The sequence below is a fragment of the Paenalcaligenes sp. GW821-LYS-B07-1 genome (assembly GCF_058803365.1).
Genome location: NZ_CM179516.1, coordinates 567,763 through 625,433 on the forward strand (window position 1 = coordinate 567,763; position 57,671 = coordinate 625,433).

47 protein-coding genes, 2 tRNA genes, 3 rRNA genes, 2 other RNA genes and 1 pseudogene (1 of these 55 running past the window's edge) are annotated in these 57,671 nt (G+C 49.3%); 38 read left to right on the plus strand and 17 right to left on the minus strand.

All coding sequences use genetic code 11. The features are described from left to right. Positions 1-94 precede the first annotated feature (94 nt). Entirely contained in the window at positions 95-742 is a 648-nt protein-coding gene (gene leuE / locus AC3QL0_RS02735; RefSeq protein WP_135863522.1) for a leucine efflux protein LeuE, read from the plus strand. Between the two features lie 25 nt (positions 743-767). After that, positions 768-1,754 (plus strand): diaminopimelate dehydrogenase, encoded by a 987-nt coding sequence (locus AC3QL0_RS02740; protein WP_493011032.1) that lies wholly within the window; start codon positions 768-770, stop codon positions 1,752-1,754. An 83-nt stretch (positions 1,755-1,837) separates the two neighbouring features. Here the strand turns inward: AC3QL0_RS02740 and AC3QL0_RS02745 are convergent, their stop codons facing one another. After that, positions 1,838-3,226, minus strand: a complete 1,389-nt coding sequence (locus AC3QL0_RS02745; RefSeq protein WP_493009984.1) for an MATE family efflux transporter — start codon at positions 3,224-3,226, stop codon at positions 1,838-1,840. A gap of 567 nt (positions 3,227-3,793) precedes the next feature. On the opposite strand from AC3QL0_RS02745, the gene AC3QL0_RS02750 reads away from it, so the two are divergent. Then, positions 3,794-4,306 carry a copper chaperone PCu(A)C gene (locus tag AC3QL0_RS02750; RefSeq protein WP_493009985.1) on the plus strand — a complete coding sequence of 171 codons (513 nt, stop codon included), beginning with the start codon at positions 3,794-3,796 and terminating at the stop codon, positions 4,304-4,306. Positions 4,307-4,357: 51 nt separating this feature from the next. Here the strand turns inward: AC3QL0_RS02750 and AC3QL0_RS02755 are convergent, their stop codons facing one another. From AC3QL0_RS02755 to AC3QL0_RS02795, 9 genes are all read right to left on the minus strand, one after another. Then, the gene (locus AC3QL0_RS02755) at positions 4,358-5,170 is read right to left on the minus strand and encodes an alpha/beta fold hydrolase (protein ID WP_493009986.1); all 813 of its coding nucleotides are present in this window, start codon (positions 5,168-5,170) and stop codon (positions 4,358-4,360) included. Between the two features lie 65 nt (positions 5,171-5,235). Then, a complete protein-coding gene (gene ybgF, locus AC3QL0_RS02760; RefSeq protein ID WP_493009987.1) occupies positions 5,236-5,907 on the minus strand; it encodes a tol-pal system protein YbgF in 672 nt (223 codons plus the stop codon). Between the two features lie 79 nt (positions 5,908-5,986). Beyond that, positions 5,987-6,484, minus strand: a complete 498-nt coding sequence (pal, locus tag AC3QL0_RS02765) for a peptidoglycan-associated lipoprotein Pal (RefSeq protein WP_493009988.1) — start codon at positions 6,482-6,484, stop codon at positions 5,987-5,989. 37 nt (positions 6,485-6,521) lie between these two features. Next, positions 6,522-7,832, minus strand: coding sequence for a Tol-Pal system beta propeller repeat protein TolB (gene tolB / locus AC3QL0_RS02770; RefSeq protein ID WP_493009989.1), 1,311 nt, complete (start codon positions 7,830-7,832; stop codon positions 6,522-6,524). A gap of 17 nt (positions 7,833-7,849) precedes the next feature. Further along, complete coding sequence (gene tolA / locus AC3QL0_RS02775; protein WP_493009990.1) at positions 7,850-8,983, minus strand: cell envelope integrity protein TolA; 1,134 nt, start codon at positions 8,981-8,983, stop codon at positions 7,850-7,852. Positions 8,984-8,985: 2 nt separating this feature from the next. After that, positions 8,986-9,414, minus strand: coding sequence for a protein TolR (gene tolR, locus AC3QL0_RS02780; protein WP_135863538.1), 429 nt, complete (start codon positions 9,412-9,414; stop codon positions 8,986-8,988). A gap of 2 nt (positions 9,415-9,416) precedes the next feature. Beyond that, positions 9,417-10,091: a protein TolQ gene (gene tolQ, locus AC3QL0_RS02785; RefSeq protein WP_430221411.1), complete on the minus strand. Its 675-nt coding sequence runs from the start codon at positions 10,089-10,091 to the stop codon at positions 9,417-9,419. A gap of 2 nt (positions 10,092-10,093) precedes the next feature. Then, on the minus strand, positions 10,094-10,489 hold the full coding sequence (gene ybgC, locus AC3QL0_RS02790; RefSeq protein WP_493009991.1) for a tol-pal system-associated acyl-CoA thioesterase: 396 nt from the start codon (positions 10,487-10,489) through the stop codon (positions 10,094-10,096). Then, positions 10,486-12,228, minus strand: coding sequence for a proline--tRNA ligase (locus tag AC3QL0_RS02795; RefSeq protein ID WP_493009992.1), 1,743 nt, complete (start codon positions 12,226-12,228; stop codon positions 10,486-10,488). The genes ybgC and AC3QL0_RS02795 overlap by 4 nt, the downstream gene beginning before the upstream one ends. A 65-nt stretch (positions 12,229-12,293) precedes the next feature. Between AC3QL0_RS02795 and AC3QL0_RS02800 the strand changes: the two genes are divergently transcribed. Beyond that, on the plus strand, positions 12,294-12,857 hold the full coding sequence (locus tag AC3QL0_RS02800; protein ID WP_135863546.1) for an RNA pyrophosphohydrolase: 564 nt from the start codon (positions 12,294-12,296) through the stop codon (positions 12,855-12,857). 42 nt (positions 12,858-12,899) lie between these two features. Here AC3QL0_RS02800 and AC3QL0_RS02805 read toward each other — a convergent pair whose 3' ends face one another. Then, positions 12,900-13,823 carry an NAD(P)-dependent oxidoreductase gene (locus tag AC3QL0_RS02805; RefSeq protein ID WP_493009993.1) on the minus strand — a complete coding sequence of 308 codons (924 nt, stop codon included), beginning with the start codon at positions 13,821-13,823 and terminating at the stop codon, positions 12,900-12,902. 313 nt (positions 13,824-14,136) lie between these two features. Between AC3QL0_RS02805 and AC3QL0_RS02810 the strand changes: the two genes are divergently transcribed. From AC3QL0_RS02810 to AC3QL0_RS02825, 4 genes are all read left to right on the plus strand, one after another. After that, complete coding sequence (locus tag AC3QL0_RS02810; RefSeq protein WP_493009994.1) at positions 14,137-14,457, plus strand: hypothetical protein; 321 nt, start codon at positions 14,137-14,139, stop codon at positions 14,455-14,457. A 3-nt stretch (positions 14,458-14,460) separates the two neighbouring features. Next, a complete protein-coding gene (locus tag AC3QL0_RS02815) occupies positions 14,461-14,772 on the plus strand; it encodes a cell division protein ZapA (RefSeq protein WP_493009995.1) in 312 nt (103 codons plus the stop codon). Between the two features lie 40 nt (positions 14,773-14,812). Continuing rightward, a non-coding RNA gene (gene ssrS / locus AC3QL0_RS02820) (6S RNA) lies at positions 14,813-14,999 on the plus strand. A gap of 51 nt (positions 15,000-15,050) precedes the next feature. Further along, the gene (locus AC3QL0_RS02825) at positions 15,051-15,809 is read left to right on the plus strand and encodes an SIMPL domain-containing protein (RefSeq protein ID WP_493009996.1); all 759 of its coding nucleotides are present in this window, start codon (positions 15,051-15,053) and stop codon (positions 15,807-15,809) included. Here AC3QL0_RS02825 and lgt read toward each other — a convergent pair. Beyond that, a complete protein-coding gene (gene lgt, locus AC3QL0_RS02830; protein WP_493009997.1) occupies positions 15,763-16,557 on the minus strand; it encodes a prolipoprotein diacylglyceryl transferase in 795 nt (264 codons plus the stop codon). The genes AC3QL0_RS02825 and lgt overlap by 47 nt on opposite strands. Before the next feature lie 521 nt (positions 16,558-17,078). Here lgt and AC3QL0_RS02835 point away from each other — a divergent pair. The 9 genes and pseudogenes from AC3QL0_RS02835 to AC3QL0_RS02875 all read left to right on the plus strand — a co-directional run. After that, positions 17,079-17,288, plus strand: a pseudogene (locus tag AC3QL0_RS02835) (helix-turn-helix domain-containing protein); the annotation flags it as partial. 66 nt (positions 17,289-17,354) lie between these two features. Further along, positions 17,355-17,903: an IclR family transcriptional regulator gene (locus tag AC3QL0_RS02840; RefSeq protein WP_493010931.1), complete on the plus strand. Its 549-nt coding sequence runs from the start codon at positions 17,355-17,357 to the stop codon at positions 17,901-17,903. A gap of 309 nt (positions 17,904-18,212) precedes the next feature. Further along, the gene (gene msrA / locus AC3QL0_RS02845; protein ID WP_493009998.1) at positions 18,213-18,764 is read left to right on the plus strand and encodes a peptide-methionine (S)-S-oxide reductase MsrA; all 552 of its coding nucleotides are present in this window, start codon (positions 18,213-18,215) and stop codon (positions 18,762-18,764) included. A gap of 1,877 nt (positions 18,765-20,641) precedes the next feature. Then, positions 20,642-22,178 (plus strand): 16S ribosomal RNA (locus AC3QL0_RS02850). A 93-nt stretch (positions 22,179-22,271) separates the two neighbouring features. Next, positions 22,272-22,348 (plus strand) — tRNA-Ile (locus tag AC3QL0_RS02855). A gap of 10 nt (positions 22,349-22,358) precedes the next feature. Further along, a tRNA-Ala gene (locus AC3QL0_RS02860) sits at positions 22,359-22,434 on the plus strand. Between the two features lie 361 nt (positions 22,435-22,795). Then, positions 22,796-25,679 (plus strand): 23S ribosomal RNA (locus tag AC3QL0_RS02865). A 163-nt stretch (positions 25,680-25,842) separates the two neighbouring features. Further along, a 5S ribosomal RNA gene (gene rrf / locus AC3QL0_RS02870) occupies positions 25,843-25,956 on the plus strand. Together the 16S, 23S and 5S rRNA genes with 2 tRNA genes alongside form the textbook arrangement of a ribosomal RNA operon. Positions 25,957-26,298: 342 nt before the next feature. Continuing rightward, positions 26,299-26,889, plus strand: a complete 591-nt coding sequence (locus AC3QL0_RS02875) for a hypothetical protein (RefSeq protein WP_493009999.1) — start codon at positions 26,299-26,301, stop codon at positions 26,887-26,889. A gap of 113 nt (positions 26,890-27,002) precedes the next feature. Here the strand turns inward: AC3QL0_RS02875 and AC3QL0_RS02880 are convergent, their stop codons facing one another. Next, positions 27,003-28,349: an alanine/glycine:cation symporter family protein gene (locus AC3QL0_RS02880; RefSeq protein WP_493010000.1), complete on the minus strand. Its 1,347-nt coding sequence runs from the start codon at positions 28,347-28,349 to the stop codon at positions 27,003-27,005. A gap of 669 nt (positions 28,350-29,018) precedes the next feature. Between AC3QL0_RS02880 and AC3QL0_RS02885 the strand changes: the two genes are divergently transcribed. Beyond that, positions 29,019-29,381, plus strand: coding sequence for a DUF4870 family protein (locus tag AC3QL0_RS02885; protein WP_493010001.1), 363 nt, complete (start codon positions 29,019-29,021; stop codon positions 29,379-29,381). A gap of 192 nt (positions 29,382-29,573) precedes the next feature. On the opposite strand, the gene AC3QL0_RS02890 is transcribed toward AC3QL0_RS02885, so the two are convergent. Continuing rightward, positions 29,574-29,846: an SWIB/MDM2 domain-containing protein gene (locus AC3QL0_RS02890; RefSeq protein WP_135866657.1), complete on the minus strand. Its 273-nt coding sequence runs from the start codon at positions 29,844-29,846 to the stop codon at positions 29,574-29,576. 255 nt (positions 29,847-30,101) lie between these two features. Here AC3QL0_RS02890 and pyrC point away from each other — a divergent pair, with 255 nt between their 5' ends. Continuing rightward, the gene (gene pyrC / locus AC3QL0_RS02895) at positions 30,102-31,160 is read left to right on the plus strand and encodes a dihydroorotase (RefSeq protein ID WP_493010002.1); all 1,059 of its coding nucleotides are present in this window, start codon (positions 30,102-30,104) and stop codon (positions 31,158-31,160) included. Between the two features lie 31 nt (positions 31,161-31,191). Here the strand turns inward: pyrC and AC3QL0_RS02900 are convergent, their stop codons facing one another. After that, positions 31,192-33,000, minus strand: coding sequence for an ATP-binding cassette domain-containing protein (locus tag AC3QL0_RS02900; protein ID WP_493010003.1), 1,809 nt, complete (start codon positions 32,998-33,000; stop codon positions 31,192-31,194). Positions 33,001-33,065: 65 nt separating this feature from the next. Here AC3QL0_RS02900 and rnpB point away from each other — a divergent pair. From rnpB to lpxC, 16 genes are all read left to right on the plus strand, one after another. Next, positions 33,066-33,461, plus strand: an RNA gene (gene rnpB, locus AC3QL0_RS02905) — RNase P RNA component class A. Positions 33,462-33,843: 382 nt separating this feature from the next. Continuing rightward, complete coding sequence (gene mraZ / locus AC3QL0_RS02910) at positions 33,844-34,275, plus strand: division/cell wall cluster transcriptional repressor MraZ (RefSeq protein ID WP_135862468.1); 432 nt, start codon at positions 33,844-33,846, stop codon at positions 34,273-34,275. Between the two features lie 8 nt (positions 34,276-34,283). After that, the gene (rsmH, locus tag AC3QL0_RS02915; protein ID WP_493010004.1) at positions 34,284-35,342 is read left to right on the plus strand and encodes a 16S rRNA (cytosine(1402)-N(4))-methyltransferase RsmH; all 1,059 of its coding nucleotides are present in this window, start codon (positions 34,284-34,286) and stop codon (positions 35,340-35,342) included. After that, on the plus strand, positions 35,339-35,635 hold the full coding sequence (ftsL, locus tag AC3QL0_RS02920) for a cell division protein FtsL (RefSeq protein WP_135862464.1): 297 nt from the start codon (positions 35,339-35,341) through the stop codon (positions 35,633-35,635). The genes rsmH and ftsL overlap by 4 nt, the downstream gene beginning before the upstream one ends. A 1-nt stretch (position 35,636) precedes the next feature. Then, the gene (locus AC3QL0_RS02925; RefSeq protein ID WP_493010005.1) at positions 35,637-37,370 is read left to right on the plus strand and encodes a peptidoglycan D,D-transpeptidase FtsI family protein; all 1,734 of its coding nucleotides are present in this window, start codon (positions 35,637-35,639) and stop codon (positions 37,368-37,370) included. Beyond that, entirely contained in the window at positions 37,370-40,159 is a 2,790-nt protein-coding gene (murF, locus tag AC3QL0_RS02930; RefSeq protein ID WP_493010006.1) for a bifunctional UDP-N-acetylmuramoyl-L-alanyl-D-glutamate--2,6-diaminopimelate ligase MurE/UDP-N-acetylmuramoyl-tripeptide--D-alanyl-D-alanine ligase MurF, read from the plus strand. Before AC3QL0_RS02925 ends, murF begins: the two co-directional genes overlap by 1 nt. Continuing rightward, positions 40,149-41,321: a phospho-N-acetylmuramoyl-pentapeptide-transferase gene (gene mraY, locus AC3QL0_RS02935; protein ID WP_493010007.1), complete on the plus strand. Its 1,173-nt coding sequence runs from the start codon at positions 40,149-40,151 to the stop codon at positions 41,319-41,321. Before murF ends, mraY begins: the two co-directional genes overlap by 11 nt. Then, on the plus strand, positions 41,318-42,811 hold the full coding sequence (gene murD, locus AC3QL0_RS02940; RefSeq protein ID WP_493010932.1) for a UDP-N-acetylmuramoyl-L-alanine--D-glutamate ligase: 1,494 nt from the start codon (positions 41,318-41,320) through the stop codon (positions 42,809-42,811). Before mraY ends, murD begins: the two co-directional genes overlap by 4 nt. Then, complete coding sequence (gene ftsW, locus AC3QL0_RS02945) at positions 42,808-44,001, plus strand: putative lipid II flippase FtsW (protein WP_493010008.1); 1,194 nt, start codon at positions 42,808-42,810, stop codon at positions 43,999-44,001. Before murD ends, ftsW begins: the two co-directional genes overlap by 4 nt. Next, positions 43,998-45,068, plus strand: a complete 1,071-nt coding sequence (gene murG, locus AC3QL0_RS02950) for an undecaprenyldiphospho-muramoylpentapeptide beta-N-acetylglucosaminyltransferase (RefSeq protein ID WP_493010009.1) — start codon at positions 43,998-44,000, stop codon at positions 45,066-45,068. The genes ftsW and murG overlap by 4 nt, the downstream gene beginning before the upstream one ends. Continuing rightward, complete coding sequence (gene murC / locus AC3QL0_RS02955) at positions 45,065-46,471, plus strand: UDP-N-acetylmuramate--L-alanine ligase (RefSeq protein ID WP_493010010.1); 1,407 nt, start codon at positions 45,065-45,067, stop codon at positions 46,469-46,471. The genes murG and murC overlap by 4 nt, the downstream gene beginning before the upstream one ends. Continuing rightward, positions 46,468-47,418 carry a D-alanine--D-alanine ligase gene (locus AC3QL0_RS02960; protein WP_493010011.1) on the plus strand — a complete coding sequence of 317 codons (951 nt, stop codon included), beginning with the start codon at positions 46,468-46,470 and terminating at the stop codon, positions 47,416-47,418. The genes murC and AC3QL0_RS02960 overlap by 4 nt, the downstream gene beginning before the upstream one ends. A gap of 11 nt (positions 47,419-47,429) precedes the next feature. Beyond that, positions 47,430-48,224: a cell division protein FtsQ/DivIB gene (locus tag AC3QL0_RS02965; protein WP_493010012.1), complete on the plus strand. Its 795-nt coding sequence runs from the start codon at positions 47,430-47,432 to the stop codon at positions 48,222-48,224. Between the two features lie 5 nt (positions 48,225-48,229). Then, on the plus strand, positions 48,230-49,456 hold the full coding sequence (ftsA, locus tag AC3QL0_RS02970) for a cell division protein FtsA (protein WP_135862444.1): 1,227 nt from the start codon (positions 48,230-48,232) through the stop codon (positions 49,454-49,456). 159 nt (positions 49,457-49,615) lie between these two features. Then, a complete protein-coding gene (ftsZ, locus tag AC3QL0_RS02975) occupies positions 49,616-50,782 on the plus strand; it encodes a cell division protein FtsZ (protein WP_493010013.1) in 1,167 nt (388 codons plus the stop codon). Between the two features lie 197 nt (positions 50,783-50,979). Beyond that, positions 50,980-51,903, plus strand: a complete 924-nt coding sequence (gene lpxC, locus AC3QL0_RS02980) for a UDP-3-O-acyl-N-acetylglucosamine deacetylase (protein WP_135862441.1) — start codon at positions 50,980-50,982, stop codon at positions 51,901-51,903. A 50-nt stretch (positions 51,904-51,953) separates the two neighbouring features. Here lpxC and AC3QL0_RS02985 read toward each other — a convergent pair whose 3' ends face one another. Continuing rightward, positions 51,954-52,439 (minus strand): DUF721 domain-containing protein, encoded by a 486-nt coding sequence (locus tag AC3QL0_RS02985; protein ID WP_493010014.1) that lies wholly within the window; start codon positions 52,437-52,439, stop codon positions 51,954-51,956. Positions 52,440-52,463: 24 nt separating this feature from the next. Here AC3QL0_RS02985 and AC3QL0_RS02990 point away from each other — a divergent pair, with 24 nt between their 5' ends. Both AC3QL0_RS02990 and secA read left to right on the plus strand, forming a co-directional pair. Next, on the plus strand, positions 52,464-53,396 hold the full coding sequence (locus AC3QL0_RS02990) for a M23 family metallopeptidase (RefSeq protein ID WP_493010015.1): 933 nt from the start codon (positions 52,464-52,466) through the stop codon (positions 53,394-53,396). A 109-nt stretch (positions 53,397-53,505) separates the two neighbouring features. Next, positions 53,506-56,241, plus strand: a complete 2,736-nt coding sequence (gene secA / locus AC3QL0_RS02995) for a preprotein translocase subunit SecA (RefSeq protein WP_493010016.1) — start codon at positions 53,506-53,508, stop codon at positions 56,239-56,241. A gap of 83 nt (positions 56,242-56,324) precedes the next feature. Here the strand turns inward: secA and AC3QL0_RS03000 are convergent, their stop codons facing one another. Further along, the gene (locus AC3QL0_RS03000) at positions 56,325-57,134 is read right to left on the minus strand and encodes an IclR family transcriptional regulator (RefSeq protein WP_493010017.1); all 810 of its coding nucleotides are present in this window, start codon (positions 57,132-57,134) and stop codon (positions 56,325-56,327) included. 135 nt (positions 57,135-57,269) lie between these two features. Between AC3QL0_RS03000 and AC3QL0_RS03005 the strand changes: the two genes are divergently transcribed. Then, positions 57,270-57,671 carry the beginning of an FAD-dependent oxidoreductase gene (locus AC3QL0_RS03005; protein ID WP_493010018.1) on the plus strand. Its footprint extends 1,311 nt past the window's final position, so 402 of the gene's 1,713 nt are visible here — the first part of the coding sequence; it begins with the start codon at positions 57,270-57,272; the stop codon falls past the right edge of the window.

Sequence of the window (57,671 nt, forward strand, 5' to 3'; positions counted from 1 at the left end):
ACCGGCGTAGAGCCGGTTTTTTTTTGCTGTGCATCATGAGTTGCCACAGGTTGGAGTAATATGGTTTTTTAAAAACTCCAGTTAGGTGAAGCAGGTGTTCGAGAGCATAGGGGTAATCAACTTAGGAACCTATCTAGCAGGTGCGCTCCTGATTATTCTTTTGCCTGGCCCCAACTCACTGTACGTGTTGGCCACAGCTGCCACACATGGTGTACGTGACGGATATAAAGCGGCTGCAGGCATTTTCATCGGCGATAGCATTTTGCTGTTTTTAACAGCGGCTGGCGCTGCCTCTCTTCTGCAAACCTTACCAGCCTTGTTCTATACCATCCGTTTGGTCGGAGCGGTGTATCTCGCCTATTTGGGCGTTCGTATTCTATGGTCTTTACTACACCCTCAACCCACTGTTGAGGTGCGTACTATCAGTACTGAAAAAGGGCATGGCGAAAGCCGGTTCTTCAAAGCGCTTACGCTCAGTCTGCTAAACCCTAAAGCCATTTTGTTCTTGGTTTCCTTTTTTGTTCAGTTTGTCGATCCCAGCAAAGGGCATCCTTGGCTAGCATTTTTAGTGCTAGGGGTGTTTTTACAAGTATTCAGTATGGCGTATTTGTCCGCACTGATCTTTGGTGGAGCGCGTTTGGCCAGCGCGTTCAGGCGTCGCCGCCGTTTGGCTAGCGGTGCGAGTGCGGCTGTAGGGCTGTTGTTCATCGGCTTTGCAGTGCGTATGGCACTCGCCCGTTAATGTGTTTATTGATAAAGGAAAAATGATGAGTTCTCCTGTTCGAGTAGGGATTGCTGGTTATGGCAATCTGGGGCGTGGTGTAGAACTAGCCCTACAACAGAACCCTGACATGCAACTGGTTGCGGTGTTTACCCGTCGTAATCCTGCGGATGTAAAACCGTTAACAGCTGGTGTGCCGGTATACAGCTTGGATGATGCCGAACAGCACAAAGACAGCGTGGATGTCATGATTCTGTGCGGTGGTTCTAAGAACGATTTGCCAGAGCAAGGCCCTCACTTGGCTCAATGGTTCAATACTATCGATAGTTTTGATACTCACGCCAAGATCCCTGAGTACTTTGCTGCAGTGGATGCTGTTGCTAGCCGTACTAAAAATATCTCCATTATTTCTGTAGGTTGGGATCCAGGTCTGTTCTCGCTGAACCGTTTGGCTGGTGAAGTGGTACTGCCAGAAGGCAACACCTACACATTCTGGGGCAAAGGTTTAAGCCAAGGTCACTCTGATGCGATTCGTCGTGTAGATGGCGTAAAAGCTGGCGTACAGTACACCTTGCCAATCGAAGACGCTGTAAATCGCGTACGTAGCGGTGAAAACCCAGAATTGAGCACACGTGAAAAACACCGTCGTGAGTGTTTTGTTGTGTTGGAAAATGGTGCAGATGAAACTCGCGTGCGTAACGAAATCGTGACCATGCCTGATTACTTTGCTGATTACGACACTACTGTTAACTTCATCACTGAAGCAGAGTTGAAAGCTAACCATTCAGCTATGCCACACGGTGGTTTTGTTATTCGTAGTGGTGTGTCAGGTGCTGGTACATCGCAAATCGTAGAGTACTCGCTGACCTTGGGTAGCAATCCAGAGTTCACCTCTAGCGTATTGGTCGCCTATGCTCGTGCGGCACATCGTTTGGCTCAAGCTGGTGATGCAGGTGCGAAAACAGTATTTGATGTGGCTCCAGGCTTGTTGTCACCCAAATCTGCTGCGCAATTGCGTAAGGAACTTCTATGATACCTGCCGCCTCGCTCGGAAACGGGCTTGTATTAGGCAGCACCCGAACCTGGCAGATTTTTCTGCCAGGTTTTCTTTATGGGTTATCTCACGTGTTCGCGCTCTAGCAGGCGCAGGCTGTATCGGTACCAGCGCATTGTCATCAAGATCGCGACAACGGTTAGGCCGCATACCAATCCAATCCATATACCTACGCCTTCCATATCTAAACCGAAGGCCAGCCAAGCACCAATAGGTACACCAATTAACCAATAACCAATTAATGCCAAGAGCATGGGTGTACGTGTATCGTACAAGCCTCGTAGCATCCCTGCTGCTACCGCTTGCGCGCCATCGGTTAATTGGAAGAGGGCAGCAAAGAATATAAAGTGCGTTGCCGTGATAATCACAGCGCGGTTTTCGGGGGCGTGAATATTAATGAAGAAACGAATAAGTTGTTCAGGCATGCCCCACATCAGTATCGCTGCAATTGCCATACAGCTTACCCCCAAGGCATAGGCTGCCCAACCTGCACGTACAGCTGCTCGAGGGTCTGCTCTACCATTAGCTAAGCCCACTCGTATCGTTGCTACCTGCCCAAATCCCAGTGGGAACATATAGGTGATGGTGCAGATCTGCATGGTGATGGCATGTGCTGCCAACGAGGTAGAACCTATTAACCCCATCATGATCACGGCAGCATAAAACACCATGGTTTCCAGGGTGAAGGTGATGGCAATAGGAAAGCCTAACTTCAGAATTTCCCACTGCAACGTGGGTTGAAAGGTCCAACGGTGTGCGCGTAACTGTAAAAATGAAAACTCAGGATGTTTGTGTGCAACGACCAACATGCCCACGAACATGAACACGCTAGAGAGCACACTGGAAATCCCTGCACCGGCGATGCCCAATGCAGGTAGCCCAAAGTTCCCAAAGATTAACAGCCAGCCCAAAACAGCATTGAGTAAAATCGCTAATGTTGCGATGAGCAGTGTCCACAGGGGGCGCTCATAGGCAGCCAGTAGTGAACGCAGTACTAAATAGAATAAGTAGGGGAGCAGCGCCCATTGCAGGCTATGCATGTAATGCCCTGCCAGCGCAGCCGCCTCGGGTGTTTGGCCCAGCATTAATAGTATGCTTTCGCTATTCCACAGCAGTATCCAAAACGGCAAACACACCAACATAGCCGTATAAAAACCGTGGTGGATGATGGTACGTATAGCGTGTTTGTTTTGCCTATCTTTCCCTAAGGTCGTGGCCAGCATGGGGATGATGGCAGACAGTAACCCCAAGCTGAAAATCATGCACGCTTGGTACATACCCCCCGCCAAGGTCGCCGAGGCCAGTTGTTCCTTACCTAAGTGGCCGATGTAAATCACATTGGTAGTCAGCAATGCGATTTGCGCCAAGTTAGTTAGAATCAGCGGGGATCCTAATCGTACGGAGGCTTGGAGTTCCTGCAGCCAACTAGTTTGCGTTGCGTTCGTTGTCATACCGGTTACAAGAGAAGATAAAACACCACCCCAGAATTACATTTGGCAGGGGGCTGCCATAGTACACTTGCACTTATGCGTCACTGGAATAGAGCTTACTCGCGTTTAATGTCAATCTCGCTAACAGCATGCTTGCTGATAGCGGTGTTGGTGCGTGGTGTTATTCCGGTGGGATTTATGCCTGCACCCTTGGGTGCAGAGGCCATGTCTGCCCTGACATTCTGTGTCAATGGCCTGTCAAACCAGAATATAGCTTTCTTGCACTTGGCGCAATCGTCCCCCATGGACGATGACAGCCACCCTGTTCACGATTGTGTATTTGGGGTGGGACACGGCAAAGAATATACTCCTTCTCAGACCTTGCCTTTGATGGCTGGTGTTTTGTTGTTTGGGTTAGCGTTAATTCCAATACAACAACGAAGACAGCTGTACTCACGACGATTTGGGCCGCCCTTAGGGGCAAGGGCACCACCTGTTTGCTGATGTGATGCCGCCGCACGATGGTGCGATGAAGGCTGCATGCTCGATCAAAACGAGCACATCTCTCTAGATCAAACAGGAAATCTCATGAAAAAAACAGTAACTATTTTGAGCGCGCTGGGCGCATTGGGTGTGGCTATGAGTGTACAAGCACAAGGCCACAGTGGTCATGCCATGATGGATCATGGTTCTGCTTGGCAACAAGCGCATGCCGCTACCTCTGTAGAGGTACAGCATTGCTGGATTCGTAATATTCCTACACCAGCCCCATCTGCAGGGTATTTTGAAGTGCTGAACAAAGGCACCGAGACGGTGCAATTGCTGGCTGCAGAATCAGACCGTTATGGCGACATCATGCTACATCAAACAGTGACTGAAGATGGTCTGGCCAAAATGCGTATGGCTGACAAAATTGAGATTGCAGCAGGTGACCAGCTGGATTTTGTACCCGGTGGCTACCATGCAATGCTAGAGAAACCTACAAGCCCAGTGCAAGTCGGTGAGCACGTGACTATGCGTTTCTTGTTTAGCAATCAGCAAGTGGCTACAGCACAGTGTGAAGTACGTGCCGCAGGAGCAAGAAACGAGCACGCTCACTAAGCAGGGAATATAGTACGCAGATGAAAACAGGGCCTTTAACGGCCCTGTTTCTTATTCAGCGATTGCTGTTCTGGCTGTTTGGTTATCCACAGCCTGCAGAAAGCGCAATAAGCTTTGATTGAAGGCTTTGGGATTCGCCAAGTTCATGCCATGGGCGGCATGAGCAATGGTGACTTCATACGCATGAGGAAAGGACTGTAATAGATGTTGTATGCATTCTGCATAGCGCGGAGGACTATGCTGGCCACCCATAAACAATACGGGGCAGCGTAGCACTTTGGTAAGCATAGGTAAATCTACCAGATAACGCTGCTCTGTAGATTGTGGCAGTAGCGTGGGGGCGTTGTCGTGCACCATTTCACGGAACCAACGTACCATTTGACGCCATGTCCCGTCGCCATTCACAGCATCCACAAACAGAGCAAGCCCGGCATCTATTTGGCCTTGTTCTATCAAGTTACATGCATCTCGCAAATATGAGGCTGCAGGAGCGTCTTCTGACTGCACTAGCCCTGGGTCAGCTAGCGTAAGCGAACGTAGTCGTTCTGGTGCAAGTTCAGCGAGCAGCAGGGTGACTACGGCACCGCGGGAGTGACCAACAATATGGAACTGGCTGTCTTTGCCCAGCAAGCTATCTAATTGCTGTAATAGCAACTTGGCTTGCAAACGTGCATCAAATTTGGAAAGCTCCAGCGTAGGCCAGTAACCCGTTAGGCTAGGGGCAATCACGCGATGTGTGCGCGAGAGATCGCTGGACTGCCAGCGCCAATACCGGTAATCACATAACGAACCATGTACGAGCACGACTGGCGAGCCTAAGCCCTGATCTAGGTAGAGTGGGGAAGAGGCGGTGGGTTCCAGCATGATTGAAATACTACAGGTGAGAAAAAGCGCCCCACAAGGGTGGAGCGCTTAGAGACTTAACAAGATTAACGCAGCAGTTCCAGTCGGCTTTTTGCAGTGTCCGCAGCAGCAGTACCTGGGTAATCTTTGACGATGCGTTGCAATGTTTTTTGTGCAGAAGCGAGGTCGTTTTGTTCTACTTCGCTAGATGCTACCACCATCAGAGCATCAGCCGCACGAGGGCTGCCTGGGTGGTCTTTAACCAGTGCTTGCAGCTTCTGGATGGCACCGCGGAAGTTACGTGAGGCATACAAGGCGCTGCCTTCGTAGAAACGTACTTCGTCTAATTGAGGGCTATTCGGGTAGGCATCAATAAAGGCAGAAAAGCCGCTGGCTGCCTGCGGATATTGTCCACTACGGTATAAATCCATGGCGCCTTCATAAGCGGCTTGCTCTTGAGGGTCGTCAAACATGGTCTGGTTGGAGGTGTCGCCACCTTGACCTTGGGAGTTCTGCCAGCTGAGCTGCTCTACTTTGCCGCGTAATGTGGCAACCTCTTGGCGCAGCATATCCACTTCGTCCGCCAGACGTAGGCGAGCTTGTTGGTTTTGCTCATTCATTTGACGAATTTGCTGGCGCAGCTCAAGAATAGCGCGTCTAGCTTCGTCATCGGCAAAAGCTTGGGCAGGCACTGCTGTAAAGAGAAACAGCGAAGCGAGGGAGGGCAATAACAGTCGGCGTAAAGGCAAGTTCTTCATGTCAGTGTCTCGAGTCAATAAAAACGCCGTGATGGGCAAACTTGCCACCACGGCGTTAGTGTAAACCAGCTTTTAAAAATTAACGCTGGTAAACGATGTCTGCACGACGGTTTTCAGCGTAGTCGGCTTCGGTGTTACCGTGAGCACGAGGACGCTCTTTACCGAAGCTGATGGCTTCGATCTGGTTAGCATTTACACCCAGCAGGCTCATCATGCGAGCAACTGCGTCGGAACGGCGTTGACCCAGAGCCAAGTTGTACTCGGAACCACCGCGCTCATCCGCGTTACCTTCAATACGGATGTGTTGCTGTGGGTGGCTAGTCAGGTAGGTGGAGTGCATCTCTACCAGGCCACGGTACTGCTCAGGAACAACATAGCTGTCAAACTCGAAGTAAACAGAGCGTTGTTGTGCCAGAGGGCTTTGTGGGTTGAACGGATCCATAATTTGGCCAGAGGTTGTACCGGTAGAACCACCACCAGTGCCACTGCCATTTTCGTCCAAAGCAACAGAACTACATGCTGCCAATACCATGGACATAGAAGCTAATAAAAAACCTTTAAAAATGCGCGAGCTCATTTGAGTTCCTTTAAAAAAGAGTCACACAGAAAACGAGTTAATTAGTAAATGGACCCCAGGTTGGTTCACGTACTCTTCCGTTCAATGATGACAGGGTTTGCCGCACGCGTCCGTCAACAGATGTTACAGCCAGTACGCTACGTCCGCCTTGATTCGAGCTGTAAAGCACTTGCATGCCATTTGGCGCAAAACTTGGAGACTGGTCGTCAGAACCATTTGTCAGTAGTTGTTCAGAGCCTGTTGCCATATCTTGAATAGCAACGCGGTATGCACCATTCCTGCGTGTAATATAAACAAGGTTATTGCCGTCGGGAGAAACCTCAGGCGATATATTGTAGCTCCCATTGTAGGTAATGCGACGAGCATCACCACCATTTACGGGGACTTCGTAAATTTGTGGGTTGCCACCACGGTCACTCGTGAACACCAACGAGCTGCCATCGGGCGAAAAAGTAGGTTCTGTATCAATCAACGGAGAACGCATAATACGGCGCAATCCGGAACCATCTGCGTTAATGGTATAAATTTGAGAGATACCATCGCGGGACAAAACTACTGCCAATTGTTGGCCATCAGGCGACCAAGCAGGGGCGCTATTATTGCCTTTGAAGTTAGCAACAGGTTCGCGTTTACCCGTAGCCAAGGTTTGCACGTAAACCACAGGCTTTTCAGTCTCGAAGCTTACATATGCAATTTTGCTACCATCTGGCGACCAAGCTGGCGAAATGATTGGTTGCTGGGAACGCAACATGACCTGTGGGTTCTGGCCATCAGCGTCCGCAATTTGCAATTCGTAGTTGTTGCCATTCTGTAACACGTAGGCAATACGTGTGGAAAACACGCCACGAACACCCGTGATTTTTTCGTAAATACGGTCTGCAATTTGGTGTGAAACACGTCTTAACTCTTTTTCAGAGCCTGCAAAAGCGATCGCATCCATTTCATTTTTATTAACGGTGTCGATCAGACGGTACTGCACTTTGTACTGGCCACCGTCTTGCGTAACGGAACCATATGCCAAATAGTCGGCACCACGGTTGCGCCAATCATTAGGCTCTACAGTGCTGTTGACGTCCAGCGTGCTGCCGTTGGTGTTGATCAGTTGGAACTGACCAGAACGGCTAAGGTCGGCACGTATAACTTCGGCCACGGACTGGGATGCCTGGTTGTTGGCAAAGTCAGCCACGGCGATGGGGTACTGTGTAGCCCCTACACCGGAAATATCCACCCTGAGCTGAGCTTGGACTGGGCTGGTGCTCAACAGTCCTGCCGCCAGAGCGACAAGCCCGGCGAACATGGAGCGCCAATGGCGGCGGCCCTGGATGTTAGCGGAGTATGCTGCGGTCATGTTCGGTATTCTCCTGATTACTCGTACATACGATATTCGCCATCAATATACGAAGGATAGCGGCCATTAGGCGGTTTGGGGAAGGGCGAGCACTTGGCTATCCCTTTTTGTACTGCATCATCGAACAGGGCAATACCCGATGATCTCAGTATTCGTACACTACGTACCGTACCATCACTATTCAGATCGGCGCGATAACTTAGTGTTGGATTGTTACCTCCACTGCGTGCAGGTGTATTGTAAATGACCTTAGGACGAACGCAGGCACGAACCTGAGCGCCATAACCGTCATTACCACCACCGCCACCAACTTGGTTGCGGTTAGATGTACCACCAGCAGCACCAGCAATTTGTTGTCCGTCGCCCAACATGGCAGCACGGAAAGCATCTTCTCTGGCTTTGCGTTCTGCTTCTTCGCGAGCGCGACGTTGTGCTTCGGCACGGGCACGTTGCTCAGCTTCAGCGCGTGTTTTACGCTCAGCTTCCTCACGGGCTTTGCGGTCTGCCTCGGCTTTTGCTCGTTGCTCGGCTTCTTCGCGAGCTTTGCGATCAGCTTCTGCTTTGGCGCGTTGTTCAGCTTCTTCACGGGCCTTGCGATCAGCTTCTGCTTTGGCACGTTGCTCAGCTTCTTCGCGAGCCTTACGGTCGGCTTCGGCACGGGCACGTTGCTCAGCTTCAGCGCGTGTTTTACGCTCAGCTTCCTCGCGGGCTTTACGATCAGCTTCTTCACGAGCTTTACGGTCTGCCTCTGCTTTTCTGCGGTCTTCCTCATCTTTTTTGCGCTTGGCTTCCGCCAACGCAATATCAGGATCTACTTCAGGAGGCGTACTTTGAGCAGGGGGAGGTGTGGGTTCGGGTTTAACTTCCGGTGGTTTAGGAGCCACGGGAGTCGGATCTGGTTCAGGTTGTGGTTCTGGCTCGTCGGGTTCTGTGATGGGCTCGTCTTGGTTTTCTGCAATCGCCACATCGCCCTCGGCCCACAGTTCTATCTGTACGGGGTTAGGAGAGCGAGGTGTGGCAAATAGACTGATGACCAAAGCAAGCAACAGCAGACCGTGCAGAATCAACGCATACATCAGCCCGCGACGCTCGTCTTGGGCCTCTGGTGTGCGTGAACTGTTCTGACGTAATGCGTGCTTGAATAGTTTCATACCTACTCGTCTTTATTGACTAGCAGACCCAAGCGGGTAAAGCCCTGACTGCGCAGTTGGTCCATGAGCTCCATAACGGTTTCATAAGGGACTTTGCCATCAGCAGCAATAACGATGGGGTTTTCATTTTGCATCAGCGCTTGAATTTCAGCGATCAGGTTAGCTTTGTCCACGTCTTGGAACTCAGAGCCACCTTCACGTAAACGCAAAGACACTTGTCCTTCTTTGTCTATCTGTACCTCAATAGGAACTGCCGGCACTTCAGATGCCTGACCTACTGTAGGTAAATCGATAATTCCGGGCGTGATCATGGGCGCTGTCACCATGAAAATCACCAGCAGTACCAACATGACATCAATGTAAGGCACCACATTGATGTCATTTTTCAGCCGGCGGCGACCGCGTCCTGTACTGTTACGTATGGATGGCATGCTTATTGCACCTGGCGTTGCAGAATATTCAGAAACTCGTCGATGAAGCCATCAAAGCGAATAGACAATCTATCGATCTCTGTGGTGTAGCGGTTATAGGCAACCACTGCAGGAATAGCAGCGAACAAACCTATAGCTGTAGCGATCAACGCTTCCGCAATACCAGGAGCCACTGAGGCTAAGGTAGCGGATTGAGCGCCAGACAAACCGATGAACGCGTGCATGATCCCCCATACGGTACCGAGCAAGCCGATATAGGGGCTGACCGAACCGGCAGATGCCAAGAAGCTTAAGTTGGTTTCTAGACTATCTAGCTCACGCTGGTATGCTGCACGCATAGCACGGCGAGGGCCATCAAGCAGTGCTTCGCCACGTTGAGAGGTGCGACGGGCTTTCAAAAATTCAGCCATACCTGCTTCAAAAATACGAGCTAATGCACCATGTTCATCACGGCGAGAGCCAATAGATTGTTGCAGGGCGCTTAGATCACCACCTGCCCAAAAATCGTCTTCAAAGTCTCGGGTTTGTTCTGTAGCGCGTTTCAGCGTAGCGCGCTTACTGAAAATATATGCCCAAGACAAAATCGAGATACCGAGCAAAATCAGCATTACTAGCTGAACGGGGATGCTGGCATCGAGTAGTAGAGTCAGTAGCGACAGATCGCCTGTGGGTTGCATGGTTAGTCTAATGCCTTTTCCAGAGTAGAACGTAATTCGGGGTTGAACTTAGCTGGTCGCAGAGTTTGAGCGTCCACGCAAACTACTTGGACGCTACTTTCGCATAACAGTTCAGTATCGCGCCATGCGCTTTGCTGAAAAATTATGGAGGCAGATCCAAGATGTTGGATGGTGCTTTGAATAGTTAGCAGATCGTCTAAACCAGCCGGTTTGCGATATTGTATTTCAACATTCTTGACAACAAATATTTGCCCAGTAGTTGCTGCCATGGAGGACTGGTTGATGCCCAGTCCTCGTAACCATTCAGTGCGCGCACGTTCAAAGAACTTCAGATAGTTGGCATAGAATACAATGCCTCCCGCATCCGTGTCTTCGTAATATACGCGAATCTGTATCATAGTGTTTCCAGTAGGCGCAGCGCCTCTTCTACTACGGTATCCGGAGCAATTTTATGCACTACGCCATCGCGTCGGGTTTGCAGTTCTACGATGTTTTCTTGTAGACCGCGCTCACCTACGGTAATGCGTACTGGAACACCAATTAGTTCCCAGTCGGCAAACATCACACCAGGACGAATATCTCTATCGTCAAAAATCACATCCACGCCTTTGGCTTTCAGGGCTTGGTAGATTTTTTCAGCTTCGGCACGAGCGGTTTCGCTTTTGTTCAGACCCAAGCCACAAATCACCACCTCAAAAGGTGCAATGGCGCGTGGCCAAATCATACCTTTTTCGTCGTGGTTTTGCTCGATTGCTGCAGCGGCAATACGGCTCACGCCAATACCGTAGCAACCCATTTGCATGATGCTTGGTTTGCCGTCTTTATCCAAGAATGTCGCGTTCAGTTTTTTGGAGTAGGTATCGCCCAAGAAGAACACGTGACCTACTTCAATACCGCGTTGAATAGCCAAGGTGCCACCACGAGGGTCTGGGTCACCATGCACTACATTACGCAAGTCAGCAACAGTAGGTTCAGGGAGATCACGGTCCCAGTTCACGCCATCGTAGTGGAAGTCTTCTTCGTTCGCACCGCAGATAAAGTCGTGCATGTTGGCAACGGTACTATCTACTACCAAGCCTACAGGTTGTTTGGTGTTGATTGGGCCCAAGAAGCCAGGTTTACAGCCAAAAGCTTCGATGATTTCAGCCTCAGTTGCCAAGCGGTGACCTTGTTCGAAACCTGGTAGCTTAGATACTTTTACTTCGTTCAGTTCGTGATCGCCACGGATCAACAGCAACCAGATTTTTGTGGTGGTGGCTTTGGTTTTTTCATCAATGATGTCTGTAGCCACAACCACTGATTTCACGGTGTCAGTCAGTGGGCGACCCAACAACTCAGCAACGGCTTCGCACTTTGCTGCTGCAGGAGTAGCGACTTTGGTCAGTTCACGGCTAGGGGCGGCACGTTCAGCAATCAAACATGCGGCTTCGGCCAGCTCCATGTTGGCAGCGTAATCGGTCTCTGGGTTGTACACCAGAGCGTCTTCGCCGGTATCCGCAATCACTTGGAACTCATGGCTGCGTGAACCACCAATAGAACCGGTATCAGCGGCAACAGCACGGAACTCCAAGCCCAAGCGCGCAAAAATACGCATGTAAGCGTTGAACATGTTGTCGTAGCTGGCTTGTGCGGATTCCACATCACGGTCGAAAGAGTAGGCGTCTTTCATGGTGAACTCACGGCCGCGCATCAAACCAAAGCGAGGGCGACGTTCATCACGGAATTTTGTTTGGATGTGATAAAAATTCACGGGCAACTGACGCCAGCTATGAATTTCATTGCGAGCAATATCTGTTACCAGCTCTTCGGAAGTGGGCTGCAGGATAAAGTCACGATTGTGTCTATCCTTGATTCTCAGCAGTTCGGCGCCATATTTATCCCAACGGCCCGACTCTTGCCACAGCTCGGCGGGCTGCACTACAGGCATGAGCAATTCCAGTGCACCTGCACGGTCCATTTCTTCGCGCACAATGTTTTCAATCTTACGCAATACTTTCAGGCCCAACGGCATGTAGGAGTAGACGCCGCCAGCGGCTCGGCGAATCATACCTGCTCGAGTCATCAATTGATGGCTGGTAACTTCGGCTTCTGTAGGGGCTTCTTTTAAGGTATTAATGTGATACTGGCTTGCATGCATGGTAGTGAACTCAAGTGATACGTATAATTAAAGTAATTGTATTGAATTTTGCATAGAGGTGGCCCATGTTAGACCGTGAAGGCTACCGTCCCAATGTTGGCATCATTCTGGCAAATCGCAAGAATGAAGTGTTCTGGGGGAAACGTATCCGGGAACATGCCTGGCAGTTTCCTCAAGGAGGCATCAACTACGGTGAAAGTCCGGTGCAGGCTATGTACCGGGAGCTTTACGAGGAAGTTGGTTTGCTTCCCGAACACGTGCGTATTTTGGGGCGGACCCGCGATTGGTTACGGTATAACGTTCCCAATCACTATATACGTCGTGAATCACGCGGCCACTATAAAGGGCAAAAACAAATTTGGTTTTTGTTGCGTATGGTGGGACGTGATAGCGATGTTAGCTTGCGTACCTCCTCTACACCTGAATTCGATGCATGGCGTTGGAGCCAATATTGGGTTCCTATGGATGCCGTCATCGATTTCAAACGTGAGGTGTACTTGCAGGCACTTAACGAGCTATCAAGTCTGTTGTTCAAACACAGGCAAGAATCCCGTTATTTGAGGCAACGTCTACATCCCAGCGGTAAGGTAAAGACAGCAGCTAAAAGTCTAATTTTACCGTCTGAATGACAAAGCATGGCGACACACCTGAGGGTGTGTCGCTTTTTTTATTTATGATTGTGGGGCTTGCGATTTCCCAAGCAGGGTAATCAGACTAGAGCTATCTAATCGGCCCCCACCTTGCTCTTGTACTTGTGCGTACAGTTGGTCAATCAAGGCAGTGATAGGCAAGCGAGCGCCATTGTTGCGGGCTTCGTTGAGAACTAAGCCTAAGTCTTTGCGTACCCAGTCAACGGCGAAGCCAAAATCAAACTCGCGATCCAGCATAGTTTGGCTACGGTTATGCATTTGCCAGCTAGACGCAGCGCCGCCGCCAATCACTTTAACGACACGTTGCATATCCAATCCGGCATTTTCACCGAATGCCAAGGCTTCTGCTAACCCCTGAATCACACTGACCACACAAATTTGGTTCACCATTTTGCACAACTGACCAGAGCCAGTGTCGCCCAACAGTTCGATGATGGTGCCGTAGTGTTCCAGATAAGGCAGAGCTTTTTTAAAGTTGGCATCAGATCCACCGCACATGATACTGAGCTTGCCAGCTTCAGCACCGCTTTGGCCGCCAGAGATAGGCGCATCCATAAAGCCTACCGATTTTTCTGCACAAACTGTGGCCATTTCACGGGCGACGTTAGCAGAAGCGGTAGTGTGATCAATAAATAGGCTACCTGCTTTAGCGTGCAGCAAAGCGCCATTCTCACCTTGAATAACTTCACGCAGGTCATCGTCATTACCCACACAGAACATCACAAAGTCGGCATCACTTGCTGCTTCGGCGGGCGTGGTGGCGACATGGTTGCCGAACTCGGCTTGCCATGCCAGCGCTTTGCTGTGCGTGCGGTTGTACACGGTGACATGGTGGCCTGCTTGTGCAAGGTGGCCAGCCATCGGGAACCCCATTACCCCTAAACCTATAAAGGCTACTTTTGCGGAGGTTAGCGGGGCATACATTTTTTTCTGTATAGAGGGCATGGAGAACTCCTAGTGAGGCTGCAATGCTAGGGATTTACGAGTGAAAAGGTTAAGGGTTACGATCATGCCTGTGTGAAGGCATTTCTGTCCAGTTTAGAATAATTGTAAGGTGTGGCATCAGGGCGATTTTTGCTTTGAACAGACTTTTTTAGCATTAGCTTGGCTGTTCAGGGTTATGATGTGCACATGTTTTGAATGGTTCTGACTACTCGTCTACTACATAACTATGCTCCAGGATCTTAACCATCTAGCCGACAGACTTAGTGCGTTGGCCGCGTACGCCACCCAACTCAAGTCTGAGCGGTCCGTTCTATTGTCACGCATAAAAACCCTAGAAGGGGAGTGCGCGTCGCTACGAGAACAGTTAGACAAGCAGCAAGCCGACTATGCATCCATGGCAGAAATCTCGGTACGACATCAAGCCGACGTTGATGCTGCACGCAAACAGGCAGAACAAGTGCAAGAAGCTCTTTTTGTAGAGCTGGTTCAGCATCAAGATGAAGCTCAGAAGCTTAGGGACCAACTGGAACTTAGCTTAGGCCATAACCAAGAGTTGCGTCAGGTTGCTGAGCAAGCGCGTGATCAAGTCACCGCTGTGTTGCAACGTTTGCCCGGGCATATCGAGCAGGAATAAGACATGGAACGTATTAATATCACTCTGTTAGGGCGCGAATACACCTTGGCTTGTGCGCCTTCCGAGAAAGCAGATTTGTTATCTGCAGTGGCACATGTAGAAAAACGTATGAAGCGTGTGCAAGATAGCGGTAAAATAGCAGGCAACGAACGTATCGCTACCATGGTTGCTATACAGTTGGCTTTAGAGTTCCTGACATTGCGCGCCCCGGATGGCCCACTTAGTAACCTTGCATTAGGCGATTTCAAGCGTAAAATAGAAGACATGCATCAGTTGATTGATCAAGTTGTTGGTCCAGAGGCTGTAGCTCGTTAAAGATTCGATCCATGCTTTATATGGCGATGGATCACCCAGTAAGTCCCTGCCGTGTTCGTGACGTGGCTATATATTCCTTGAACCAATGCTTATGGCATTCAGGTCGCTGGATTTATAAGCAGGAGCGATCGCTACAAGATAGCGAACCCGAAACTTATATGATGGCGGCCAATCTTTGGACCCTCGGTTCCCAGGATGCCAGCCTTGACGGCACAGGTGGGGCAATTTTTCAAAGCTCGTTGCATTTTGCAACGGGCTTTTTTTGTTAAGGAGTTTCTATGCGGACTAAACGAACCCTTTCTCCCAAAAAAGCTGCAGCGGCAATCTTGGCTGCATATGGGATGTTGACCTTGCCATTAAGCGCGATGGCAAATGAGGAAGAAACCTCTAAAGCACTACAGCGTCCGCCTGTCATCAGTCTACAGTCCGAAGCGTTTGCTGAGGTAGAGCAAGACACCGTGACGATTTATCTGGCTGCGGAGTTTGATGATGCCCAGCAAGCAAACGTCGATAAAAAATTACGTGAAGCGCTAGAAGCTGTGTTGGCCGAGGGGCGTAAACAAGAGGTAGTGAAGGTCAGTAGTGGCAACTACCGTATTTATCCAAACAGTGATAGAAAAGGCGTTATTACGGGTTGGAGAGGTCGTGCCGAGGTGCAGTTGGAGTCCACTAACATACCTGCAGCCAGTGAATTAGCAGCTAAAGTTTCTAAAGATATGCCTATTGCTGGTCTGAGCTTCTCTGTATCCCCAGAGGAGCGTGCCCGGCATGAGGAGGCTCTAACCGAAGACGCAATCAAACGGTTCCAAAGCCGTGCCAAGCAAATTGCATCTAGTATGGGCTATACAGATTTCCGTTTGAATGAAGTAAACGTAGGTGGTTCAGGCGGTTATTACCGCCCGCCAATGATGCGTGCGATGGCGGCTGACGCTGGCTCATTCAAAGCGATGAGTTCAGAGAGCATGCCGCTAGAAAGTGGTACAGAGCAAGTTAGTGTGTCGGTGAATGGTTCTGTTTACCTGCTCGGAGGAAAATAAACAGGCCTATCAGTATCATCGGTAGTGATAACAGCTGGCCCATGGAAAGGCCGGCTGTTAGCAAGCCCAAGAAACTATCTGGTTCACGGGTGTACTCAACGATAAAGCGGAAAAAACCGTATCCTATTAAAAATAGCCCGCTAATTTTTCCTGTGGCGCGAGGCTTGCTGCTGTATATCCAAAGAATAATAAACAGCAATATGCCTTCTAAAGCCATTTGATACAACTGTGATGGGTGTCGTGCAATACCGTCTTGTGCTTGAGGGAACACCATTGCCCATGGCATAGAACTGGCTCTTCCCCACAGTTCTCCATTGATGAAGTTCCCTAATCGGCCAGCTGCTAAGCCTAGCGGAACCAGAGGAGCAAGAAAATCACTCAATGTGAAAAAGCTGATTTTTCGCTTATACGCAAAAAGAGCCATGGCGGCCAATACACCTAACAGTCCACCGTGAAAGGCCATGCCGCCTTGCCAGACGTAGAAAATCTCTAGTGGGTGCTGCAAGTAATAGGCTGGTTTATAGAACAGTACATAGCCTAAGCGTCCACCCAAAATTACACCGGCTACACAGTAGAAAATCAGGTCTTCTAAACCTTGGCGGTTTACCGGAGCCAATCCCTTGCGTATACGTGCTGTACCTAATAGCCATACCAATGCAAAGCCAGTTAAGTACATCAAGCCATACCAATGAACGGATATGGGGCCAAGTTGTAGAGCAATGGGATTGAACTGTGGGTGTACAAGCATAGTGTGTTTAAGTGTGGGTCCGGCAAAAGCCATGCATGAGATGGCTGGTCAGATGGGCAGTAACCATTATGACAGATGTTTATGGCACTCGTTCCCTGCTATTACACGTAGTAGTTATCCACAGTAGTTAGAACCGTTACGGATGGATAAAAAACTTCATTGGTAACGTTGCCTATGGTTTGCAAGCGCTTTGGGATGGCTGGTGTATTGGTAAAAGCGGGATGATGGTAGGTAGAGGTGGTTGGATATAGGGAATATCTGATATTTATATAAGAAAATGATGTGCTATTTTTGCGTTGGATCTTGATTTTATTTTTATGAAGTTTGTGGGTTGAAATAGCAAATATGTAGTGGAGGTGGTTGATGGGGGGTAAGGGTAATGATTATGTAAAAAAATAAAGTTCCATCTAGCAAAACTTTAGAGGATTTTGTTTTGATAGGTGGAACAAAATGGTATTTTTATTGACTGTAAATTTATTTGGGTGAAAGAATGAATTGATAATAATTACGGGATCATCCATATGAAGAGGGATTATAAGGGGAACGATTTTATTAGGCTGGCAGATAGTCCTAAAGAGCGCAATTTTGTATATGCACTGGGCAGAGGCTTTGAGTTGTTGAGGTGTTTTGGTGCAGATGAGCGCTTCGTAGGGGTGGCCGAGTTATCTAGGCGCTCAGGTATCCCGAAACCCTCAGTGGCTAGATTGGCCGGTACGTTGGTGAGGTTGGGATACTTGGAGTTTTCGCCAACGCATTCCAAGTACTCATTAGGCATAGGCGTAGTGTCTTTGGGGCATGTGTTTTTATCCAGCTTACCTGTGCGCGATAAACTTAGGCCGTTGTTGCAACGCTTAGCAGAATATGCACAAATTACCGTGTCTGTAGGAATGGGTGATAGGCAGAGCATGGTATGCATAGATAGCATACGTGGTAGTTCGGTGTTGGAGTCGCGTCATAGTGATGTGGGTGTACGCTTGCCGTTGGCTAGCACCTCTATGGGTAGGGCTTATTTGGCGGGTCTACCCGAGACTCAGCGTCATACTGTGTTAGCACAATTACGAGACCTAGATTTACACGGTTGGGCGAAAACTGAAGAAGGAATCATGCAAGCGTTGCAAGACTATAGGCTGCGTGGCTTTTGTGTATCCACAGGGGAATGGAAAAAGGGTATTAACGGAGTGGCTGTGCCATTTATTGACGCAGATGGAAACTATATGGTTATAGACTGCTGTGCGGCTGAGTTTATATTAAGTAAAGATAAAATTGAAAATGATATAGGACCAAGAATTATAAATATAGTAAAAAGTATATCCGCCAATAAATATAATAAATTTTATAGATTATGATTTTTTAATTATTGGTAGTTAGTGGCAATTTATAAAAATTAATAAAGAATAATATTTTTTGTACACAGTATAGGGTGCGAGCCTAAGCTATCTGCAAAGATGGGGAATAGGCGCTGTGTAGTTCATCATCTTGCTACTCATCATGGCGCTGACAAGAATTTAGTCTGAAAGTGCCGACTGGGCTTTAACGCCTCTACAGATTAGGTATCATAAGAGGGAAGCTAACGCTTTAGCTTTATTGGTCAGCTCTATTATCTGTGCGTGGCTCGCTCACATGTATAGGGTGATGATTAGTACAGGAGAGGAGTTATGGACAAGCATGAAGACAGGCAAATAGAAACCGCTCTGTTAGGTGGCGGGTGCTTCTGGTGTCTGGAGCCAGCATTCGCACAATTAGATGGTGTTGAACAAGTGTTGCCAGGTTATGCGGGCGGCAAACTGGAAAACCCTAGCTATGAAGAGGTCTGCGCAGGGCATACAGGTCATATTGAAGTGGTGCAAATCCGCTTTGATCCACAGCGTATAGACTTTGAGGAGTTGTTGGCGGTGTTTTTCGCCATACACGATCCCACCACGCTAGATAGACAAGGTAATGATGTGGGGGCGCAGTATGCGTCGGTGATTTTTTATCAATCCCAACAGCAGCGTCATCAGGCTGAGGCAATGATTCAGAAAGTGACGCAGCTATTATCTAAACCAGTCGTTACGCAGTTGCGTCCTGCCAGCCGTTTTTGGTCAGCAGAAATGGTGCATCACGAATATTACGAACGAAATCCACAGCAGGGTTATTGTCGAGTCATTATCGAACCTAAGCTACGCAAGTTCCGTGAGCAGTTTCGAGGCAGATTGAAGAAAGCCTAATGTAGATAGGTGTGCGCGTGCAATGTGGGTGATTAGGTTGGTAAAGCGCGTTGTACATCTGATGTGAAATACTGATAAAAAAAGGGCTCTATATATAGAGCCCTTTTTTTATGGGCAAAATATACCCGTGTGATTGTACTGATAGTTGGTGGGTAATGTATATGAAGAAGGTGTCTGGCTTGGCCCGCAAGTGTGGACGATGTTTAGCGTGTCATTGTTCTATCTATATATAGAGTGGTGTTGAAACGGAGCTTTCAATAACGTGTGAGGGTGGAGAGGTGAATGTCTCTATATATAGTTAGTGGGACAGTATTTCGCCAGGGTTTGGTTTGTGAGCGTATAGGTTGCTGGTACTTTGCTGATCTACTGGGTCGCCATGCAGCAGGTAACTATCCTCACTCTCCTCCGCATCATCTTCATCTTCTTCTTCTTCTTCTTCTTCTTCTTCTTCTTCTTCTTCTTCTTCTTCTTCTTCTTCTTCAGTCAGTCAGTCGGAAAATAAGAGTGAGTTAATGACTTCTTTCTAATGAGAACGGTGGGTGGAGTGCAGGGGGTGACTATTCTTATATAGAGCGATGTGAGTATGACTCCGGTACGAGGCAAGGAATGGCAGGAATTTTTGTTCATGATGATTGGTTCGATGCCGTTTGCCTGAGCTGTTGCTCAGAGAGCAGATGCGCTGGTGGCCTAAAAAGAAAGGAGTTTGTGGAAGAGAAAAGAGGGGGCGTGATATGTGCTTTATATATAGAGGTGGTTTAACTCTAGCTATATAGATAGAGCATACTGATGTTTGTGATGCATGAACTGGTGTTGCTGCAGATCTATGTAGTAAGTAATGGCACGATTGGGTGATCCTGGTGTTGTTAGTCATCCTTCTGTCTGTAGAGGAGTAAGTCTTTGCGCAGCATTTCGATGTATTAACTACCGGTGTGCGATTGCTTGTTAGGGGAGAGGTGGTTGAGAGTTGTGAGGCAGTTGCTATAGATAGATAGATAGATAGATAGATAGATAGATAGATAGATAGATAGATAGATAGATAGATAGATAGATAGATAGATAGATAGATAGATAGATGGGGGTGGAAATGGGTTCAGAGCAGGTTCTCTGGTTGGGGTTTTTGGTCCCTCGAAAATATTTCAAACCGTAAGTCATTGAATTGATGGGTGTTTGAAAATATCTTCATAAAATCTTCATTTGTTTGTCATAAATAGCTTGTGTGGCTGTGATTGATGGTGCTATAGTTTCGTTTCTTCGTTGCAAGACATACGGGTTTTCCCTAGGTGGATCCCACGATCAAACAACGAAAGCCAAGTAAAACAAACGTTTGACAGGCATCAGGGAAAAGGACTATAGTTCACTCCCTTGTTTGAAAAGCAGTTTGCTTTACAAGGCAGCGGTCTTCTGCGGGAGGTTGCGATTCATCCGAAAGGGTGAAACGGCAAGAAAATAAATCTTGACAAGTTTTAAAAAACCATGTTAAAGTTTCTTTCTTTGCTGAAGAGCACAAAACTTAGTTTTCAGGTTTGAGAGTTAATTTTTGTGAGTGGGTTTTGAGGTGGTTTCGGTTTTAAATGTTTTGAAAAAAACGCTTGACACCAAAAACAAAATACTTCATAATTTCACTTCTCTGGTTTAGCTGCAACGGCAGCGACTAGCTACTTCGGTAGCAAGTGTTCTTTAAAAATTTAACAGCCGATAAGTGTGGGCGCTTGGAATGAGTGGACCAACCTTCTCACGAAGGTTCGCCAACTAAATTGACAAGTGCTCACATAAAGAAAATTAGGTTTTTGCCTTGTGCAAACAACTCTAAATTTCTTTGAGTACGAATTACTCCGTCTTAGGTAGCTTCGGTTACTTAAGGCAAATATACAGAGATTAAACTGAAGAGTTTGATCCTGGCTCAGATTGAACGCTAGCGGGATGCTTTACACATGCAAGTCGAACGGCAGCACGAGAGAGCTTGCTCTCTTGGTGGCGAGTGGCGGACGGGTGAGTAATGTATCGGAACGTGCCCAGTAGCGGGGGATAACTACTCGAAAGAGTGGCTAATACCGCATACGCCCTACGGGGGAAAGGGGGGGATCGCAAGACCTCTCACTATTGGAGCGGCCGATATCGGATTAGCTAGTTGGTGGGGTAAAGGCCTACCAAGGCGACGATCCGTAGCTGGTTTGAGAGGACGACCAGCCACACTGGGACTGAGACACGGCCCAGACTCCTACGGGAGGCAGCAGTGGGGAATTTTGGACAATGGGGGAAACCCTGATCCAGCCATCCCGCGTGTGTGATGAAGGCCTTCGGGTTGTAAAGCACTTTTGACAGGGAAGAAATAGCAGGGGTTAATAACCTCTGAAGATGACGGTACCTGTAGAATAAGCACCGGCTAACTACGTGCCAGCAGCCGCGGTAATACGTAGGGTGCAAGCGTTAATCGGAATTACTGGGCGTAAAGGGTACGCAGGCGGCTAGGAAAGAAAGATGTGAAATCCCAGGGCTCAACCTTGGAACTGCATTTTTAACTACCTGGCTAGAGTATGTCAGAGGGGGGTAGAATTCCACGTGTAGCAGTGAAATGCGTAGAGATGTGGAGGAATACCGATGGCGAAGGCAGCCCCCTGGGATAATACTGACGCTCAGGTACGAAAGCGTGGGGAGCAAACAGGATTAGATACCCTGGTAGTCCACGCCCTAAACGATGTCAACTAGCTGTTGGGGCCGTTAGGCCTTAGTAGCGCAGCTAACGCGTGAAGTTGACCGCCTGGGGAGTACGGTCGCAAGATTAAAACTCAAAGGAATTGACGGGGACCCGCACAAGCGGTGGATGATGTGGATTAATTCGATGCAACGCGAAAAACCTTACCTACGCTTGACATGTCTAGAATCCTGAAGAGATTTAGGAGTGCCCGCAAGGGAACTGGAACACAGGTGCTGCATGGCTGTCGTCAGCTCGTGTCGTGAGATGTTGGGTTAAGTCCCGCAACGAGCGCAACCCTTGTCATTAGTTGCTACGAAAGAGCACTCTAATGAGACTGCCGGTGACAAACCGGAGGAAGGTGGGGATGACGTCAAGTCCTCATGGCCCTTATGCGTAGGGCTTCACACGTCATACAATGGTCGGGACAGAGGGTCGCCAACCCGCGAGGGGGAGCTAATCTCATAAACCCGATCGTAGTCCGGATCGCAGTCTGCAACTCGACTGCGTGAAGTCGGAATCGCTAGTAATCGCGGATCAGAATGCCGCGGTGAATACGTTCCCGGGTCTTGTACACACCGCCCGTCACACCATGGAAGTGGGTTTCACCAGAAGTAGGTAGTCTAACCGTAAGGAGGACGCTTACCACGGTGGGATTCATGACTGGGGTGAAGTCGTAACAAGGTAGCCGTATCGGAAGGTGCGGCTGGATCACCTCCTTTAAGAGCGAAGGTTCACAAAGCGAAAGCGTCCACACTTATTGGCTGTTAGAAAGTTCATGACCAAGGTAGTCACCAACGAAGCAGTAACGAATTGGGTCAGTAGCTCAGTCGGTTAGAGCACCGTCTTGATAAGGCGGGGGTCGTTGGTTCGATTCCAACTTGACCCACCACGAATACCACGGGGGATTAGCTCAGCTGGGAGAGCACCTGCTTTGCAAGCAGGGGGTCGTCGGTTCGATCCCGTCATCCTCCACCAAGATTTTTACGGTGGTGATTGAAGTTTGGTCATGAAATGCAGTGAAGTGCAGCTTGAAATGTCGAGTTGCTTGGGTACTGACAGTTTAACGAATAGCATTGTTGATGACAGTGTTACTCGTTGGGCTGATAAAGCTCATCGCTGGTTATGTTCTTTAACAATCTGGAAAAAGCACAACGAAGTGTATTCATGTATACACCAACTTAATTGTTGGCTGTATGAATAGACGGGTTGTGATTGCAAATCAACAATTTTGTTCAAACAAAGTTCTTTTTTGAATTCGAGTAAAATCGAATCCAAGCAAACTTGATGAACGGCACAATTGCTAAAACTCATAATCCTGTAGCCTTAAGTGTTATAGGATCAAGCGAATAAGTGCATGCGGCGGATGCCTTGGCGATCACAGGCGATGAAGGACGTGGTAGTCTGCGAAAAGCTACGGGGAGCTGACAAACAAGCTTTGATCCGTAGATGTCCGAATGGGGAAACCCACAGTAGCGATACTGTATCCTACACTGAATACATAGGTGTAGCGAAGCGAACCAGGTGAACTGAACCATCTAAGTAACCTGAGGAAAAGAAATCAACCGAGATTCCGGAAGTAGTGGCGAGCGAAACCGGACCAGCCTTAACGTGATAGTCGATTTGATAGCTGAAAAAAATGGAAAGTTTTACCGTAGTGGGTGATAGTCCCGTAAGCGAAATCAAATCGGTGGTACTAGGCGTTAGATAAGTAGGGCGGGACACGTGAAATCCTGTCTGAATATGGGGGGACCATCCTCCAAGGCTAAATACTCGTGATCGACCGATAGTGAACCAGTACCGTGAGGGAAAGGCGAAAAGAACCCCGGAAGGGGAGTGAAATAGATCCTGAAACCGCATGCATACAAACAGTAGGAGCACCCTTGTGGTGTGACTGCGTACCTTTTGTATAATGGGTCAGCGACTTACATTCAGTGGCAAGCTTAACCGAATAGGGGAGGCGTAGCGAAAGCGAGTCCGAATAGGGCGATTCAGTCGCTGGGTGTAGACCCGAAACCAGGCGATCTATCCATGGTCAGGTTGAAGGCACGGTAACACGTGCTGGAGGACCGAACCCACTAATGTTGAAAAATTAGGGGATGAACTGTGGATTGGAGTGAAAGGCTAAACAAGCCTGGAGATAGCTGGTTCTCTCCGAAAACTATTTAGGTAGTGCCTCGTATATTACTGTTGGGGGTAGAGCACTGTTTTGGCTAGGGGGTCATAGCGACTTACCAAACCATGGCAAACTCCGAATACCAACAAGTACAGTACGGGAGACAGAGCACCGGGTGCTAACGTCCGGACTCAAGAGGGAAACAACCCAGACCGCCAGCTAAGGTCCCTAAAACGGGCTAAGTGGGAAACGAAGTGGGAAGGCATAGACAGTCAGGAGGTTGGCTTAGAAGCAGCCACCCTTTAAAGAAAGCGTAATAGCTCACTGATCGAGTCGTCCTGCGCGGAAGATGTAACGGGGCTAAGCCAGTTACCGAAGCTGCGGATGCACAGTTTACTGTGCGTGGTAGGAGAGCGTTCTGTAGGCCTGCGAAGGTGTTCCGTAAGGAATGCTGGAGGTATCAGAAGTGAGAATGCTGACATGAGTAGCGATAAAGGGGGTGAAAAGCCCCCTCGCCGTAAGTCCAAGGTTTCCTGCGCAACGTTCATCGGCGCAGGGTGAGTCGGCCCCTAAGGTGAGGCAGAGATGCGTAGCTGATGGGAAGCGGGTTAATATTCCCGCACCGTTGTAAAGTGCGATGGGGGGACGGATTGCAGAAGGTCATCGGAGTGTTGGATATCTCCGTTGGGGCATCGAAGAAGGCGCTTAGGCAAATCCGGGCGCGGAATTCAAGGATGTCACTGGATAGAGCTACGGCTCTAAACTGATTGGAAGTGGTCCCAAGAAAAGCCTCTAAGCTTCAGCTTTACAAGACCGTACCGCAAACCGACACAGGTGGACGGGATGAATATTCCAAGGCGCTTGAGAGAACTCAGGAGAAGGAACTCGGCAAATTAATACCGTAACTTCGGGAGAAGGTATGCCCCGGTAGTGTGATGCGCCTGCGCGCAAAGCATGAAAGGGCCGCAGTGAATCGGTGGCTGCGACTGTTTATTAAAAACACAGCACTCTGCAAACACGAAAGTGGACGTATAGGGTGTGACGCCTGCCCGGTGCCGGAAGGTTAAGTGATGGGGTGCAAGCTCTTGATCGAAGCCCCGGTAAACGGCGGCCGTAACTATAACGGTCCTAAGGTAGCGAAATTCCTTGTCGGGTAAGTTCCGACCTGCACGAATGGCGTAACGATGGCCACACTGTCTCCTCCTGAGACTCAGCGAAGTTGAAGTGGTTGTGATGATGCAATCTACCCGCGGCTAGACGGAAAGACCCCATGAACCTTTACTGTAGCTTTGCATTGGATTGTGAACCGGCCTGTGTAGGATAGGTGGGAGACGTTGAAGCGTGGACGCTAGTTCGCGTGGAGTCAACCTTGAAATACCACCCTGGTCTGTTTATGGTTCTAACCTAGGTCCCTTATCGGGATCGGGGACCGTGCATGGTGGGCAGTTTGACTGGGGCGGTCTCCTCCTAAAGTGTAACGGAGGAGTTCGAAGGTACGCTAGAGACGGTCGGAAATCGTCTTGATAGTGCAATGGCATAAGCGTGCTTGACTGTGAGACTGACAAGTCGAACAGGTACGAAAGTAGGACATAGTGATCCGGTGGTTCTGTATGGAAGGGCCATCGCTCAACGGATAAAAGGTACTCTGGGGATAACAGGCTGATACCGCCCAAGAGTTCATATCGACGGCGGTGTTTGGCACCTCGATGTCGACTCATCTCATCCTGGGGCTGTAGCCGGTCCCAAGGGTATGGCTGTTCGCCATTTAAAGAGGTACGTGAGTTGGGTTTAAAACGTCGTGAGACAGTTTGGTCCCTATCTGCCGTGGGCGTTGGATACTTGACGGAGCCTGCTCCTAGTACGAGAGGACCGGAGTGGACGTACCGCTGGTGTATCGGTTGTCATGCCAATGGCATTGCCGAGTAGCTAAGTACGGAAGAGATAACCGCTGAAGGCATCTAAGCGGGAAACTCGTCTGAAGATTAGGTATCCCGGGAACTTGATTCCCCTAAAGGGTCGTTCTAGACCAGGACGTTGATAGGCTGGGTGTGGAAGTGCAGTAATGCACGTAGCTAACCAGTACTAATTGCCCGTGCGGCTTGATCCTATAACTCTTAAGGTTATAAGTTTTAAGTGTCGTTCAAACAAATTTAGCAGTACAATAACGCAATCCCAAACATGAAACACTGCATCATACTGTTGATGTAGTTGTGCTAATTCCAGATTTAGTTGACATGCTTCGTGTGAAGCATGTGAGCAAGCCAGTTACGCTTGACGACCATAGCAAGGTGGAACCACCCCTTTTCCATTCCGAACAGGACCGTGAAACGCCTTTGCGCCGATGATAGTGCATATTCGTGTGTGAAAGTAGGTCATCGTCAGGCTCTTACACCAAAAGCCCCGCATCCAACCGATGCGGGGCTTTTTTATTGCCTGTTCAAAACACACACAATACAACTCACATACCCATTACGGGCTGCTCTACGGCTCTACATCGCTTGCTGAGGCGTGTTATGTGTAGAGATCAACGTTAGCGCTCTGCTAATTACCAGGCACTATTACTACGCTGCCTGTTGAGCCAGCTTCTCTTTAGCATAGACCACCTGCATACTCTGCCTAAGAGTTGTTATAGTTACAGCTCTAGTTGAACTCATAATGAGTCTCTATAACAAGCGAGTAATGGTTGAGTGATTAGATATGGTCTGATAGTCGTACTAGCAGGTTTAATGGGTTGCTCTAGTACGTATACGCCTAGCAAGAAAGAGCAGATACAACTGACTGCTTGGGGTGAGGATGATAGTGCGCTATATCTAGTAGCTGATCCATCTCCTACGTATGGCTTTGCTAAAACAGAGCTGTTTCCATTATTACAGTTTTTGGAAACACCTCTTGGGCAGAAGATAGCTCATCGTTCAGCGATAGTTGAGGTGTTTTCTAACCAGGGTGCAAAAGCTAGGTTTTTTCTATATATTCCCGCTACTAATTTGTCAGAGGCGGACAAGGTAGAACTGCTGAATATTTACCAGTTTGAGATTTTTAAGCCAGATGCATATAGTTTTGTGCGCAATATTCCCGCCTTAGCAAAGGCGCTAGTTGATACAGATACGTTGTACACAAAGCAATGGAAGATAGAGCAAGGCGTGGTTGTGGCGGATGTGCTTCCGTCGTCTACAGTAATGACTACGTTTACTGAACCTATAAAAGCTGAGTTGCGCTATATGGAAGGTGAGTTGCGTATGGCTCCTAACTTAGTGGAGTCGATAATTTGGGCACCTTTTATGCTTCCTCTGTTACCCTTAGGTGCATTAAGCCACTAACTGTATAGAAGAGTGTAGGCGTCTTGCTTATCTAGTGTTGTATGAGTAGATACAAAAACGGCCCTGTTCTTACAGGGCCGTTTTGTTTTAGCGCGAGGCTACATTTGTGAGCTTTACTTAGGCAGCTCACCTTTTTCGATTTTGTTAAAGAAATCTTTGGTTTCTTTAACAACTACTCCTGACAATAACAGCAAGGCAATCAAGTTAGGAATAGCCATTAAGCCATTGAAGGTATCCGATGCGGCCCAGACCAGATCCAGACTGGCTATAGTACCCATCATTACGGATGCAACGTATACCACACGGTATGGCAGTACAGCACGAGTACCTAGCAAGTAGGCAGCACATTTTTCACCATAGTAGCACCAGCCCAGAATCGTACTGTAGGCAAAAAATACTAGACCAAAAGTAACGATGTAGCCACCCCAACCAGGCAACATAGCATTGAAACTATGTGTGGTCAGTGCTGCGCCTGTGCTGCCATCAGCGTACTGACCAGCCATAACAAGAACGATACCAGTGATAGAACACACTATGATGGTGTCTAAGAATGTACCTGTCATGGATACTAGCGCTTGGCGACCTGCATGGTCTGTTTTAGCCGCAGCGGCAGCGATAGGAGCAGAACCCATACCAGCTTCGTTGGAAAATACGCCACGGGCAACACCGTAACGAATTACTGTACCTAGAGCACCACCAGCCACAGCACTACCTGTGAAAGCGTCTGTAAAAATCAAGCTCAATGCAGGTAGCAGTTTTTCAAGGTTGAACAGAATAATGATCAAACCGCCTAGCACGTAAACCACTGCCATTACAGGTACGATGACGGATGCGGCGCGAGCGATACTTTTAATACCACCCAAAATTACCACGGCAGTAAGAATAGTCAGCACGATCCCTGTCAGGGCGTGTTCAATGCCAAAGCTGGTGTAGATAGACTCAGCAACCGAGTTAGATTGCACAGAGCTGCCAATACCAAATGACGCTACTACAGCAAAAATGGCGAATAGTACAGCAAGCCATTTCATGTTTAGGCCGCGTTCGATGTAGTACATAGGACCGCCAGCCATTTCGCCGCGTGCATCGGTGATACGGTAATGCACTGCCAAGATACCTTCTGCATATTTAGTGGCCATACCAAAAATAGCAGTGATCCACATCCAGAATACGGCGCCAGGGCCACCTAATACCACGGCGGTTGCTACACCCGCAATGTTACCAGTACCGATGGTTGCTGACAGAGCTGTCATTAGTGCACCAAAGTGAGAAACATCGCCAGGCTCTTTCTCCTGCCCGGGAGTGCGAGTGAAGGCTTGGCGTAACGCCATGGGTAGTTTGGTAAATTGCAGCCCCCTGAGTCGTACAGTGAGTAATACACCTGTACCTACCAGCAAGATCAACATTGCTGGCCCCCATACCCAACCGCCTACTGTTTCAAAAACAGCCTGTAGCTTTTCCATGTTATCCCTCAAGTGTGTTTTAGTTAGATTTACCACTTTTACCATGAGCAGTTCGAATCAGAGAATAGGGGTATGTAGCATATTTAAAAAAAATTATGAAACAACATAAATAACACTAAATAAATTTAGATAAGAAGAGAGCATTTTGGAGTTACGGTATATATATGATTACCATGCTGTATAACGGCGATATTAATTATTGAGGCTAGTTACAGCAGAAAAAATTAAATACTTATTTTTTATATAGTGAAATACCTTTTCTATTCAAATGAATAATTAGTATTGGTTTTCGCATGCAATGATTTAACCTAATTACGGATAAAATAAATGCAATAAGTTAAATGCTATTCTTATGGTTTTGTACGCTGTAGAATATTTTATCAGCACGATGCAGGATAAAGCAGGGCTCTCTTCCTGGGTGTGAAATGCGGTAAGTGGGGGGCTCGTATCAGGAAAGCTACACATCATATCCTACGATGCACAAGGAAGAATAAGCCGCTTAGAGGCTGATGTAGAACAGCTTTTGGGCATGCTGCGCTGTTTGATGGTGTATAGATGCATCATTCTTCGTTGCCTGATACTCTGCGAATGATCATTAAGCGTTTACAATGCTTAACAGTGCCGCACCCTTGTGGTGCCTGCTGCTATTTTATGTTTTTGGAGGTATGCATGACTCAACTGAACCAGTCTGAAACCGAACAGGGCTTGCCGTTCCGTACCATTGTGCATGTTGTATATGCTTTGTTCGCAATTGGTATCGTGAGCATGGGTGTTTTTGGTGCAAGTATTATTGCTTCCATTGTTCTAGCGTATTACAAACGTAGTGATGCGGCAGGAACCATTTATGCTGCACATTTAGATTGGGCAATTAAAACCTTCTGGTGGGGTTTGTTATGGATGTGCGTAAGCGTCCTACTCACTTTTATTTTCATAGGTTGGATTACTGGGGTAGTTACCTTGGTATGGATTATCTTTCGTATTGTGAAAGGTTGGTTGGCTCATTGGAATGGCCAAAGCCCGGAATTTGAATAATCCGCAGCACACAGAAAAAATGCATCAGGCCCTGACGATTCAGGGCCTGATTCTTTTTAGGGTGATGAGAGCATAGTGCTGGTGTGGGGAGTTGCTGCCATGCGGCATACCACTCGTTTGTTGATTGTGTCGCATCTGTATAAAAAATACCCGCCATGGTGGCGGGTAGTCTGGGATTCCAGTGCGAGGGGCTTATTTTAAATGAGCGCTCAGCAGTTTGCTTAGTTCAAACATGTTGACTTGATCTTTGCCTAGTACTTTTTTGAGTTTAGCGTCAGCGTTGATGTTGCGGCGGTTAGAAGCGTCCTGGAGGTTGTGTTTCTTGATGTATTCCCAGATTTTCTTGGTAACTTCTGTGCGCGGTACAGCTTCGGGACCAATTACAGCTGCCAGAGCAGGGCTGGGGGTAAGTGGCTTCATGAATCCAGTGTTGGGTTTACTGGCAGGTTTTTTACTATTGGCCATGAATAGAGCTCCGAGAAAATTGAAAGAAATGCCACAGTGCTGCTAAATCGTACAGTAGCAGCATAACTCGTGCTTCCCTATAGGCCAATCATCAGGAGGGGGGAGATTTGTTACTGTTTGAATCGGGTCAGAAGCCCTGATGTTTTACGGGCTTACGCGCTGCAGAACTTCAGCGACTGTTGCATAATGTCAATGATGCGCTCAATGGCGATGACCCAGAACAAAGCATAGGCTTTTTTGGATAGAACCGATTTTATGACACTTACTAATACCCTAACGATTCCCCGCCCAGATGATTGGCATGTGCACTTGCGTGATGGTGCCATGTTAGAGGCCGTTGTAGGTCACACAGCAGCACAATTTGGTCGTGCCATTGTTATGCCTAACCTGACTCCGCCAGTGACTACGGCAGCTCAAGCTGTGGCTTATCATCAGCGTATTGTAGATGCTCTGCATAAAACGGCTCCGACCAGTCGTTTTCAGCCATTGATGACCTTGTATTTGACGAACAACACAACAGCTGAGGAAATTCGTCGAGCGAGTGAGTCGGGTGTGGTGTATGGGGTAAAACTGTACCCGGCTGGTGCTACAACCAATTCAGATGCAGGCGTAACGGATGTGTTGCGTTACTGTGGTGCGGCATTGGAAGCGATGCAAGAGTGTGGCTTGCCATTGTTGGTGCACGGTGAAGTGACAGACCCTTCCGTGGATTTGTTTGATAGAGAGGCCGTGTTTATTGATCGCATTATGATCCCGCTGCGTAAACAGTTCCCCGAGCTCAAAGTCGTGTTTGAGCATTTGACCACAGCAGAAGGGGTGGCATATGTGAGTCAAGCAGAAGGTGCTATTGGTGCGACCATTACCCCACAGCACTTGCTGTATAACCGCAATGCTATTTTCAGCGGCGGCCTGCGTCCACATTGGTACTGCTTGCCTGTATTGAAGCGTGAAAAACATAGGTTAGCGCTGGTGGAAGCTGCAACAGGTGGTTCTACGCGTTTCTTCTTGGGTACAGATAGTGCGCCACATGTTCGTGGCCGTAAAGAACAAGATTGTGGCTGTGCTGGCTGTTATACAGCTCTGCATGCTATGGAGCTATACGCAGAAGCCTTTGATGCTGTAGGTAAGCTGGATAAACTGCAAGCTTTTGCCTGTGAGAATGGCCCTGCATTTTATGGTTTGCCAGTGAATACAGACACCATTACGTTGCAACGACAAGAGTTTGAAATTCCCGACCAGTTACAGTTGGGCAATGAGATACTTGTGCCATTAGCAAATGGTAGAAAGTTAGCTTGGTCAGTGACTAGCGCATAATAATAAAAAAAGGGGCATAAAGCCCCTTTTTTTATTGCCCAGCCTGTGCCTTTTCTTCCAACGCCTCCCAGCGTTCGAAAAGTTGTAGTAGCTCAGCTTCTAGTGCTTCTAGAGAGCTTTGTACTGTTTGTGCGGCATCGTTACCATCTTTGTACAAATCTGGATCACTGAGTTTGGCAGCTAACTCTGCCTGTTTGCTTTCCAGTTGAGCAATTTTCTCTGGCAGTGCATCCAGTTCTTTTCTCTCCCATGGGGCTAGTTTCTGGTTGCGATTAGCCTTGGAAGCTGTTTTCTCTTTATCAGAGGCAGTTGCGAGAACGGTCGTAGTGGTAGACTCAGTTGCCGGAGTGGGGCGTTGTAGTAGCCACTCATCATAGCCACCCACATACTCACCCCATTTGCCATTGCCTTCAGCGGCTATAACTTGAGTCACGATGTTGTTTAAGAAACGTCTATCGTGGCTCACCAGCAAAACGGTGCCTTGATATTCTTGTAGTAGATCTTCTAGCAACTCAAGGGTTTCAATATCCAAGTCGTTAGTAGGTTCGTCTAGCACCAGAATATTGGTGGGTTGAGCAAACATGCGTGCTAATGCCAAGCGAGCGCGTTCGCCGCCGGATAGAGAGCGTACAGGGGAATTCGCGCGAGCTGGAGGGAAGAGGAAGTCTTCCAGATAGCTCATTACGTGTTTACGCTGGTCGCCAATCTCTACCCATTCGGTTCCGGGGCTAATGGTTTCGGCCAAAGTGGCGTTTTCGTCCAAAGAACTACGCATTTGGTCGAAATAACCTACTGTTAGGTTAGTGCCATGACGGATTTGGCCGGAGTTTGGTGATAATTTGCCCAACAGTATTTGCAACAGTGTTGTTTTACCTGCGCCATTTGCACCAATCAGGCCGATTTTGTCACCACGCATTAGCACGGTAGAGAAATTGTTGATGAGCAGGCGCTCGTCAAAACCATGAGTAATGTTTTCAGCTTCAGCAACCAGTTTGCCAGAGCGTTTGCCTTCAGAGATGGCTAAGCGAACGTTGCCCATGCGCTCACGGCGTGCAGCGCGTTCTCTGCGCAATGACTCTAATCGGCGTACACGGCCTTCATCACGCGTGCGACGTGCTTGTACGCCGGTGCGAATCCACACCTCTTCCTGTGCCAGGAATTTATCAAACTTGGCTTGCTGTTGGGATTCGGCTTGTAGCCATTCGGCTTTACGTTCTTGCCAGCGACTGAAGTTACCAGGAAAGCTAAAAAGTTGACCGCGGTCTAGCTCGATAATGTGTGAGCTGACGCTATCAAGGAAGTCCCTGTCGTGGGTGATCACAATGACGCTGCCACGGAAGCTTTTTAGTAACTGCTCCAGCCACAAAATACCGTCGAAGTCTAAATGGTTAGTGGGTTCGTCTAATAGGAGTAGATCGGGCTCATTGCTTAAGGCTTGAGCCAACGCTACACGCTTACGCATGCCTCCTGACAGCGAACCTATCAGTGCATCGTTAGGTAAACCCAACTGATCCATCAACGCACTGATTTTGGCTGGGCGTTGCCAATCCTCTGTTTCGGTGTAGTCGCCGCAGAGAAAATCGTAGATTTGTTCGTCCGGAGGCAGGTCTGGTTCTTGCTCGACGGTGGCCACGCGCAGCCCACTGCTGCGCATGATTTGGCCGTCATCAGGCAGCAATCTGCCGTCAATAAGCTTTAATAGCGACGATTTTCCTGCGCCATTGCGACCAATTAAACCGTAACGCTCACCAGAGTGAATGGTGAGGCTTGCGTTATCCAGCAAGGCATGATGGCCAAACGCCAGATGTATCCCAGAAAGGGTGACCAGATTGCTTGACATGCTGCTCCGTAAAAAATCTGAAGAAAGTCTGATATTGCTATTGTCGCAGGTTACAATACATTTGTGAGGCAGGCTGGGCAATCGCGGTAGCAATATCGAGGAAGGTCCGGACTCCGTAGGGCAGGATAGCGGCTAACAGCCGTCCGATAAGTGGGCTTCGGTCTGCGAGTCGAGGAACAGGGCCACAGAGACGAGACTGCGACGAGGGCACAACATGTTGTGCACAGTAACGGCTATCTCCGTTACTTTGCCTTCTAGTAAGGCAGTCGTTGCAGGGTGAAACGCGGTAACCTCTATCCGGAGCAACATCAAATAGGCATACGTGAACCTTGTGTTCAAAGGGCGGCCCGCTCGAGTATGCGGGTAGATGGCTAGAGTGTGTCAGTAATGGCATACCAAGATGAATGATTGCCGACCAGCGTGCTGGTTTACAGAATCCGGCCTATAGGCCTGTCTCACACTTCTTCTTCTTCTTCTTCTTCTTCTTCTTCTTCTTCTTCTTCTTCTTCTTCTTCTTCTTCCCAAAATCCCCTTTTTTTCTTCCGTACTGCGTTCGCACAGTGGGCTCTGCACGTGTGTGCACTTTTCCTGTGTCAAAGCCTGTCAATTGTGAGGAAATGCAAGTTTTTGAGAGGTGTTTTCCACTTTCTCCTAATAAACAACTTTTAGATTGGAATGCAATTTATTGATTTATAGGGATATTTTAAAATCGAACTTTTCTAAGAAAGTCAGCTAAGTGTTTGTTGTCATTGGAAAAAAATGCGTTTGCGTCTTGACCTTGATGACGGCATGGCTTAGAGTGGGGAAAAGTAGGTTTTTGTGTAAAAAAGTGGGAAAAAGAGCATGTTCCAAGGAAGCAATGCACTCACGTTGGATGCTAAAGGTCGAATTGCGATTCCGACCAGGCACCGTGACGCCTTGTTATCGGCGGAACAGGGACAACTCACTTTGACGCGGCACCCTGATGGTTGTCTTTTGATGTACCCACGATCTGTGTGGGAAGAAAAGCGCCAACAGATTGCAGCGTTCCCCATGTCAGCTCGTGCATTGCAGCGTTTGATGCTGGGTAGCGCACAGGATGTGGACATGGATTCTGCTGGACGGATTTTGATTGCCCCTGAATTACGTACGGCCGTAGGGCTGGATCGTGATGCCATGTTATTGGGTTTGGGTGGTCATTTCGAACTGTGGAATAGTGCCGAACTGGAGCGTCGCCAAGCAGCCGAACTGGCTGAAGGCATGATGTCTGATGTATTTGAACAGTTTTCTTTCTGAGTCGGCTAATGGAGCTACAGCATCGTTCCGTTCTCTTGGAGCCTACGGTAGCGGCTCTGGTGAATCCCGTATTTATGGCGCGGAGGCCAGAGTACCGTCCGGAACCCACGTATAGGTCCGGTGTATTTGTTGATGCCACGTTTGGACGTGGTGGTCATAGTCGAGAATTGCTACGCCACGTCGATGCCGATTCTCGTTTGTTTGTCATAGATAAAGATCCTGAAGCTATTGCTATTGCGAATGCGCTGGCAGCAGAGGATAAGCGTGTACGTGTAATACATGCAGGTTTTGAGTCAATGGTAGATGCACTGCGCGAACATGGCGTGCACTCCGTTGATGGCGTCATGATGGACTTGGGTGTGTCTTCCCCCCAATTAGATGATGCCGAACGAGGTTTCTCGTTCATGCGTAATGGCCCATTGGATATGCGCATGGATAACAGTAGGGGGCCGACTGCCGCTGAGTGGTTGGCTCATGCCGATGTCGATGAGATTAAGGAGGTCATCGCAGATTATGGCGAAGAACGGTTTGCTTTCCAGATTGCAAAGGCGATTACAAGTCGCCGCGAATCCTCACCGCTACGTACAACGCATGATCTCGCCGAGCTGGTCGCCAGTGTCGTCCGCTCGCGCGAAAAAGGTCATCACCCAGCCACCAGGACCTTCCAGGCTGTACGGATTTACCTCAACCGCGAGCTCGAGGAGCTTGCGCATGCGCTCCCGTTAATTCTGGAGCTACTTAACCCAGGGGGGCGTTTAGCGGTGATCAGCTTTCACTCATTGGAAGATCGCTTGGTGAAGCAATTCATGGCCGCGGCATCAAAGCCGGCTATGGTGCACTCGCGTCTTCCAATTGCTGAAAAAGACATGCCGCAACCTTGGTTGCAGTCATTGGGTCGCGTGTTGCCTGATGACACTGAGGTTCAACATAATGTGCGCGCACGCTCTGCGGTACTGCGTGTGGCCGAACGTACCACTACACCTTTGGACGCCGACTGGCAAACCAAGCTAGAGGCTGTTAAGGCTTATGCAGCAGGTGGTACAGAGAAAAAGGGGAAGCGTAGATGACTATCCGTCTGCTCCTCGCGTTGGCGTTGATGTTGTCAGCCATTTCCTTGGTAACGGCTCGTTATCAGGCGCGTGAGGGCTATGTGGCGGTAGAACGTTTGCGCAACCAAGCGCAAGCTCTAGATATAGAGTGGCGTCGTCTACAGTTAGAACGGGCAGAATTGACCCGCAATGCTCGTATTGATCAAGTCGCACGCAAAGACTTGCAGATGGTAACTGGAACCCCCGATCGTACTGTGTATTTACGGGGGCAGCAGCTAAGTTCCTTATCTTCTAGCGATGAGGAGGATTAGCATGAAACGCTTTGGTTATCACGATAATCCGGTCCTAGAAGGTCGCCTGCCCATGTGGCGGGCGAAGTTGGTTTTGTTGATGGTCATGATTGGTTTCATGGCTTTGTTGGGTAAAGCGCTGTATTTACAGGGGCTTTCTACCGAGTTTTTGCAACAGCAAGGCGAGCGCCGCTACCAACGTACGATTGAATTGCCACCTATGCGTGGCAAGGTATTTGATCGTACTGGGAACGTAGTGCTGGCAAGTAGTGTGCCAGTGAAAGCTGTGTGGGCAATTCCTGAAGATGCGCGTCGCGCAACGCCAGAACAGGTGGCTGCGCTCGCTGCGTTGCTGGAAATGCCTGTGGCTGATGTGCAGAAACGCCTGGATATTGAAGACAAAAACTTTGTTTATATTCGTCGCCAACTTGATATGGATGTAGCAGCAGAAGTTGCTGCGTTGCGTATTCCAGGTATTCACCAGCAAGACGAAATGCGCCGCTCTTACCCAGAGGGCGAGAGCGTAGCTCACATTATTGGTTTTACTAATATTGAAGACCAAGGTATTGAGGGAATTGAACTGGCATTCAATGCTGAACTGTCAGGCCAATCAGGTTCGCGACGTGTGATTCGTGACCGTCTAGGTCGTATTGTGGAAGATGTGCGTGACGCTATTCCTCCTGTGCATGGTACCGATCTGCGTCTTTCAGTAGATGCCGGTATGCAGTACGACACCTACTCAGTCCTGAAAAATGCCGTAGAAACAAATAAAGCGGCAGCCGCAGCAGCGATTGTGTTGGATGTGCAAACAGGTGAAGTGTTGGCATTGGTGAACTTGCCTACGTATGACCCTAATGATCGCGCTGATCGTAAAGGCGGTGCACTGCGTAACCGTGTATTAACGGATACGTTTGAACCTGGCTCTATCATGAAGCCATTCACCGTAGCGCTGGCGCTAGATAATAAAAAGATCACAACAGAAACTAAATTTAATACAGGTAATGGTACGTATCGCTATCAAGGGGCAACCATTACTGACGTGAGCCGTCACAACGGTACGTTGGATGCTGCAGGTATTTTGCGTCGATCCAGCAATATTGGGATGGCCATGATTTCAGAGCGACTTACCTCTGAAGAGATGTGGAACAAATTTAATGAACTGGGCTTCGGTCGTGTGCCGCATACGCCTTTTCCTGGTGCAGCAGCAGGTAGGCTGCGTCCATGGGAGCGCTGGCGCCCTATTGAGCGAGCCACCATGGCGTACGGCTATGGGTTGTCAGCATCGTTGCTTCAGATCGCACAGGCCTATACGGCCTTTGCGCGTAACGGCGATGTGGTGTCGTTGTCGTTGCTTAAGCGTGATACACAGCCCTCTAGCGTACAGGTATACACCCCAGAAGTAGCGCAAGAAGTACGCCGTATGTTGCAAGCAGCGGCAGGCCCAGAGGGGGCTAGGCTAGCGCAGGTGAAGGGTTACACCGTTGCCGGTAAAAGTGGTACAGCACGAAAAATTGTGGATGGTAAGTACAGTAGATCAAGCTATAGAAGTTCATTCGTAGGCTTTGCTCCTGCTACCGATCCACGCATTGTTGTTGCGGTCAGTATTGATGAGCCTAGAGCAGGCGGTTACTTCGGTGGTTTGATCGCGGCTCCCGTATTTTCTGAAATTGTTGCCAACAGTTTGCGCAGAATGGGTGTGCAGCCAGATGCACCGATTGAGTCGTTGGTGGCTGTAAGTGCCAAGAGAGGTGAATAATGATAAATAAAACAACTAACCAAATTTTGGAGTGGTTGCATCAGCAGGTGTCGTCATCGGCCCAGTTGTGCTTGGACTCCCGTCAGATTGAAAAAGGGGATGTGTTTTTTGCATGTCCTGGCATAAGTGGTGATGGACGCGATTTCATTGCGAATGCTGTAGCAAATGGTGCTACAGCGGTGGTGCGTGAGCAAAGCGACCAACCTGCTAATGTCGATGTACCTGTATTGGATGTCGCGAACCTAACCGATGTGCTGGGCGATGTGGCTCACCAATGGTGGGGACGACCTTCTGAGCAGATGAAGGTTATCGCTGTCACTGGTACAAACGGCAAAACATCCAGCGTGCAGTGGATAGCTGCGGCACTAAATAATTCAGAAGTGCCTTGCGGAACCATTGGTACGCTAGGTGTGACGTTGCCAGACGGCACGAACTTGGGTGGCAAACTGACTACACCTGATGTGCTGACGATGCATCGTAGTTTGGCCAAACTGCGCGAAGCTGGTGCAAACTTAGTAGCCTTAGAAGCGTCGTCTATTGGCATTGTTCAGGGCCGCTTGGATGGCGTACACATTGCCATTGCTGCATTGACTAATTTGTCTCACGACCATTTGGATTACCACCTGACGTTTGAGAACTACCAAGCTGCCAAAGCAACGCTATTCCAATGGCCAGGTTTGGAAAGCATGGTAATTAATGCGGATGATGCTTTTGGTCAAACCGTGTTGGCAACATCCACTGAAGCCAGAAAAATTTCGTACTCCCTACAAAGCCGTGAGGCGGATGTGTTTGGGGATGACGTGCATATTGGTGGTGATGGTCAAGTTTTTAACTTGGTTACGTCACACGGCACCGCTCAAATTCTGACCCGTTTGTTGGGTGAGCATAACGTAGCTAACTTGCTGCTGGTTTCTGGTGTGTTGCAAGAACTAGGTTGGCCTGTAGCGAAAATTGCTCGTTTGATGGCAACGCTAGGCCCTGTTCCTGGTCGCTTGGAAATTGCTAAGTCCTTGAGTATTGCTAACCGTGCTATGCCATTACCGCTGGCGGTTGTGGATTACGCACATACCCCCGATGCACTGGAGCGTGCCTTGGTGGCACTGCGCGCCGTAGCGCAGGTACGTGGTGGTAAGTTGGTATGTGTGTTTGGTTGTGGTGGTGATAGAGACACTGCTAAGCGTCCGTTGATGGGTGGTATTGCTGCGCGATTGGCGGATACCGTGATCGTGACTACCGATAACCCACGGTCAGAAAACCCTGAACATATCATTGCGCAAATTGTGCAAGGTATTGAGGGCGAGCACGAAGTTATTGAGGACCGTGCACAAGCCATTCTGCAAGCATTGTGGAGTGCTGAAGCTGCCGACGTAGTATTGATTGCTGGTAAAGGCCATGAGGATTACCAAGAAGTAGCAGGCGAACGTCATGTGTTTGATGATCGTCAGTGGGCTGCTTTTGCTCTGACATGGTTGAAAGGCGTAGATCTGTGCACAGACAGTCGCCAATTGCAGCCACAAAACTTGTTTGTAGCTGTGCGTGGTGAACAATTTGACGGCCATACCTATTTGCAGCAAGTTGCTGAAAAAGGAGCATGTGCGGCATTGGTTGAATACCGACAGCCAGAGATAAACTTGCCTCAGTTTGTGGTGGGTGATACGCGTCAAGCGTTGTTGCGCATTGCTAAGGTGTGGCGTCAGCGTTTCTCTATTCCTGTGATTGCTGTGTGTGGTAGCAATGGCAAAACTACCACCAAAGAAATGATCGCCGCGATTCTGCGTGAAAGCTTGGGCGCGGATAATTTCGTCGCTACGCTTGGCAATCTGAACAATGATTTGGGTGTGCCGCTGTCAGTATTGCGTTTGCGTGATACCCATCAAGCAGCTGTGTTTGAGTTGGGCATGAATCATCCTGGCGAAATTGCGGTATTGGCTGATGTGGCCAGACCAACTATTGCATTGGTGAATAACGCCCAGCGCGAACACCAAGAATTTATGCACACTGTACAGGCAGTGGCAGAAGAAAACGGCAGTGTTTTCAGCTATCTGTCCGAAGACGGTATTGCTGTGTTCCCTGGTGACGATGCCTACACTGCATTATGGCAAGACTTGGCTGCTGGCAAAAAAGTGCTGACCTTTGGTTTCGGTGACGGGTTGGCTGTGTATGCAGAAAGCATTCAAGTGAATCCAGCGCACACACGTTTCCAACTGCACGTTCAAGCTGAAGATGTAGCCATCAAGCTGCCAGTTCCTGGCGTACATAATTTGCGTAACGCTTTGGCTGCTACAGCGTGTGCGGTAGCTGCAGGCGCTGAGTTATCAGCTGTAGTTGCTGGCTTACAGACCTTTAAGCCTGTGAGTGGTCGCATGCAGCCTAAATCAGTGGTAGAAGGCTACCAATTGATTGATGACAGCTATAACGCTAATCCTGACTCGGTACGTGCCGCTATTGATGTGCTGGCCGAACTAGACGGCCGTACGGTATTGGTATTGGGCAATATGGGCGAAATTGGCGAGACTCGCCAAGCAGCGCATGCTGAGGTAGGTCAGTACGCAAAAGAGCGCGGTATTCAACACCTATTGGTCATAGGCTCTGATGCGATGTTTGCAGCCGAGGCTTATGGTGATGATGCAGAACATTTTGAAAGCATGGAGGATTTGCAAAAGCAGTTGATCGCTTTGATGCCAGCCCATGTATTGGTTAAAGGGTCGCGTACAGCACGAATGGAGCGTGCGGTGCAGGCATTGGAACAACATTTTGCAATAACAGAGGGAGCTCAGAATGCTTCTTGAGCTGTCACGTTGGCTCGCGGATTCACACGTACGCGCTTTCGGGGTATTTGAATACATTACCCTGCGAGCGTTGCTGGCTGCTGCCACATCCTTGATCATTGGGTTGTGGTGCGGGCCTTGGGTGATCCGTAAATTGACAGAAATGAAGATAGGCCAAGCTGTGCGCAGCTATGGGCCTGAGTCTCACCTGCAGAAAAATGGCACACCAACAATGGGTGGTGTGTTGATCCTGATCTCCGTAGGTATCAGTACCTTGTTGTGGGCCGACTGGACTAACCGTTTCGTGTGGGTAGTGTTGTTGGTGACCTTCGGTTTTGGTTGGATTGGTTGGGCTGATGACTACAAAAAAGTCGTGAATCATGATCCAGAAGGTATGTCCTCACGCCAGAAATTCTTCTGGCAAGCACTAATAGGTATTGTGGCGGCGGTGTACTTGAGTTTTGCGGTGTCTGCTCCAGCAACCGTAGACCTGTGGCCTTTGTTTAAAGATTGGGTAATGAGTGGTTTCACGATGTCATTGCCTACTCGTGCTGACTTGATTGTTCCATTTTTCAAGAGCGTGAGTTATCCACTGGGTGTGTTCGGCTTTGTGGCACTGACCTGGTTTGTGATTGTGGGTTCCAGTAATGCCGTAAACCTGACCGATGGTTTAGATGGTTTAGCCATTATGCCTACTGTGATGGTGGGCGCTGCATTGGGTATTTTTGCTTACGTAGTAGGTCGTGTGGATTACTCCAAGTACCTGCTGTTCCCCTATATTCCAGGCGCTTCCGAGCTGATGGTGATTTGTGCGGCAATAGGTGGGGCAGGGTTAGCGTTCTTGTGGTTTAACGCGTACCCAGCACAAGTATTTATGGGTGACGTGGGCGCTCTGGCTTTAGGTGGTGCCTTGGGTACTATCGCCGTGATCGTACGTCAGGAAATAGTGTTCTTCATCATGGGCGGTGTGTTCGTAGTAGAAACCTTGTCCGTCATGATGCAAGTGATGTGGTTCAAGTACACCAAAAGGCGGTATGGCGAAGGTAGGCGGTTCTTTAGGATGGCCCCATTGCATCACCACTTTGAAGTAAGCGGCTGGAAAGAAACCCAAGTAGTAGTACGTTTTTGGATTATCACCATCATGCTGGTCATGATTGGTTTATCGACACTGAAATTACGATGAACAACTATCACTTCCCCTCGTTGCGTATCGACGGCCTGACCCTAGTTCTGGGGTTGGGGGAGTCTGGTATGGCTGCGGCGCGCTGGTGTGTAGAGCGAGGCGTTTCTGTACGCTTGGCGGATACGCGCGCAACGAATGCAGCGGCGCAAGCGTTGCAGGAAGAGTTTCCACAACAAGTGAGTTTGTGCCTAGGTACACAAGCCTTGGAAAACTCCGTGTTGGATGGTGTGCATAGCGTAGTGATTAGCCCCGGCTTGTCTCCTGAGCAGGCAGGTGTCAAAGAGTTGTTGGCTTATGCTGCACAGCAGGGCATTGATACCCTGAATGAAACAGAGTTGTTTGCTCGTGCATTAAATGACATGGCCGAGCAAGGCTATCAGCCTAAAGTGGTCGCAATTACAGGTACTAATGGCAAAACCACCGTCACAGCGCTGACACGCTTTATGTTTGAGTGCGCGGGTATGTCTGCGGTCGCTGCGGGCAATATTAGCCCAGCAACGATTGCGGCACTACGACAGCATTTGAATGCTGACACCTTGCCAGAGGCTTGGGTGTTAGAGCTCTCTAGCTTCCAGCTGCATAGTCTGCATTCATTGCGTGCTGATGCGGCATGTGTACTGAATATTAGTCAGGATCACTTAGATTGGCATGGTTCTATGGAGGCTTACGTGGCTGAGAAAGCTCGCGTGTTTAGCTTTGCTAAGTGCCACATTGTGAATAGAGATGATGCGGCTATAGTAGCCATGGTCAGCGATGTGCGTGCTCCTCATGTACGCTCTTTTGGTGCAAGTGCTCCTGTATTGCAAGGCGATATGGGTTTGCAAGACGAATCTAGCTTAAGTTGGCTAGCTGTTGGCGAACCAGAACCTAACCAAGGCGAACGACAACCCGCTACTGCAGTGCAGGCTTTGATTCCCGGCACAGCATTGCGTATCCGTGGTCAACATAATTTGATGAATGCCCAAGCTGCATTGGCATTGGTTCGTGCAGCTGGTCTGGATTGGGAGCCTGCATTAGATGCTCTGCGTAAATACGCAGGTGAGCCACACCGTGTAGAGCTGATTCGCCATATTCAAGGTGTGCAATTCATCAACGACAGCAAAGGTACTAACGTAGGTTCTACAGTAGCTGCCTTACAGGGTTTTGATCAGCCTATGGTGCTGATTGCTGGTGGTGAAGGTAAAGGGCAGGATTTCACGCCATTGGCACAAGCAGTGGCTAAATCGGCTGTGGTAGCGGTGGTGTTGATTGGCCGCGATGCACCTATTTTGGAAAAAGCCTTACAGCAAGAGTCCACCACACCTATAGTGCATGCTTCGTCGCTGGATGAAGCCGTACGTATGGCCTACGAGCGTGCACCTGAACATGGCATGGTGCTGTTGTCACCGGCTTGTGCCAGTTTCGATATGTTCAAAAGCTACGAGCACCGTGGCCACTGTTTTGTGGAAGTGGTGCAAGAACTAGCACTGGATGAGGGAGAGGTAGCATGAGTCTATTTGCCGACCTGACCTCTAGCGTGAACGCTGTTCGGCCTGGCCGCACAGCGTTGCCGGCATTTGATGTTGCATTGCTGGCAGCTGGCGTGGTGTTGGCGGCATTTGGCTTGCTGATGGTGTATTCGGCTTCTATCGCGTTGGCAGATGGCCCGCGCTATGAAAGCTATGGACGTTACTACTTTGTCGTACGCCATGTGATCTTTTTGACCATAGGCTTGGTGTTCGCTTTGCTGGCAGTGAATTTGCCAATGCGAGTGTGGCACAAGTTGGCTATTCCACTGTTCTTATTGGCAGTGGTGATGTTGATGGTGGTCTTGGTGCCTGGTATTGGGCGTGAGGTGAACGGTGCGCGACGTTGGTTGCCATTAGGGCCAGTGAACTTTCAGCCTTCGGAACTGATGAAAGTGGCGATTTTGCTGTTTGCTGCTGATTATACCGTTCGTAAAAAAGAACATATGCAAACCTTCTTGCGCGGTTTCTTGCCTATGGCAATGACGCTAGCTGGCGTAGGTTTGCTGCTGTTGATGGAGCCTGACTTGGGGGCGTTCATGGTGATCGTGGCGATTGCTGTGGGCATTATCTTCATCGGTGGCTTGAACGTGAAATTGTTCGCAAGCCTCTTGGGTAGCATGGTGGTGAGTTTCTTGCTGCTGATCTGGCTATCGCCATGGCGTAGAGAGCGTATTTTTGTGTATTTGGACCCGTGGAACCCAGACAATGCGTACGGTAGTGCGTACCAGTTGTCACACTCGTTGATCGCTTTAGGGCGTGGTGAGTGGTTTGGCGTAGGTTTGGGGTCTAGCGTAGAAAAACTGCATTACCTGCCTGAAGCCCATACTGACTTTATTGTGGCTGTGATTGGTGAGGAGCTAGGTTTTGTTGGTGTAGCCGTTCTCATTTTGCTCTTTGGTTTCATCGTATGGCGCGGTTTTGAAATTGGCCGCCAAGCCTTGGCGATGGATAGACAGTTCAATGCCATGGTGGCACAAGGAGTGGCCATTTGGTTTGGCGTGCAGGCCTTTATCAATATTGGTGTGTGTTTGGGCTTGTTGCCGACTAAAGGTTTGACTCTGCCTATGGTGAGCTATGGTGGTTCCGGGATTATTGCCAACTTGGTGGCCTTTGCCATTATGTTGCGCGTGGATTATGAAAACCGCAATTTGATGAGGGGGAAACGCACATGAGCAAAACCCTGTTAATCATGGCGGGTGGTACAGGTGGGCACATCATGCCAGGTTTGGCGGTGGCGCATGAAATGCGTGCACGTGGCTGGCGCGTGGTATGGATGGGGCACCCAGACCGTATGGAAGGTGAGTTGGTGCCTGAGCATGGTTTTACCTTAGAGCCATTGCGCTTTGCTGGTGTACGCGGCAAAGGGGTAGGCACGCTAGTTAAATTGCCATTGACGTTATTCAAAGCATGTAGCGCTGCAGCCGGTGTGTTGAAACGTGTACAGCCTGATGTCGTACTAGGCATGGGTGGATACGTGGCGTTTCCTGGTGGCTTGATGGCTGCCATGAAGCGTATTCCGCTGGTCATACACGAGCAAAACGCAGTAGCGGGTACGGCTAACCGTTGGTTGGGTAAGCTGGCGAGCAAAACACTAGTAGGTTTTCCGGGGGCATTGCCCGGTGCTGTGATGGTGGGCAACCCAGTGCGCGCAGCGTTCCGTAATGTAGCTCCTCCTGAACAGCGTTTGGCTGGCCGTCAAGGCAAGCTGAAGCTGTTGGTGGTGGGTGGTAGCTTAGGTGCTGCTGTGCTGAACAAAACTATTCCTGCTGCATTGGCGGCTATAGATCCAGCGCAGCGACCCGAAGTATTGCATCAAGCAGGCAAGCAACACATTGATGATGTGCGCAAGCGTTATGCAGATGCTGGAGTCAAAGCAGAGTGCGCAGCCTTTATTGGTGATATGGCGCAAGCCATGGCACAGGCAGATTTGCTAATCTGTCGCGCTGGTGCAATGACCGTCGCAGAAGTCGCGGCGGCTGGGGTGCCGGCGTTGTTCATTCCATTGCCACATGCAATTGATGATCACCAAACGGCAAATGCTCAGTATTTGGCAGGTTGTGGTGCTGCATGGTTGCAGCCACAACGAGAGTTCACTGTTGAGTGGTTGGCACAGTGGCTAACAGAAAGAACCCATGATGAATTACTGCGCACGGGTGTCCATGCGCAAGAACACGCCCAGTTGCACGCAACAGAACAAATCGCGAATGCGTGCGAACAGTTGGTAAGGAGGGCGGTATGAAGCACCGCATTAAACATATACATTTTGTAGGGATAGGCGGCTCAGGCATGAGCGGTATTGCCGAGGTGATGTTGAACCTTGGTTATGCGGTGAGTGGGTCGGACATACAGGAAAGCGCTATTACGCGCCGCCTGTCAGAACTGGGTGCGAACATTGTGATTGGCCACAATGCCGAGAACGTGCAAGGTATGGGGGCAATTGTGACCTCTACCGCTATTGCCGGTGATAACCCAGAAGTATTAGCAGCACGTGCCGCACGCATCCCCGTGGTGCCACGTGCGTTGATGTTGGCTGAGCTCATGCGATTAAAACGCGGCATTGCCGTAGCAGGTACGCATGGGAAAACCACGACTACCAGTCTGGTAGCCAGTGTGTTGGCCGCTGGTGACTTGGATCCTACGTTTGTGATTGGTGGCCGTTTGAATTCGGCTGGTGCCAATGCGCGTTTGGGTCAGGGTGACTACATTGTGGTAGAGGCAGATGAGTCAGATGCTTCCTTCCTGAGCCTGTTGCCTGTGATGGCGATCATCACCAACATCGATGTAGACCATATGGACACCTATGGTCACGATGTGGCGCGCTTAAAAAGTGCATTTATCGACTTCACACACCGACTGCCGTTTTATGGCAGTGCCGTGTTGTGCATGGATGATGCCAATGTGCGCGAGATTATTCCTTTCGTATCACGTCCAGTAACTACCTATGGTATTGAGCAGCCTGCACAAGTACGAGCAGTGAATTTGCGCTGTGTGGGTACATGCATGCACTTTGACGTAGAGCGTCAAGGTAGTACGGGCATGTTGCCTACGCTGTCCATCGTGCTGAACTTGCCAGGCAACCATAATGTATTGAATGCCTTGGCAGCGATTGCCGTTGCTACCGAGCTAGGCGTACCAGATGCTGTTATCGCTAAAGCACTCAGCGAGTTCACCGGCGTAGGTCGTAGATTCTCGCAAGTGGGTGATTTTGATGTGCCTGAGCGCAATGGTGGTGGCAGCTTTACGGTAATTGATGATTACGGTCATCATCCCAACGAGATGGCTGCTACATTAGCGGCTGCGCGTGGCGCGTGGCCTGAAAGACGCATTGTTTTGGCCTTCCAACCGCACCGTTACACCCGTACCCGCGATTGTTTTGAAGACTTCGTGAGCGTGCTAGGTAATGCGGATGCTGTCTTGCTAACCGAAGTGTATGCCGCAGGTGAGAAACCACTGGTAGCGGCTGATGGTCGTTCCTTGGCCAGAGCTATTCGTGTAGCAGGCCGAGTGGAGCCTGTGTTTGTGGCAGAAATCGAAGAGCTGCCACGAGCCATATTGGATTTTGTACGTGATGGTGATGTGGTGATCACGATGGGTGCAGGTAGCATCAGTCGTGTCCCCGCACGTTTAGGGGAAATAGAATGACGCAGAGTTTTGGTAAAGTTGGCGTACTGTACGGTGGCCATTCCGCTGAACGTGAAGTTTCTCTGATGTCTGGTCAGGGTGTGTATGACGCCTTGCGTAGCAAAGGTGTAGACGCCCATTTGTTTGATACCGGTGAGCGCTCGTTAGCCGAGTTGGCCGAGCAAAAATTTGATCGCGTATTCATCGCACTTCACGGCCGTTATGGTGAAGACGGTACTTTGCAAGGTGCGTTGGAAATGCTGGGCATTCCTTACACCGGCAGCGGTGTGATGGCATCTAGCGTGGCCATGGATAAAGTCATGACTAAGTGCATTTGGATGCAGAAAGGTTTGCCTACACCTGCATTCGAGTTGCTGGATAGCGATGCTGAACTGGCTGGTCTGGAACAGCGCTTAGGTTTGCCTTTCATTATGAAGCCACAGCACGAAGGTTCTACTGTAGGTTTCTCCAAAATTGATAGCGTAGAGCAGATTTCTGCGGGCTACGCCTTGGCTGCTCGCTTTGACCATGTGTTGGCTGAGCGTTTCATTAAAGGCCGTGAGCTGACTGTGCCTGTTTTGGGCGTGGGTGAAAGTGCTCGTGCATTGCCTGTGATTGAGATCGTAGCACCAGGTGGTAATTACGACTTCGAGCACAAATACATCAGTAATGAAACACAGTACTTCTGTCCTGCTAATTTGCCTGAAGCCTTGAGTCAGGAAATTCGAGAAATCACTCGTCAGGCTTTCTTGGCGCTGAATTGTGAAGGTTGGGCACGTGCTGACTTTATGTTGGATGATCAGAACCGCCCTTGGCTGTTGGAGATCAATACCTCCCCAGGCATGACCAGCCACTCTTTAGTACCGATGGCCGCTAAGGCGGAAGGCATTAGTTATGCGGATCTGTGTGTGCAGATTCTGTCTATGGCTAGCTTGAAAGTGCGTGCTGTAGCACGTCTTGAGAAATAGGAGTCCCTTAGATGTTTGCTGACGCTCGCCTCACCAATTTTGTTGCCAATGTGCTGGCTTTGCTAGCCGTGGCCGCAATAGTGGTGGCGGTCGTCATCTGGAGTGTGCGTAGACCGTACTTTGTCATCAAGACAGTACAGATAGAAGCCGTGCAGGACGAAAACCTGAACTACGTCACACCCGCAACAGTGGGGGCAACGATTGCTGGACGATTGAATGGTGATTTTTTCACTATTGATTTGGACAGCACCAGAAAACTGATTGAAACCGCTCCATGGGTACGACGCGCACAAATTAAACGTGTGTGGCCAGATACCTTGTTGGTACGCATAGAGGAACAACAACCACTGGCGTACTGGAACGAGAACGAAATGATCAACACCTGGGGCGAGGCGTTTGCCGCGAACGAAGGCGTGTTGGATGACGAATTGGTGTTGCCCCAGTTGTTTGGGCCACCTGCATCTGAGCGTTTAGTCGTGCAGCGTTATGCCGAGGTGGCAAGGTGGATGGCGCCTTTGGGGGCGAACATTCGTGAGATTACCTTGAGTCCGCGTTATGCGTGGGAAGTCGTGCTAGCAGATGGCATGCGATTGAACTTAGGGCGTGACCCTGCAGCAGATAGCGCTGACTTACACGGTAGAGCCGGTGCGTTGCCTTTTGCTGCCAAGATGGAACGCTTTGTACAAGCTTGGCCAGCACTGATGGAACGTCTGGATAACCGCCGGATTGCCAGTGCTGATTTACGTTACACCAATGGGTTTGCCATTACCTTGGCTCCCCAAACATCAACTCCAGTGAAACCATAATTAATATGACCCGTGACATTAAAGACTTAATCGTTGCACTTGATATCGGTACCAGTAAAGTGGTCGCCGTGGTGGCGGAGATCCTGCCAGAAGGGCGCTTCGAAGTACTGGGGTTGGGGCAGCATGAGTCGCAAGGCATGCGCAAAGGGGTAGTGGTCAACATTGAAACTACCGTGAACTCCATCCAGCGCGCACTGGAGGAGGCTGAGTTGATGGCAGATTGCAAAATCCGTGAGGTCTATACCGGTATTGCAGGCAGCCACATCACCAGCTTTAACTCCAGTGGCATGGTGGCGGTGAAAGACAAAGAAGTGACAGCAATGGATGTGGCTCGTGTGATCGAGACAGCTAAAGCAGTCAATATTCCTACTGACCAGCAAGTGCTGCATGTATTGACCCAAGAGTTCATTGTGGATTCGCAAGAAGACATTAAAGAACCCATAGGTATGAGTGGCTTGCGTCTGGAAGTGCGTGTGCACATTGTGACGGGTGCTGTAAGCGCTGCGCAGAACATTGTGAAATGTGTACGTCGTTGTGGTCTGGAAGTACAAGACCTGATCTTGCAACCATTGGCCTCCAGCTTGTCCTGCCTGACTTCTGACGAGAAAGAGTTGGGTGTGGTGTTGGTAGATATTGGTGGTGGCACTACAGACATCGCGATCTATACCGGTGGTGCGATTCGTCACACCGACGTGATTCCTATCGCTGGCGACCAGATCACTAGCGATATTGCCGCGATGTTGCGTACACCTACACCGGATGCAGAAGAAATCAAACTGCGTTTCGGTTTGGCCAAACAAGTACTGGCGCACGACGATGAAATGATTGAAGTACCTGGTTTGGGTGATAGACCTAACCGTCAGGTGAAGCGCCAAGCGTTAGGCGCCATTATCGAACCTCGTGTGGAAGAGCTATTCACCTTGGTACAGCAAAGTCTGCGTGAATCAGGTTACGAAGATTTAGTGTCGTCCGGCATTGTTCTGACCGGTGGCTCGGCCATGTTGCCAGGTATTGTGGAACTGGCAGAAGACGTATTCCTGAAACCGGTGCGAGTAGCCGTTCCAGCCTACGAAGGTAGTTTGGCTGATGTAATGCGCAACCCACGGTTTTCTACAGTGATGGGTTTGTTGACAGAAGCGCGTATGCAAAATGCGCGTGGTCGCAAAGTGGCTCAGCAGAAAGGTAGTGTGAAGTCTCTGTTGGCACGCATGAAAGAGTGGTTCATGAATTAAGCAGTACCGCATTCACCTAAGTGAATGCGTTAGATGGAAGGAGGCGTTTCAATAGCCTTGCGAGCCCACAGCGCTGGCAGCGATATTGAAGCAATTCTTAAATATGCAGCATCGGGGGGCAAGTTAACTTGCCAGATACTTAAAGTGAGGGAGTCGGAAATGATGAACTTTGAAATGTTGGAAACTGACAGCAATGCGACTGTCATTAAAGTAATTGGGGTGGGTGGCGCTGGTGGTAATGCCGTCAACCACATGGTCCGTTCTGGCGTGCAAGGTGTGGAATTTGTGTGCGCCAATACAGATGCTCAGTCATTGGGTAGCAGCGAAGCTGCTGTACAAATCAGTTTGGGTAACACCGGTCTGGGAGCTGGCGCTAAACCTGAACAAGGTCGTACCGCTGCTGAAATGGCTCGTGAGCAAATCCGTGGTGCGCTGAACGGTGCTCACATGGTGTTCATCACTGCTGGTATGGGTGGTGGTACTGGTACGGGTGCAGGCCCAGTGGTTGCAGAAGTAGCCAAAGAGCTGGGTATTCTGACTGTGGGCGTAGTGACTAAACCGTTCGAGTTCGAAGGTGCACGTCGCATGCGTATGGCAGAGGAAGGTATCAACGAGCTGTCCAAGCACGTACATTCCTTGATCGTAGTATTGAACGAAAAACTCTACGATTTGATGGACGAAGATGCCACTCAGGAAGATTGTTTCAAGGCTGCTGATGACGTGTTGCACAACGCGTGTGCCGGTATTGCCGAGATCATCAATGTAGAAGGTAACGTGAACGTTGACTTCGAAGACGTGAAAACCATTATGGGCGAGCAAGGTCAGGCCATGATGGGTACAGCAGTCGCAACCGGTGACAACCGTGCTCGCGAAGCCGCTGAACGTGCTATCGCTTGCCCACTGCTGGAAGGTGTGGACTTGCACGGTGCGCGTGGCATGCTGGTGAACATCACTTCGGGTCGCAACCTGAAATTGCGTGAAACACGCGAAATCATGGACACCATTCGTGGCTATGCCGCTGAAGATGCAACAGTAATCTTCGGTACAGCCTACGATGATTCCATGGGCGATGCGTTGCGCGTAACCGTGGTAGCAACAGGTTTGGGCCGTGTCCAAGCTAAGCCACAGTTGGTACAGAACAACGAGCAAGTACTGCGTACAGGTACTGATAACGAGCCCGTTAGCGGTTTTGACTACGCTCAAGCAGAAGTGCCTGCAGTTATTCGTAACCCACGTAGCCAAGCATCTGCTCAAGTACGTGCGTTGGAAACAGCCGGAATGGATCACTTTGATATTCCTGCTTTCCTGCGTAAACAAGCAGACTAAGTGATAGAGTAAACACATATCCCCCGATTCATGTGTAGACTCTCGCACGGTAGCGCATCACCATGGGGTGATGCGCTACAAGCGTATGTATGAAATGGAACTAACTGTCATTTCTTCACACTAATAAATCAGTGTGGCAAAGCCATTAACGGTACAATGGCTAGTTATAAAAAATTTACTAAGCAAGAACATTGACCATGTTACGTCAACGCACCATAGCCAAAACCGTTCGCACTAAAGGGGTGGGGTTGCACTCCGGCCGACGGGTGGAAATTACAATGCGTCCGGCTGCTCCTAATACCGGAATTGTGTTTCACCGCATCGATTTACCCGAGGTGGTAGATTTGCCTGCTCGAGCTGATCAGGTGGGTGGTACGCGTATGGCGTCCGTGTTGCAACAAGGCTCTGTACAAGTGTCTACTGTTGAACACTTGATGTCCGCTTTGGCGGGTTTGGGCATTGATAACTTGCATATAGACCTGACGGCAGAAGAAGTTCCCATCATGGATGGTAGCGCGGGTACCTTTGTGTACTTGTTGCGTTCTGCAGGGCTGGAAGAGCAAAGCGCGCCTAAGCAGTTTCTGCGCGTGCTGAAGCCTGTAGAAGTGTCTGAAGGCGAAGGTAAAGATAAGAAATGGGCGCGCCTAGAGCCCTATGATGGTTTTGCGCTACGTTTTTCTATTGATTTTCATCACCCCGCGATTAACGCAACAGCAAACTTTGCTGAAGTGGATTTTGCCAAAGACTCCTACGTGAAAACCATCGCCAGAGCGCGTACGTTTGGTTTTGCAAGCGAAGTAGAGGCAATGCGAGCCGCTGGTTTAGCGCGTGGTGGTAGTCTGGATAACGCGATTGTGCTGGACGAGTTCCGTGTATTGAACTCTGATGGTCTGCGTTACGAAGATGAATTTGTAAAACACAAAATTCTGGATGCTATCGGAGATTTGTATCTGATAGGACATCCCTTGGTGGCTAGATATGTAGCCAACAAGTCCGGGCACGGTTTGAATAACCTGCTCGCACGTACTCTACTGGCTGATGAAGAAAGCTGGGAACTGGTGACTTATGACAAAGCCGAGCCTGTGGCGGCGGCATTTAGTCATGAGTGGAAGCTAGTGTGACGGAGTCACCGCAGTAGAACTACGAGAGGATCAATTATGGCCCGGACTGTTTAAGTCGGGCCATGATTTTTAATAAGCTTAGCAATAGCAGTGGCCAGAGGCCCAGGCTCCAACGACTGATGTAAGTCTTGGAAAGCGTCTAACGCTTTAGCATCCAGTGGCTGCACATTACGTGCGGGTTTGGGAAGGTGACTGTTGGTACCCAAACTGGCTTGCACCATCACCTGCACGTCAGTAAGTTTCCAGCCCACTTCGTGTAGACACTGCAATATAGAGGTAGAACACTGCCGCAACCTAGCTGCATAGGCTGGCGAGGGAACTGCTAAGGTAATTCGTTGTCCTTCTATATGGGCAACTTTGCAATGCGTATCTGCAGCAAAACGTACTTTCTGGTGTAGCAGTTCTTCAATTGCTAAGAATTGATTGGCAGTAGCCAGCACCGTTGAGCTGCTTCGATCATGACGTAACCATTCCAAGGCTAATTCAGAAGCCTTGTGGGAACGAGTAGTGCGGCGTGGCGTAAAAGTAGATGCCATAACAGAAGTAAGAAAGGAAAAGCAGTGAAACAGCCGACTAACTCCAAAGCAGTACACAGCCGACATCGTAGTTTGATGATAACGTTGATTGTAGTGCTTGGGATAGCGCTCTCCGCCGGTATAGGGGCCTGGATACAATATAAGATCAGTGCCAAGCCTGCGTTGAGCCCAGAGCAAGAACAAGCGTTGAGCGCCCAGCTATCTCGGGATTCCGCTTATGTGCGTGAAAGTATGCGACAGATGGCTGAGCGTGTGGGTACGTTGCAAGCGCGTCTTTCTCAAATGGATACGCTCACTCGTAGATTGGCTGAAAAAGCCGGTGTTAATGCTGATGTATCCGAGGTGACGGATGCCATTAATGGTGAAGAGTCCACGGTAGTATTGCCAGATGATTGGAGCGCTGAAGGTCTGGGGCGTGAGTTAGATGGCTTGATGGCGCAAATGAACGATCAACAAGACTGGCTACAAATGCTGGATATGGTGATGGTAAGTCAAGCAGGTACTGAGGCGTTGGTGCCTACTGTGCATCCTGTGGATGTCAGTTACATCAGCTCACCATTTGGTTGGCGTCGTCACCCAATTTCAGGTCGTCAAAAATTACACGAAGGAATGGACTTCGCAGCCCCTATTGGTACACCGATTGTGGCAGCTTCAGGTGGCATTGTGATCGAGTCCAGATATAAACCTGGTTATGGCAAAACCGTAGAGATAGATCATGGCAATGGCTTGGTAACGCGCTATGCGCATGCTTCTTCGCTGATTGCAAAGCTAGGTGAAGTAGTGGAAAAAGGCCAACTTATTGCCCGTGTTGGCAATACAGGACAAGTAACTGGAGCGCATTTGCACTTCGAGGTATTGCAGCAAGGAACACCTATAGATCCCGCCTCATTTTTGCCCAAAGTGGATGAGAGCAACACATTGTTTGCAAAGAATAGCGAACAAGAGGCAAGCGATTAGGCCTCAGGTGCGTTAAACTCTATCAATTTCCTGCTGCTTTTCTTTTAACGCTCAGATTAAAGGGATGCGGGAGCATCAGTAGGTGCTGCCCGTGTGACACGATACAAGAATGGTTTCATTGCTCAAAAAGCTTATTGGCAGCCGCAACGACAGGTTGCTACGACAATACCGTAAACAGGTTTCGCAGATTAATGCGTTAGAGCCTGAGTACGCCGCCCTCAGCGATGACGCGCTGCAAGGCAAGACTGCTGAATTTAGACAGCGGTTGGCCGATGGCAAATCTCTGGATGGGTTATTGCCTGAAGCTTTTGCCGTAGTCCGTGAGGCCAGTAAGCGTGTGTTCGGCATGCGTCACTTCGACGTGCAGTTGCTGGGTGCGATTGCATTGCACTACGGCAAAATCGCCGAGATGCGTACAGGTGAAGGTAAAACACTGATGGCCACATTGGCCGTTTACCTGAACGCGCTGCCTGGTAAAGGCGTACACGTAGTGACGGTCAACGACTACTTGGCGCGACGCGATGCGGACCAGATGAGCCGTCTGTACAACTTCTTGGGTTTGTCCGTTGGGGTGGTTGTACCTCAGCAAGATAACGAAGAGAAAAAAGCAGCGTATCAAGCAGATATTACTTACGGTACAAACAACGAGTACGGCTTTGATTACTTGCGCGACAACATGGAGTACCGCGCAGAAGATCGCCGTCAACGTAGTTTGACCTACGCCATTGTCGACGAGGTGGACTCCATCTTGATTGACGAAGCGCGTACACCACTGATCATTTCTGGTCAGGCTGACGATAATACAGAGCTGTACAAGGCTATGAATGTGGTGCCTTCCATGCTGACACGCATGAAAGAAGAGCCTAAGCCACACGAGCCAGAGCCTGAAGGCGATTTCTGGGTAGATGAGAAAGCCCAGCAAGTACACATTTCTGAGGCAGGTCACGAACGTGCAGAGCAGATTTTAGTAGAAATTGGTCTGCTGCCAGTAGGTGAATCTCTGTACGACCCACGTCACATTTCGCTGATGCACACCTTGTTGGGTGCGTTGCGTGCGCATAACTTGTTCTTCCGCGATCAGCAGTATGTTGTGCAGAACGACGAAGTGGTCATTGTGGACGAGTTCACTGGCCGCTTGATGGTGGGTCGTCGTTGGTCAGACGGTTTGCACCAGTCTGTAGAAGCCAAAGAAGGCGTGCGTATTCAGAACGAAAACCAGACGCTGGCTTCCATCACCTTCCAGAACTACTTCCGTATGTACGACAAGCTGGCCGGTATGACGGGTACAGCAGATACAGAAGCCTACGAGTTCCAAGAAATTTATGGTCTGGAAACCGTGATTATTCCTACCAACCGCCCAATGGTGCGTGTGGATCAGAATGATCAGGTCTATAAAACCGACCAAGAGAAATACGCGGCTATCCTGAATGACATCAAAGATTGTTATGAGCGTGGTCAGCCCGTATTGGTAGGTACTACCAGTATTGAAAACTCTGAGTTGCTTTCCAATATGTTGAATGCAGCGAAGATGCCACACGAAGTATTGAACGCGAAACAGCACGCTCGTGAAGCGGAAATCGTAGCAGAAGCCGGTAAGCCAGGTCACATTACTATTGCGACCAACATGGCTGGTCGTGGTACGGATATTGTGTTGGGCGGTAGCGTTGAGCGCCAGTCCATGATTATCCAAGCCGATGACTCTCTGAGCGAAGACGAGAAAGCACAACGTATCGCAACGTTGAAAGCAGAGTGGAAGCCTCTGAACGAGCAAGTAAAAGCGGCTGGCGGTTTGCGTATTATCGGTACAGAGCGTCACGAATCTCGTCGTATTGATAACCAGTTGCGTGGTCGTGCTGGTCGTCAGGGTGACCCAGGTTCTTCTCGCTTCTACTTGTCGTTAGACGACTCCTTGATGCGCATTTTCGCGGGCGACCGTGTACGTGCCATTATGGACAGACTGCGTTTGCCTGAAGGCGAGCCTATTGAAGCGCGCATGGTATCGCGTTCTATCGAATCGGCTCAGCGTAAAGTTGAGGCACGTAACTTCGATATCCGTAAGCAATTGCTGCAATACGATGACGTGTCTAACGATCAACGTAAAGTCATTTACGCACAGCGTACAGACGTATTGGAGTCTGAAAACGTCAGCGACGCTATTGCTAACTTGCGTATCGCTGCAGTAACAGACTTGTTCCAGCAATACGTGCCAGAGCATTCCATGGAAGAGCAGTGGGATCTGGCTGGTTTGCAAGCAACGTTAGAAAGCGAATGGCAGCTGAAAATTGATTTGGTCGGCATGGTTGAAAAAGACACTAGCTTGTCTGAGGAAGACTTGTTGGATGCCGTGTTGGAAGCTTCTGCTAAACAGTTGCAAGACAAAGTGACTCAAGTGGGTGCTCAGAACTGGGCGAGCTTTGAGCGTGCTGTGACCTTGCAGTCCATCGATACACAATGGCGTGGTCATTTGCAGGCGTTGGATCACTTGCGTCAAGGTATTCACTTGCGTGGTTACGCACAGAAAGATCCTAAGCAAGAGTACAAGCGCGAAGCGTTTGCGATGTTTGCAGCCATGTTGGATCGCATCCGTGATGACGTAGTACGTGTACTGCTGACAGTACGTATTCAACCTGCAGAACAGCAAGCTCCTGCTGAGGCAGTGGCTCAACCTGCTGCCGAGCAAGTGCGTTACCACCATGCTGATTACGATGCGGCATTGCGTGGCGAAGCTCTAGATCTGGATGAGGAAGCACCAGCCGAAGGTGATGAACAACGCGTAGGCCGCAATGATCCTTGTCCATGTGGTAGCGGTAAGAAATACAAGCACTGCCACGGTAAGTTGAACTAACCCGCCAGGTGCTCAAGAAAAAGCCTGCCATTGATGTGGCAGGCTTTTTTTATGGCGGTTGCTCTAGTGTAGCGCGCAGGTGGTTAGTTTTCTTCCTCAGGATATCCAATACTTTTGGATATGGTCATGGCGATTTCTCGTAGGCGAGTTGCGGTAGAGCCATCCCAGTTTTCATCAAAACTATTGCTAGGCCCCATGATGAGAATACCAAGCACTATATGCCCATTAGCATCAAACACAGGCGCACAGAATGCATCTATGCCTGGGATGGGCATGCCTAAAGTGCGTGATAAGCCATATTTTCGAGTTTCTGCTAAGTGTTGCTCTAGTACAGAGTTATCGATAACGGGCTGAGAGCCAGTACGTCCATTTTTCTGACGTTGTTCTAAGCGTAGGTGCTGTTCTACTACCTTTTGTGGCAAGTAGGCTGCAAAGAGTCGCCCTGTCGCGGTATTGGCAAGCGACATCACTGTACCTGCCCGTAAGTTTACATGCAGTGTTTCAGCGGGTTCTTCGAGGCGGACGATGGTGGCACCTAGATTTCCCCATACTGCTAATGCAACGCTATAGCCCGTTTCTCTGGCTAATGTCTCGGCTAAAGGCGTAGCTTCTCGCAGCGGGTCTAGCCTACGTAAACGAGCAAGGCCTAGTTGTAATGCTAAGGGCCCCAATTCATAGTGGCCCGCATCATTTTGCGTGACAAAACCAACTTTTAAAAAGCTCACCATATAGGGATGAGCCTTGCTAGTACTCATCCCTGCGGCCGATGCTAAATCTTTTAGCGGTAGGGGAGTGCCTTGTTGCGCCAGTTGATTCAGTAGCTCACTACCAATCTCTATGGATTGAATACCGCGTCGATTCTTTTCTGTAACGGAAGGAATAGGTTTTTGCATAGGTTCAGAGTAGGGAAAACGATGACTGAATTATAGGTATAGAAAAATATTTTGTGTTTAAAATATTGAATGTATTCGTTAGTATCAGATATTAAATCTTAGGTGAACGCATTCGTTAGGTGTTGGAGACAGATAATGCCACAAAATAAGATGTCAGTAGACGTTGTTGTTGTAGGAACGGGAGCTTCAGGTATGTCTGCGGCGATTACTGCTGCAGCGCAAGGCTTGAGCGTTGTCGTATTAGAAAAAGAAAAACTGTTTGGGGGCACTACGGCGCGTTCAGGTGGTTGGTTATGGATACCGGGTACACGCCTAGCAACAGAACAAGGGATTCACGAGCCAGCGGGTGCGGCTAAAACGTATTTAAAGCACGAGACCACTACACACTTTGATGAAGCGCGAGTAGATGCATTTTTAGAGAATGGCCCTAAGGCGGTAGAGTTTTTTACACGAAACACGTGTGTGCAATTTGATATGCCTCCTGTTTTCCCGGATTATCACGCCGAGGCAGAGGGTGGCCAACCTGGTGGGCGTTCA

Bases quoted from the DNA above. Each gene is read 5' to 3' on its own strand.
- AC3QL0_RS02740 (WP_493011032.1), top strand. From the start codon at position 768: ATGAGTTCTCCTGTTCGAGTAGGGATTGCTGGTTATGGCAATCTGGGG.
- AC3QL0_RS02745 (WP_493009984.1), bottom strand. From the start codon at position 3,226: ATGACAACGAACGCAACGCAAACTAGTTGGCTGCAGGAACTCCAAGCC.
- AC3QL0_RS02750 (WP_493009985.1), top strand. From the start codon at position 3,794: ATGAAAAAAACAGTAACTATTTTGAGCGCGCTGGGCGCATTGGGTGTG.
- AC3QL0_RS02755 (WP_493009986.1), bottom strand. From the start codon at position 5,170: ATGCTGGAACCCACCGCCTCTTCCCCACTCTACCTAGATCAGGGCTTA.
- ybgF (WP_493009987.1), bottom strand. From the start codon at position 5,907: ATGAAGAACTTGCCTTTACGCCGACTGTTATTGCCCTCCCTCGCTTCG.
- pal (WP_493009988.1), bottom strand. From the start codon at position 6,484: ATGAGCTCGCGCATTTTTAAAGGTTTTTTATTAGCTTCTATGTCCATG.
- tolB (WP_493009989.1), bottom strand. From the start codon at position 7,832: ATGACCGCAGCATACTCCGCTAACATCCAGGGCCGCCGCCATTGGCGC.
- tolA (WP_493009990.1), bottom strand. From the start codon at position 8,983: ATGAAACTATTCAAGCACGCATTACGTCAGAACAGTTCACGCACACCA.
- tolR (WP_135863538.1), bottom strand. From the start codon at position 9,414: ATGCCATCCATACGTAACAGTACAGGACGCGGTCGCCGCCGGCTGAAA.
- tolQ (WP_430221411.1), bottom strand. From the start codon at position 10,091: ATGCAACCCACAGGCGATCTGTCGCTACTGACTCTACTACTCGATGCC.
- ybgC (WP_493009991.1), bottom strand. From the start codon at position 10,489: ATGATACAGATTCGCGTATATTACGAAGACACGGATGCGGGAGGCATT.
- AC3QL0_RS02795 (WP_493009992.1), bottom strand. From the start codon at position 12,228: ATGCATGCAAGCCAGTATCACATTAATACCTTAAAAGAAGCCCCTACA.
- AC3QL0_RS02800 (WP_135863546.1), top strand. From the start codon at position 12,294: ATGTTAGACCGTGAAGGCTACCGTCCCAATGTTGGCATCATTCTGGCA.
- AC3QL0_RS02805 (WP_493009993.1), bottom strand. From the start codon at position 13,823: ATGCCCTCTATACAGAAAAAAATGTATGCCCCGCTAACCTCCGCAAAA.
- AC3QL0_RS02815 (WP_493009995.1), top strand. From the start codon at position 14,461: ATGGAACGTATTAATATCACTCTGTTAGGGCGCGAATACACCTTGGCT.
- AC3QL0_RS02825 (WP_493009996.1), top strand. From the start codon at position 15,051: ATGCGGACTAAACGAACCCTTTCTCCCAAAAAAGCTGCAGCGGCAATC.
- lgt (WP_493009997.1), bottom strand. From the start codon at position 16,557: ATGCTTGTACACCCACAGTTCAATCCCATTGCTCTACAACTTGGCCCC.
- msrA (WP_493009998.1), top strand. From the start codon at position 18,213: ATGGACAAGCATGAAGACAGGCAAATAGAAACCGCTCTGTTAGGTGGC.
- AC3QL0_RS02875 (WP_493009999.1), top strand. From the start codon at position 26,299: ATGGGTTGCTCTAGTACGTATACGCCTAGCAAGAAAGAGCAGATACAA.
- AC3QL0_RS02880 (WP_493010000.1), bottom strand. From the start codon at position 28,349: ATGGAAAAGCTACAGGCTGTTTTTGAAACAGTAGGCGGTTGGGTATGG.
- AC3QL0_RS02885 (WP_493010001.1), top strand. From the start codon at position 29,019: ATGACTCAACTGAACCAGTCTGAAACCGAACAGGGCTTGCCGTTCCGT.
- AC3QL0_RS02890 (WP_135866657.1), bottom strand. From the start codon at position 29,846: ATGGCCAATAGTAAAAAACCTGCCAGTAAACCCAACACTGGATTCATG.
- pyrC (WP_493010002.1), top strand. From the start codon at position 30,102: ATGACACTTACTAATACCCTAACGATTCCCCGCCCAGATGATTGGCAT.
- AC3QL0_RS02900 (WP_493010003.1), bottom strand. From the start codon at position 33,000: ATGTCAAGCAATCTGGTCACCCTTTCTGGGATACATCTGGCGTTTGGC.
- mraZ (WP_135862468.1), top strand. From the start codon at position 33,844: ATGTTCCAAGGAAGCAATGCACTCACGTTGGATGCTAAAGGTCGAATT.
- rsmH (WP_493010004.1), top strand. From the start codon at position 34,284: ATGGAGCTACAGCATCGTTCCGTTCTCTTGGAGCCTACGGTAGCGGCT.
- ftsL (WP_135862464.1), top strand. From the start codon at position 35,339: ATGACTATCCGTCTGCTCCTCGCGTTGGCGTTGATGTTGTCAGCCATT.
- AC3QL0_RS02925 (WP_493010005.1), top strand. From the start codon at position 35,637: ATGAAACGCTTTGGTTATCACGATAATCCGGTCCTAGAAGGTCGCCTG.
- murF (WP_493010006.1), top strand. From the start codon at position 37,370: ATGATAAATAAAACAACTAACCAAATTTTGGAGTGGTTGCATCAGCAG.
- mraY (WP_493010007.1), top strand. From the start codon at position 40,149: ATGCTTCTTGAGCTGTCACGTTGGCTCGCGGATTCACACGTACGCGCT.
- murD (WP_493010932.1), top strand. From the start codon at position 41,318: ATGAACAACTATCACTTCCCCTCGTTGCGTATCGACGGCCTGACCCTA.
- ftsW (WP_493010008.1), top strand. From the start codon at position 42,808: ATGAGTCTATTTGCCGACCTGACCTCTAGCGTGAACGCTGTTCGGCCT.
- murG (WP_493010009.1), top strand. From the start codon at position 43,998: ATGAGCAAAACCCTGTTAATCATGGCGGGTGGTACAGGTGGGCACATC.
- murC (WP_493010010.1), top strand. From the start codon at position 45,065: ATGAAGCACCGCATTAAACATATACATTTTGTAGGGATAGGCGGCTCA.
- AC3QL0_RS02960 (WP_493010011.1), top strand. From the start codon at position 46,468: ATGACGCAGAGTTTTGGTAAAGTTGGCGTACTGTACGGTGGCCATTCC.
- AC3QL0_RS02965 (WP_493010012.1), top strand. From the start codon at position 47,430: ATGTTTGCTGACGCTCGCCTCACCAATTTTGTTGCCAATGTGCTGGCT.
- ftsA (WP_135862444.1), top strand. From the start codon at position 48,230: ATGACCCGTGACATTAAAGACTTAATCGTTGCACTTGATATCGGTACC.
- ftsZ (WP_493010013.1), top strand. From the start codon at position 49,616: ATGATGAACTTTGAAATGTTGGAAACTGACAGCAATGCGACTGTCATT.
- lpxC (WP_135862441.1), top strand. From the start codon at position 50,980: ATGTTACGTCAACGCACCATAGCCAAAACCGTTCGCACTAAAGGGGTG.
- AC3QL0_RS02985 (WP_493010014.1), bottom strand. From the start codon at position 52,439: ATGGCATCTACTTTTACGCCACGCCGCACTACTCGTTCCCACAAGGCT.
- secA (WP_493010016.1), top strand. From the start codon at position 53,506: ATGGTTTCATTGCTCAAAAAGCTTATTGGCAGCCGCAACGACAGGTTG.
- AC3QL0_RS03000 (WP_493010017.1), bottom strand. From the start codon at position 57,134: ATGCAAAAACCTATTCCTTCCGTTACAGAAAAGAATCGACGCGGTATT.